Consider the following 56,543-nt stretch of genomic DNA (forward strand, 5'->3'; position numbering starts at 1 on the left):
GACAGAGAAGCCACCCGAGAGGGTGGCTTTTTTGTTGGCTCGTGCTGGGGGAGGTTGTAGCGTCGGTGTTAGGTCAGAGTCCCTTGGTGGAATGCAGCGCACTTCTCGGTGGCGTTCCTTGGTGCGTTTGTTTTGGCGTTCGTATCGGCTTTGGGATCGTGAAGATTGTGTAGACCTCAGTGCTGCCTTCGCTTACCACACACTGCAATCATTCTTCCCGATCCTGTTGATTGCCTTGGGCGTTGCCAGTCGCCTTTTGGGTCGCGTGGATAACCTTTCTGATCAGGTGTTGGGATTGGCGGATCAGGTGTTGCCGCCATCGGTGATTCCTGTGATCCGCAGCACGTTAAATCAGTTGATTCGTCAGGGAACTGGTGCCGGTTTGGTCGGTGCCGCTTTTCTCTTGGTGTCATCCACCAATGCCTATCTCAGCTTGCAGCGCGGCGCTGATCGCTTGTGGGGATTTCGGCCTTGCTTGCTTCCGATTGATCATTGGGCCAGGCCTGTCTGGCGCTTTATCCGCGCACGTTTGGAATCGATTGCGCTGGTTGCCCTGATTGGTTTTTTTGTGGTGCTCGATCAGCTCACCACCAATCTGCGATTGCTGAGCCCTGGCAGTTGGCGCCTGATGCTCCAGGCGTGGTTGCCGGATTGGCTGCATCTCTGGGCGCCGGTACCGATGGCTGTTGATTTTGGGATCTCGTTGCTGATTGCCTGCAGCCTCTCCTTTGCGCTGCTGGCCATCCTCCCATCGCGTCATGTTCCGGCTCGGTCGTTAATCCCCGGCTCTGTTCTGATCGGGTTTGTGTTGACCACCTTCAATGTTGTTTTGGGCCGCAGCTTGTTATCGCTGGGCACCCGCTTTCAGGCCTATGGCGTGATTGGCGGTGTGCTGTTGCTCAGCCTTTGGGTTTGGCTCGTGGGTTTGGTTGTGTATTACGGCATGGCGTTGAGCGTGGTGGTGAGCCGCCGTAGGGATGGCGAGGCATCCGCCCGCTGATCCCCTTCCCCTGTGGGCGTGATCTAGAGAGGATGGACTTAGCCAGCCAAGAGGCCGCCTGATGCAACGCCCGATCCCATGGCTTTGGATCACCGTGATTGGGTTGTTGCTGCTTGCGCCGGGGTTCACAGCACGGGTGTTCTTTGATGTCTTGGAGGGCTTTGCCCTCTTGTTGGTGTTTGGCCCACTGGTGTTGGCCGGTGCCGGATTCCTGGCCTGGCAGTGGTTCCGCCGGCGCTTGATCACTTGTCCCGCATGCGGGATGCCCAGCATTGGAGCGGCAACGTGTCCGGCTTGCGGTGCTGCCTTGATCGCTGCTGACGACCGTTCCAATCCCACAGCCGATCAACCTGCCAGCTCCGCAGTGATCGACGTTGAGGTTCGCGACGTCTCAGGCGAGCTCTGATGCACCGCTGGCGATCGCCTCGCGGGCTAGTTCCGCCAATCGCCTCTCCCTTAGGCAGAGAAAGAGGGGTGCGGCGAAGGCAAAGGCAATCGTGACTGAGCTCAGCAGCACCAGCCAGAGGTGTCGCATCTGGAGCCGCCTGCTTTCCACCACCATCCAGATCGTGACCGCAGATGCGCCCACTAGCAGATCCCTGGAGAGGGATTGAGATGCCGCGTTGGCATTGGCCAGGGAGACAAACAAGCTCAGATCAAAGCTGGAGCCGTAGTCGCGCATGAAGGCGAGGTTGGCCATCCACGGCAAAACCCCGCCGGCGATGGCCAAAGCCAGGTACAGCCAAGACAACCAAGGCGTCTGCGCTTTCGGCAGCGCCATGTTGGGATTTCGAGATTCCACAGCCGGTGTCATGTGGTCGGGGAGTCCCATTCGATCACGTCCTGCTCAACGCCTTGCAGCACGGCGCTGCAGCGGTTGGCGTACGCCTCTGCACGGCGATACAGCGTTGCCATCTCTTCCACTTCGAGCTCGCTGGATTGCAACTTGGCCATGGCCAGCTCAAGGGCTGTTCGGGCTTCGTTGAAGCTCAGCTGCTCCACCTCGGCCAGCCACTGGCTCTCGGGTTCAACGGCGCTGCGCCTTCGCTTCGGTTTGGGCTCAGCCATGGCCTCCTCGATCCGTGTTTTGCACAACGGTGTTGATCCTGCCGTCCGCCACCATCAGTTGCAGAGCATCGCCGCTTTGTACCTGCCGCACCGAGCGCACCAGTTGCCCATCGGCTTGGTGCACCAACGAGAAGCCGCGCTCCAGCAAGCGTTGGGGGGAGAGGGCCTGCAAGAGCTCGATGCGTTGGTGGAGCTGCTGGCGCGTGGTCGCCAGTAGCTTGCGGGGATGCAGCTGCAGCAGTCGGGCGCGATCGCTCTCGAGCCGCAAGCGTTCCCGTTGCAACCGGTGGCTGAGGCTCTGCCTGAGGATTGCTCGCTGCTGCTGCAGGCTCAGCATTAGATGCTGGCGGTCGGGCAGCAGCGCCACCACAGCGGCCGTGGGGGTGGCGGCGCGGTAGTCGGCTACCAGGTCGGCGATGGTGGTGTCGTCTTCATGGCCCAGGCCCGTGACCAGGGGCAGTGGGCAGGCCGCAAGATCGCGGGCAAGAGCTTCGTTGTCGAAGACAGCCAGGTCTTCGCGACTGCCGCCACCCCGTGCCAGCACGATGGCTTCAATGCCCAAATCCTTGGCTCGAGCCAACACCTCGGCCAGCCTTGCCCGAATCTGCTCCTCCACGGCACCTTGCACCGGAATCGGCACCACATGGATACGGGTGGCTGGCCAGCGCTCCTGCGCGGTGCGCAGCATGTCGGCGAGAGCAGAGCTTGGAACACTGGTGAGCAGTGCGATCGCTGCCGGCATGGCGGGCAAGGCCTGCTTCCGCGCTGGATCCAGGAGTCCTTCCGGTTCCAGTAGAGCCCGCACCCGCTCGAATTGGCGCAGCACCGCGCTGAGGCTGGGCCTGAGATCGAGGATCTGAACGCAGAGGCTGGCTCGGCTGGCCCAGAAATTCAGCTTGCCTACCACGAGCACGCCATCGCCCTCGCTGGGTTGGAACGTCAGCTTGCTGAGCTGCGACGCCCACACCACCCCCGAAACCGAGGCTTGCTCATCCACGAGCGTGAGCCAGAGATGCCCCTTCTTCAGCTGCGGCCGCGACACGGTGGCCTCCAGCAGGAACCGCGGGGCGAAGCCCCGCTCCAGCAGAGACGCAATCGCCTGATTGAGTGCGCTGACGCTGTAGCGCGGCAGGCCGAGATCAGTGTTCACCGCTCCAGGCGGCGATAGCAGCTCCACCAGTAGAGGCACACCAGGCTGCCGAGCAACGCCACGATCTGGCCAGCCGGGTGGTCGATGCGGATCCAGCCCACGGCGGTGATCACGATGCCGCTGCTGAGCATGCGGGCGCCGTCGCGACGGTTCTTGGCGAAAAGCTGAGCCAGGGGAGCTGCTGGTGCTGTGCCGTCAGTTTGAACCATCAAAAAGCGCCCCCTCAAGCGAGGGAGCGCTGGCAGAGCATCGCTCCGGTTTAACAACGTCAGCCGAGCCCGATCTGGCCGAGAATGCCCTGGCCGGTGAGGAGCTCGGTGGCAAGGCCGATGGTGAAGCCCAGCATGGCCAGGCGGCCATTCCAGGTTTCGGCGAAATTCACAAAACCGAAGCGTGCAGATGTGGAGGTGGAGTCAGGCATCGGAATGACGCGAACGGTCGGACTGTAACGAAACATGTGGTCCGCTTGACGGTGTTCGGCGATACGGTTGTCGCCACTTGTCCGGTCCCTGCTGTGTCACGCCAGTTGTTGCAGAGCCAGCTCTCGGCGCCCTTGCCCGAGGCTCCGGAGCTGGTGCTGGTGACGGATCTCGACGGCACGTTGTTGGGGGGCGCCACCGCTGAGCGGCGCAACTTCTATCGCTGGCTGGCGGAGCAGCGGGAGCGTGTGCTTCACGTGTTCTGCACGGGGCGCGATTTGGCTTCGATCGCCCGGGTGCTGGAGGACGACGAACCGATCGGTTTGGCTGCTCCTCACCTTGTGATCGGAGATGTGGGTTGCACGGTGGCTTGCGGTCAGTCGTTGTTGCCGGTGCCGCTGGCGGTAGAGCCGATCGATGCCCGCTGGCAGGGGTTGGAGCAGCGGCTTCTGCCGATGCTGGCGGGGCAGCCCGGTCTGGCAGCACAACCACTTCATTCAGAGCGCCGTTTGGCTTACTACGTCGACCCTGAGCAGTTCGACCACAGCCTGATTCCGCAGCTGGAGGCCCATGGCGTGGATTGCCTGCTCTCCGACAACCGTTATCTCGATCTGCTGCCCAGCGGAGTGAACAAAGGCTCCACCCTGCTGGCCCTGTTGGAGTGGCTGGAGGTGGACCCGCAGCGCGTCGTAACAGCGGGTGACACGCTCAACGATCTCGCGATGTTTGAAACCGGGCTGAAGGGTGTGATGGTGGCCAATGCTGAAGCGGCCCTCCTGGAACATCTACCCCGTTTGTCGTCGGTGTATCTCGCTTCAGCAGAGGGCTGCGCCGGCATTGCCGAAGGGCTGCGCCACTTCGGTTTTGATCACCTCTGGGACTGACGCCGCTGCAGAGCTCGGTTGGTGAGTGCCGTAGCTGGCGTGTTGGCGGGATCTTCGGGCCATGGGTGGCGGGGATAGCGCCCTCGCAGCTCCTTGCGCACCTCCTGGTAAGTGCCATTCCAGAAGCCGGCCAGATCCTGGGTGATGGCGGCGGGCCGGCCGGCGGGCGAAAGCAGCTGCACCGTGACGGGCAGCCGGCCGCCCAGCACGGTGGGGGTGCTCGCAGCTCCGAACAGTTCCTGCAGCTTCACCGCCAGCACCGGCTCCCCGCCGCTGTAATCCAGCTGTGCCAGGCGGCCTGAGGGGATCTCGATGGCCTCCGGCAGCAGAACCTCCAACTCCCGCCGCGCATCCCATGGCAGCCCGTTCCATAGCGCTTCGGTCAGGTTGAGCCCCTGCAGATCAGCGCGGCTGCGAAGGCCATCGAGTTGATCGGCCAGCCAACTGCTGGGATCGGAGGCCAGAGCCGTCAGGCTCCTGTCGGGCCATGGGCTCCCCAGCTCACGGTGGGCCAGGCAGAGGCGCTGCTGCAGCTGGCGGCTGCTGCCATCCCAGGGGAGAGCTTCAAGGCCCAGTTCGGCCAGTCCGGTCAGCAGAGCTGTGCGCAGCACCGAGGCGGGTGCGTCAGGCCACGGCCGCCGTTCCAGGACCAGGGCTCCCAGGCGTAGCTCCCGCTCAGCCCGGATGCGTTGATGCTGGCTGTCCCAACACACCTGAGCAAGCTCTTCACCAGCACTCAGGGCCAAGGCGGTGAGGCTGTTAGGGGCGAGGGGCAGGGCCAGTTGGATGCGGGCATCGCTGCCGCTCCCGTCGGCCGCCGCGATCGCCAGGGCTGGACTGCCCACCAGGGGGTCATTGGGATGGAGCACGGCACCGCGGCCGCTGCGGGTGAGATAGCGGCCTGACCCCGGCGTGCGCTCCAGTGCCACCCGCTCGGGGTAGGCGTAGGCCAGTAGTTCTGCGGCAACGGCTGCTTCACGGTCGGCCGGGGCTCCGGCGAGGGAGGGCTGCTCCGGAAGTTGGCGCCGCAGCTGCTGTTGCAGTTGGCGCAGCTGCTGGCCCCGTGGATCACGGCCTGCGCTGCGCAACCAGTCGAGCCGGCGCATCAGGTCGCTGCCGGCCTCCAGTTGCGATAGCGGATCGCGTTCGCTCAACAGGGCAGCCAGGCTGCAGCCCAGATCCACGGCCCCCAGCTCGCAGGAGCGCAGCAGCAGCTGGGCCAGGCGTGGATGCACCCCCAGATTGGCGAGCCTGCGGCCATGAGCATTGAGGTTGCCGCCCTCCTCCAGGGCCCCCAGTTGGCGCAGTAGCTCTTGCCCCTCGCGCAGGTGGGCTTCCGGCGGCGGCTCCAGCCAGGGCAGTGTTTCACCAAGGCCTGCTCCCCATTCGGCCAACTGCAGCACCAGCGGGGCTGGATCGGCCTCCATCACGGCGGGTGGATCGAAGGCGGGCCGGCGTTGTTGCTCGGCCGGGCTCCAGAGGCGTAGGGCGCGGCCCGGGCCCAGGCGGCCGGCGCGGCCGGCTCGCTGTTCAGCGCTGGCCAGGCTGGCCGGCACGGTGACCAGGCTCTCCATGCCGCTCACCGGATCGAAGCGGCTGCGGCGGCTGAGCCCGCTGTCGATCACCAGGCTGACGCCTTCGATCGTGAGCGAGCTCTCGGCGATGGCGGTGGCCAGTACCACCTTCCCGGCTGGCTTGCTGGCGGGGCGGATTGCCTGGCTCTGCTCGGCCAGGGGCAGATTGCCGTGCAGCAGGCACAGCTCGAGCTCTCGCCCCCAACCTGTGGCGGCGATGGCGTCCTGACAGGCGCGCAGCTCCCGTTGTCCCGGTAGGAACACCAGCACGGTTTCGCTGGCATCTCGCTGATCGAGCCAGTGGGCTTCAAGGGCGCGCACCACCTGCGCTGGCAGCGCTTCCCGCTCTCGTGGCGGCTGATGGCTCACGCTTACCGGATGGCTGCGCCCCTCGCTGGTGAGCAGTGCGGCCTCCGGCAGTTGCTCCACCAAGGGCTGCAGGTTGAGCGTGGCGGACATCACCAGCAGCCGCAGCTCGGGCATCAGCAGCTCCCGGGCCTCGCGCAGCAGGGCGAGAGCCAGATCAGCCTCGCAGCGGCGCTCGTGAAATTCATCGAAGATCACGCATTCCACGCCTTCCAGGCTTGGATCCGCTTGCAGCTGCCGCAGGAACAGGCCGTCGGTCAGCACCTCAAGGCGCGTGGCGGCGGAGATGCGGCTTTCCAGGCGCACGCGGTAGCCCACCCGTTCGCCCACGCGTTCGTCCAGCTCGGTGGCCAGCCGCTCTGCCGCGGCCTTGGCGGCCAGTCGCCTTGGCTCGAGCATCAGGATCCGGCCGCCGCAGGCTTCCAGCAAGGCGAGCGGAACGCGGGTGGTTTTGCCGGCACCCGGGGGTGCTTGCAGCAGCACGGTGCCACCGGCGGGGAGCCGCTGCACCAGCTCAGGCAGCAGCGGCTCGATCGGTAGGGGCACGGCCTGGTGTGTGGCGGGTGGGCTCAGCGCACGTGGCGGGCGCCGTCCACCGGGTGATACACCTCACCGGTGGTTTCTTCGTAGACGATGGCCGGCAAACCGGTTTCAAACATCGTCTGGAGCGCTTCCTTGAGGTAGGGGTTCCAGCCGCCGGTGTTCACCTTGCCGTGGCGCACGGTCCAATCCCAGGTGCCCTGTAGATCTCTGGGCACGCGCCCTTCGCGGTCGCGGCGGGCCACCAAATCCTGGGATTCCACGAGTCCCACAAGGATCGGTTGTTTGCCGTAGGCCGGGGTGAGGATCAGCTCCAGACGCACGGGATCCTCCTTCACCAGCTTCAGCTGAAAGCGGGGGGGCAGCTTGATGGCCTTGAGCACCGCAGCCACGATCCGGGTTCTTTGCTCCACTCAGCCTCCGCTGTGTCCACAAGCACTCAACGGTTGTACCAGCTGGAGGGCCCATGCGGGCTCAGCTGGGGTCGTTCGGTGAGGCGGGCTGCTCTTGATCACCCCCGAAGCGCACGGTGAGCAAGTCGTCGCGGGTGAGCTGGCCATCCGCATCGAGTAGCTCCGGATGGATGGTGAGGCGGCCAGTGCGATCGCCCCGGGGAATGCGGTTCTGATCACCCGGCCGCGGCACCGCCGCAAAGCCGCGACCCATGATCCGGAAGGCTTGCCAGAGCAATCCGAGGAAGCAGGCTGCGTAAACGAGCGGCAGCAGCTTGGCGAATAGCTCGGAGCTCATGGGGAGGGTTCCCGGCAGGGAGGGGATGGACGGCGTTCAATCCATTGCTCCCATCATCGCGCGGTTGCGCCAGCCGCGGTGGGGGGGGAATCCACCAGCGCCGGCCCCTTTGCCGCCGCGGAAAACCTGCGTACGGTCGAAACCCGCCGGATTGCTTGTCATGGCTGCTGTGCCTTCCCGGGTGTTGCCCCTGGCCCTTGCTGCGGCCCTGGCCAGCCCGGTGCTCACCTCTCTCCCGTCTGCCCTGGCGCAGTCGCCGGCGGCCAGCGCTGTGCTTTCGCGCCAGTCGTTCGTGGCGGAGGCGGTGCGGCGCACCGGCCCTGCGGTGGTCACCATCGACACCGAGCGCACGGTGGTGGTGCCAGGTCGCCAGAGCCTGCCGCCCTTTCCCTTCATGGACCCGATGCTGCGGCAGTTCTTTGGGTTGCCCCAGGGTGGCGGTGCCATCCCGCCATCGCAGCGCACGGAGCGGGGCCAGGGCAGTGGTTTCCTCTACGACTCGACCGGGTTGCTGCTCACCAATGCCCATGTCGTGGAAGGCAGCACGCGGGTGATGGTGGGCCTCAGCGATGGCCGCCGCGTGGAAGGAACAGTGGTGGGCGCTGATCGCGTGACCGATCTGGCCGTGGTGCGTCTGGCGGGTGGTGGCTCCTGGCCTGTGGCGCCCCTGGGCAATTCCGACAGTTTGCAGGTGGGTGAGTGGGTGATTGCCGTCGGTAATCCCTTTGGCCTGGATCAGACCGTGACCCTCGGCATTGTGAGCAGCCTCAACCGCAATGCCGCCGCCCTTGGGATCACCGACAAGCGGCTGGAGCTGATTCAGACCGATGCGGCAATCAACCCGGGCAATTCCGGGGGGCCGTTGCTGGATGCCGATGGTGCCGTGGTGGGGATCAACACCCTGGTGCGATCCGGCCCGGGAGCCGGGCTTGGCTTCGCGATCCCGATCAACCGCGCCCGCAGCGTGGCCGCGCAGCTGGTGAACAAGGGCAGCGTGAGCCACGCGATGATCGGCGTGGGTCTGGATGCTGTGCGCAACGCCAGCGGTAGCCCGATGCCGGGTGCTGTGGTGCGCAGCGTGATGCCTGGGGGACCGGCTGCACGGGCGGGGCTGCGGCCTGGCGATCGGATCACGGCGGTGGATGGCCAGGCCGTGAGTCACCCGGCTCAGCTCACCCAGCTGGTGGAGCGCAATGGTGTGGGCCGCTCCATGGAGGTCACGCTGCAGCGGCAGGGTCAGACCCTGCGACTGCAGGTGACGCCGGTGGAGCTTTCAACCCTGATGGGATCGCGTTGATCGGCGATCAGCCGTCGGTTTCGCGCAGCACCTCCACGCACTGGGTCACACACTCCCCGTCGTCGATGGAGCAGGCGGTGATGCATTCGAAATAGCTTTCCACCGGATCCAGGCCGGGGGGGCTGGAGGCTGCGAGCCCCATGGCCATCAGGTCAGCACCCGTGGCGGTGCTGGCTGCGATCGAGCTCGTGGCATGGGAGGGATGCGGAACGATGCCCATGGCCTGACCTCTCAAGGGGGGAAGTCATCAGCGTATGAACACTGTGTGTCTTGGACAAGAACAATGAGTCGTCTTGCCTAGGGAACTGTGAAGTTGTTTTGAGCGCGCTTCAGGCCACCTTCTGTTTGCGCGCTTCGGCTTTGGCCTTTTGCTTGTCGCGATTGGCCTTGCGTTTGGCGTCCTGCTCGGCGGCCTGGCGTGTGGCCTCAGCGGCAGCGGCCTCTTCGGCTTTCTTCTCGCGGTAGTAGGCGTAATCGCCGCGGTAGACCACCAGTTCGCCATCGCGGATTTCCACGATCTTGTTGGCCACCCGCGAGATGAAGTAGCGGTCGTGGCTCACCACGAGCACCGCGCCCTCGTAGTCGATCAGCGCATCCTCGAGCATCTGCTTGGCCGGGATGTCGAGGTGGTTGGTGGGCTCATCCAGCACCACGAGGTTGCAGGGCATCAGCAACATCAGCGCCAGGGCCAGGCGTGCCTTTTCGCCGCCGGAGAGCTTGCCCACCTCCTTGAACACGGCGTCGTTGCTGAAGCAGAAGCTGCCCAGCAGCGAGCGCACCTGGGTCTGGGTCCAATCGGGCACGGCCTCAAACAGGGTGTCGATCACCGTCTTGGAGAGATCAAGGGCTTCGGCCTGGTTCTGCTCGAAGTAGCCGGCGATCACGTTGTGCTCCCCAAGGCCGGCGAAGCCCTCATCGGGCTTTTCGATGCCCATCACCAGGCGCAGCAGTGTGGATTTGCCGGCGCCGTTGGGGCCCACGAAGGCGATGCGATCGCCCCGCTCCACCTCGAGGTTGGTGCCCAGGAACAGGATCTGCTCGCCGTAGCTGTGGCTGAGGTCTTTGATCTCGGCGATCAGGCGGCCGCTGCGCGGGGCCGGTGGGAACTGAAAGCGCGGCCCGCTGACGCTTTCAATCGGCGCCTCGATGCGCTCCACCTTGTCGAGCAGCTTCTCGCGGCTCTTGGCTTGGGTGGAGCGGGTGGCGCTGGCGCGGAAGCGATCGATGTAGGCCTGCTGGGTGGCGAGCTCCTTTTGCTGGCGCTCAAAGGCGGCCTGGCCGGCTTCGCGCTCCAGGGCCTTCTGCTCGAGGTGCTGGCTGTAGTTGCCCAGGTAGCTGCGGGAGACCCCTCGCTCGGTTTCCACGATCTGATTGCAGACCCGATCGAGGAAGGCCCGGTCATGGCTGATCACCACCAGCGGGCAGGTCTGGCCCACGAGGTAGTCCTCCAGCCACTGGATCGTCTCCACGTCCAGGTGGTTCGTGGGTTCGTCGAGGAGCAGCAGATCCGGCTCCTGCAGCAGCACCTTGCCCAGGGCGATGCGCATCTGCCAGCCGCCGGAGTAGTCGCCCACCAGCTGCTCGGCCCCTTCCGGGGTGAAGCCGATGGTGGGCAGCAGCTTGTCGATGCGGGCATCGAGTTCGTAGCCGTGCAGGCTCTCGAAGCGGCTCTGCAGGCTGCCCAGCTCGTGGATCAGATCATTGAGGTGGTCGGGGTCTTCGGCGGCCTTCTCCGAGCCCATCTCCTCTTCCACCTCGCGCTGGCGGTTGAGCACCGTGGCGGCCTCGCCGAAGGCCTGGAACAGTTCCTGCCGCACGGTGCGGCTCACATCCACATCGAATTCCTGCTGCAGATACACGATCCGGGGATCGCCCTGCTTCACCACCTGGCCGCTGCTGGGCTCCTCCATCCCGGCGATGATCCGCATCTGGGTGGATTTGCCGGCGCCGTTCACGCCCACCAAGCCGATGCGATCGCCCGCCTTCACCTCCCAGGTGACATCCCGCAGCACCTCACCGGTGGGATAGATCTTCGAGACGCGTTCGAGACGGAGCAAGGCGTGTGCAGTGGAGGGCGCCTGGGGCCCGGTCCTGCTTGCATCATCTCCCCTGGGAGGTCCGGCCCTGCAGACTGTTTTCTGTCCCCGCACAGCCCGGCGCCATGGTGAAGCGACTCGAACAGGTGGCGGCCCTGGTGGTGGCAGCCGGCCTGGCGATCGTGAGCTACTGGCTGTTCTTCAGCTGGATGGGGGCCGACCGCCGGCCGCGCCGCAGCGCCCTAGAGGCCGCCCCGGGCCTTGAGCAGCCACTGCTTGGTTTCAGGGTCGTCGATGCTGCCCAGGTGGGTTTTCACCTCGTCTCTGCTCACGGGCAGCCCCCAGCTGTCGCCCAGCTCACAGATGCGGCTGAGGGCGCCTGAGGGGTCCTGCAGGGCCTGGCGGAAGAGCTCCTGGGTGAGCTGCTGATCGCTGCGGATGCGCTCGTAGAGGGCGGGGGCGTTGCCGGCGCTCATGGGCTTGCTGGCCGATCGCCACACCCTATGAACGGCCGTGGCTTCTGCCCGCGCTTCGTGGTGGATCGTGATCTGCCGGTTTAAAGGCTCGGGTGGGCGCACACCCCTAGAACGGCCGGCTGCGCGGCGCCTGTCACCGAGGGAAGTGAGCCGCTGACCCCGTGGTGATGCCACCAGGCCAGGAGGGCGAAGGCCAGAGCCTCGCGGTCGCTCTCGCCGATGCCCAGCTCCGCCAGCGCCCGCAGCTGCAGGCCGCGGCAGCGGAGGCGCAGCTCCGCCATCAAGGTGGCGTTGCGGGCGCCGCCACCGGCCACCAGCAGTTCCAGAACGGCTGGCCCGCGGGCCAGGTCTTGGGCCACCACAGCAGCCGTGAAGGCGGTGAGTGTGGCGAGGGCATCGGCGGGCTCCAGCCGTTGATCCCGCCGATCTGCAGCGGCCTCTAGCTCCCGCAGGCGCCGCTGCAGATCTGGCTGCCCGAATAATTCCCGGCCGGTGGATTTAGGCGGCGCCTGCTGCAGATAGGGCTCTTGCAACCACCGCTGCACCAGCGCCTCATCCACCTGGCCTTGGGCTGCCCAGGCGCCATCGGCATCGAAGCGCCGCTCCCCTGCGGAGAATTGGGCCGCCGCCAGATCCAGGAGGGTGTTGGCGGGGCCGCAATCCCAGCCCTGCACGGCCGCGGTGCGATCCGGGCCCGCTTGCGGTGGCAGCAGGGTGAGGTTGGCGATGCCCCCCAAGTTGAGCAGGGCCCGCCAGCCGCCGATCGCCGGCAATAGGGCGGCATCGGCAGCTGGCACCAGCGGTGCCCCCTGGCCCCCGAGGGCTAGATCAGCGGCGCGGAAGTCGAACACCACGGGCCGCTGCAACAGCTGGGCCAGCAGGGGGCCCTGCAACAGCTGCCAGCTGCTGCCGCGGCGCTCGCCCTGGGGCGGGCGGTGCCAGAGGGTCTGGCCGTGGCACCCCACCAGCTGGGCGCTGCCGTTTGGATCGCAGGCGCGGGCCGCGGCGGCTTGCACCTCCGTGAGCGCTTCCCCCAGCTCGATCACATCCGCGGCCTGGATCGGCTGGCCTTGGCCGGCTGCGATCAGCCGCTGGCGCAGATCGTCCGGGTACGGCACGCCGGCCCGGCTGAGCAGCCGCCAGCGGGGCCGGCGCGGCGGGCCACTGAAGGCTGCCAGCACGGCATCCACGCCATCGGCGCTGGTGCCGCTCATCAGACCCAACACCCGCATGGCAACAAAAAAGCCCCCGGGCATTGTCCCGGGGGCTGATGCATCGTGCCGCCTAGGCGATCACTTGTTGGGCTGGGGGGTCATGCGCAGGTAGGGCTTGATCTCGGTCACGCCCTTGGGGAACTTGGTGCGGGCTTCATCGGTGGGGATGGAAGGAACCACCACGCAGTCTTCGCCGTCTTTCCAGTTCACCGGGGTGGCCACCTGGTGGTGGTCGGTGAGCTGCAGGGAGTCGATCACCCGCAGGATCTCCTGGAAATTCCGGCCGGTGCTGGCGGGGTAAGTGATCTGCAGACGCAGCTTTTTGTTGGGGTCGATGATGAACACCGACCGCACCGTGAGGTTGTTGAGCGAGTTGGGGTGGATCATCCCGTAGAGATCACTCACCTTCTTGTCCTCATCGGCGAGGATCGGGTAGTCGACCGTGGTGTTCTGCGTCTCATTGATGTCGCAGATCCAGCCGCCATGGCTCTCAGCGGAGTCGACGCTCAGGGCAATGGTTTTCACATTGCGCTTCTCCCACTCGGAGCGCAGGCGCGACACCTCACCCAGCTCGGTGGTGCACACCGGGGTGTAGTCGGCGGGGTGGGAGAACAGCACCACCCAGCTATCGCCGGCGAAGTCGTAGAGGTTGATCGGGCCCAGCTGGGAGTTCTGGGTGAAATCGGGGACGGTGTCGCCCAGTTGGAGCGCCATGGAGCCGGGTTGATTTGAGGCCAGATGCTGCCATAACCAGGGCCGGAACTGACGTCAACCCATCGCTCAGCCCAGTGGCGGCTGTTCGCTGAACAGCCACTCGCGCAAACCCTCCAGGCCAAGGCCTGCGGTGGCGGAGACGAACAGTGCCTGGGGATCGAGATTGCGCGCCTGGTCCAGGGACTGGGCCGTGCAGCGATCGATCTGGTTGCCGATCAGCCGGCGCGGGGTGTCGCTGCCCAGCTCATCCAGGATGGAATGCACTGTCTTGAGCTGTTCCTCCCAGCCCGGATCGGAAAGATCCACCACCAGCAGCAGCTGATCGGCTTCCAGGGTTTCCTCCAGCGTGGAGCGAAAGGCCTCCACCAAGGGTGGCGGCAGGGCGCGGATGAAGCCCACCGTGTCGGTGAGCAAGAGCGTTTGGGGCGGCCCGCCGGCGGGGTTGGGCCGGCTGATGCGGCGGGTGGTGGGATCGAGGGTGGCGAAGAGCTTGTTCTCCGCCAGCACGGCCTCGCCGGCAGCCGGTTTGCTCAGGGCATTGAGCAGGGAGCTCTTGCCGGCGTTGGTGTAGCCCACCAGGGCAAAGCGCTGCAGGCCGTGGCGGCCACTGCGGATGCGGGCCCGATGCTCCCGCAGCTTCTGCACATCGCGTTGCAGCTTGTCGATGCGGCGGGCAATGGCGCGGCGATCCTTTTCAAGCTGGGTTTCACCGGGGCCGCGGGTACCGATGCCACCGCCCTGGCGCGAGAGGCTCAGGCCGCGGCCCACCAGTCGAGGTAGCCGGTAGCGCAGCTGCGCCAGTTCCACCTGAAGCCGCCCCGCTCCGCTCGCGGCCCGCTGGGCAAAGATGTCGAGAATCAGCTCGCTGCGATCGCTCACCGGCAGATCCAGCAGGTGCTCGAGGTTGCGAGCCTGGGCGGGGGTGAGTTCGCGATCGGTCACCACCAGCGAAGCCCCAAGCCGCCGTGCCTCCAGTGCTGCTTCGCGGAGCTTGCCCTCGCCCCAGAGGGTTTGCGGTGAGCCGGAAGCCTTGCGTTGCACCACCAGTCCCACCGGCAGTGAGCCGGCGCTCCGCACCAGCCCTTCGAGCTCCGCGATCTCACGCCGCGCCGTTTCAGGGTCGGAGGGGCTGAGCACCAGCAGCAGCACCTGCTCAAGACCGCTTGGTTTGGTCGCCGCTTGCGGCGGCGCTTGCCGCTCCGGTGGGATCCACTGGCAGAGCTCACTGAGATCGGCCTCGTGCTGCTGTTGCCAGGGATGGCTGGGATCGCCGCCGGGCAGGTAAGCCGCAGCCATCCAGTCGCCGCCGGCGCCCGGTTGTTGGCAGTAGCGCAGCCAGAGCTGGGGATCAAGATCGAGCCCCACCACCGCTTCACTGCCCTGGGGTTCAAGCTGCTTGGCCCGGCCGACGCAGGTGATCAGGCGCAGGTCACTGCCCTGGCGGCGCGGCCCCCCGGGCAGGCGCTCCAGTAGCCGGCCTGATTGCTCCAGCGGGCCTACCCACAGCAGGCGGCAGAGGCCGCGGCCATCGATCACGAGGCTCAAGGGCAGCTCCAGCTCGGTGCTCTCGGCCGCCAGCCGCTGCAAGGTGAGCAGATCGGCGCCGTAGGCCTCCGGGTGTCGCCGGTGGCTGAGCCTCTCCAGCCGACGGCTCTGGGCAGGACGCAGACCGGCGGTGCGGCCCAGTAAGGCGGTTTGCTTCAACGGTTGGACCCACCCGGGGTGCCGGCGGGCTGTTGCCGCTCGATCAGCACGCAGTGGAGCCCGGCTGCCCGGGCGCCGGCTTCATCCTCGGGGCTATCGCCGATGTGCCAGGCGGCCGCCGCCGGCAGCTTGAGCAGCTCCAGTGCCCGCTGGAAGGGGCGTGGATCGGGTTTAGCCGCCCCCACCGCCGAAGACACCACCACCGCATCCAGCCATGGCGCCAGCTCCAGCTGCTCCAGCAGTGGGTGCAGCCGCTGATCGAAGTTGCTCACCACCGCCAGCTTCAGGCCTGCGTCGCTCCAGCGCTGCAGGTGATCGGGCACGTCGGGATACACCTGCCAGGGTTCGGCGGTGGCGTAGTGGGCAAACAGCGCCGGCCCCAGACCCTCGGGCAAGGTGCCTTCATGGCCGCAGGCCTTCAGGCAGCCGGCGATCAGCTCGATCCACCAGGCCTGTTCGGCCTCCAGCAACGCCGCACCCTCCAGGCCGGGGAAGGCCAGTGCCGGTGCAGCGCGAAACAGCTGCGGGAACACGGCATTGATCGCCTCAGCGTCCACCTTCAGCCCGTATTCGGCGGCGAAGGCTGCATAGGTGCTGCCCACGGAGCGCCGCAGGCCAATCAGGGTGCCCATCGCATCGAGCAGCAAGCCCTCGGGTCGGCGCGCGTCGGTCATCGATGGAGTGGTGGTGCGTCGCAGTGTCTGGGCGTCAGAACCAATCGGCCAGCCAGCCACCGGCCACGCGCAGCTGATGCTGCAGCCCCGGCATTCGGGCCAGGTAGGCCAGGCGCCGCAGTTGGAAGGCCGCGGGGCCGGCCAGGGTGATCCCCATGCCCGTGAGGGTGGCCTGGCCGATGCCCAGACCCAGCATTTCCCCCAGATCCTTCCAGATGAAGGGTTGCAGCTCCTCACCGTGCCGTTGGCGCAACACATTGGCCGCGACACAGCTGGCCTGCTGGTAGGCGACCTGGGCGGTGGCGGGATGGGCCTCCCCGCTGGGATCGGGGCAGAGGGCGGCGTCCCCCATGGCGAACAGGTGGTCAGCCCCGATGACTCGGAGGTCGCTGTGGCAAGGCAGCCGTCCGCGGCGATCGAGCTCAAGGGCTGGCGTGAGGCTGGGAACACTGCCCACCACCCCGCCGGTCCAGATCACCCCATCGCAGCTCAGCGTTTCGCTGGCGCTGTCTCGCTGGAGGCTGAGCGTCGTGGCGCTCACCGCCGTCACCCGGGTGCCTGTGCGTAGGCGGATATCGCGCTGCAATAGGGCTTGCCGGGCTTGATCCCTGTTGAAGGAGCGGGCTGCCGGCAGCAGTTCGTCGCCCTGTTCGATCAGTTCCACCACCGCTGCACCTTGCAGCAGATCGGCCAGCTTGCAGGCCAGCTCCACGCCACTGGCGCCGGCCCCCACGATCACGAGGCGCTGCAGGGGGCGCTGCTGTTGCTTGAGCCGCTGCACCAGCTGCTGCAAGCGATCCACATCCGCCAGGCTGCGGAAGCCGAGGCAGTGCTCCTCCACGCCTGGAATGCCGTAGCTGGTGGGCTTGCCGCCTGTGGCCAGCACCAGTTGGGCGTAGGGCAGCTGGCGACCGGATTCGGTGGTGAGCCGTTGTGCGCTGGTGTCGATCTGGCTGACGCGCTCCTGCAGCCAAACCACCCCTTTGCCAGCGATCAGTTCGCTGTAGCGCGGAGCGATTTCCCAGCGCCGCAGCTCCTGGCTGAGCAGCTCGTAGAGCAGGGGCAGAAACAGGAATCGTTCCTGCGGTTCGATCAGCAGCACCGGAGTGTCGGGGGCTGCAGCCGCCAGTTGCAGGGCGGCGCTCAATCCGCCGAAACCGCCTCCGACCACCACAACAGGTTGCTGTTCGGCCTCGGCTGGCGGCACGGTTCCGATCGGGCGGATGGTGTTGCGCGAACCCTAACCAGCAGCTGCGGGCACGGAAGCGATTTCCCCTGGCATTGGAGGATGGACCGATGACGAGCACCCCGGCCACTACCTCAGCCACGCTGGATGAGCAGCAGTGCTGCCTGGCGCTGGAGCCTCTGGATGCGCTGGGGCGGATGCGCTGGGGCCTGGAACAGTTCGGAGATGGCTTCGCCCTCACCACAAGCTTCGGCATCCAAGCGGCGGTTTCGCTGCATCTGATCAGCCAGCTGGATCGCTCGGTGCCCGTGATTTGGGTGGATACCGGCTATCTGCCGCCTGAGACCTACCGCTACGCCGAAACCCTGATCGAGCTGCTGGGGCTGCAGGTGCATGTGGCCCAGGCTGAGATCAGTCCTGCGCGGATGGAGGCGTTGCATGGCCGCCTCTGGGAGACCGGCCGTGTGGAAGACATGCAGACCTACCACCGCATTCGCAAGGTGGAGCCGCTGGATCGGGCCATGGAGGCGCTGGCTGTGCGCTGCTGGGCCAGCGGCGTGCGTGGCCGGCAGACCGATCACCGCAGCACCATGCAACCCCTGGCGCAGGTGCGCGGCCGCTGGGCGCTGCGCCCTCTGCTCGCCTGGACCAACAAGGACGTTTTTTATTACATGCAGGAGCACGGGCTACCACAGCACCCGCTGTTTGAGCAGGGCTATTCCACGGTGGGCGACTGGCATTCCAGTGGCCCAGACGATGGTGGGGTCTCCGGCCGGGCCACCCGATTCGGTGGCCTCAAGCAGGAATGCGGCATTCACCTGCCCGGGATGGCCGGCGAGGGCATCTGAGTGGCGCGGCTGTTGCTGATCGGCAACAGCCGCTGGCACTGGGCTGAGCCCTGCGCCAGCGGCGGCGGGCTGCGTTGTTGGCACACCCCGCCGGTTGACAACCTCGAAGCGGAGGATCTTCAGGCCTGGGCTGCGGTGGGTTCGCTGCCTCGCCATCCACCGTCTGTGGCGGCGCGACGGCTGACATTGGCGGATGTGCCCCTGAAGGGGGCACCGCCCTGGCTGGGCATCGACCGCGCTTTGGTGGGCTGGTGGGCCTGGCAGCAGCAGCAGCAGGCCGTGTTGGTGGCTGATGCCGGCACGGCCCTGAGCCTGACGCGGGTGAGTGCTCAGGGCTGCTTTGCCGGCGGCTTGATCAGCGCGGGTGTGGCCTTGCAGCTGAGGGCTCTGGCCGGCTCCACGGCGCAACTGCCCCAACTGCACGACGCCTGCTTCGAGGCAGGCCAGCCCTCGCCCGCCTGGCCTCAGAGCACCGATGCAGCCATGGCGGAGGGCTGCCGGCGTGCCGTGGCGGCAGGGATTACACAGGCCGCGGCAGAGGCTGCGGGCAGTTGCCTCTGGCTCACCGGAGGCGACGCTGCGCTGGTGTTGCCACTGCTGATGGCGCAGCAAATCCAGCCCGTGCATGCACCGGATCTGGCCCTGGAGGCCATGGCGGCGTTGCCGCTGGTGGGTTGGCGCCGCTGAGATCAGGCCAGGCCCAGATCCCTCAGGATGTCGTCGGCCATGGTTTCCGCCTTCACCTTGGTGTAGGCCTTCTCGATCTTGCCGTCCGCATCAACCACGAAGGTGTGGCGCATCATGCCCATGTATTCGCGGCCCATGAACTTCTTGAGGCCGTAGCTGCCGAAGCTCTCGGCCACCGGGCAGGGTTCGGCGTCGGTGAGCAGGGTGAAGGGCAGCTCGTATTTGCTGATGAACTTGCTGTGGCTGGTCGCGCCGTCTTTGCTGATGCCCAGGACGGCGATGTTGTGCTGCTCAAAAGCCGACCACTGATCCCGGAAGTTGCAGGCCTCTTTGGTGCAGCCGGGGGTGTCGTCCTTGGGATAGAAGTAGATCACCACGCGCTGGCCCTTGAAACCGGCCAAGCTCACCAGCTCACCGTTCTGATCGGGGAGGGTGAAGTTTGGTGCGGCATCACCGATCTGCAGAGCCATGGCGGGGCTTCAACACAATGGCGGGAGCCTAAGGGGAGCTCTGAGCGCATCGGCGCCCACCACACACCACGCCGCTCCACGCTTGTGGCTGTTGCCGCTCACGGCGGACGATCCCTGGACGCTCAGTGAGGCCGAACGGGACTGGAGCGCTGCGCTGCCGCCGCCGGTGCAGCACCGTTATCGCACCAGCCGGCATCTGTTGCGCTGTCGCCTGGCCGCATGTCTGGATCTGCCGGCTGAGGCGGTGCCGCTGCATAGTCCGCCCGGTGAGGCGCCTTGTCTGGCAGCGGGCTATGGGGCCGTGAGCCTGAGCCACAGCCGCGATCAGGTGTTACTGGCCTGGTCGCCCTGGCCGATCGGGGTCGATCTGGAGTGGCAGCAGCGCACCATTGCTGCGGAGTTGTTGGCGCGGCGCTTCTTCCCGCCGCAGGAGTGGCAGCAGCTGCAGCGCCGATCCCCGGCGGAGCGTGCGGCGCTGGTGCTGGAGAGCTGGGTGCGCAAGGAGGCGGCGATCAAATGGCAACGCAGCAGCCTGGCCGCCGACCTGCGCCATTGGCACTGGTGTGCGGAACGTCAGCGTCTTGAGCATCTGCTGGAGGGCTGGCAGCCGCCCTGTGTGTGTGAGGGGCGTAACGGCTGGTTGTGCGCGGTGGTGGGGCAGGCAGCCGAACAGGCGATCTGGGATTAACGTCCGCGCGTTCGACCCCTGAACAGTCCTCTCAACAGGCCGCACCCATGCCGTTGGCCCTGCGCTTCAGTGTGGTGGCTCTTCTGAGCCTGTTCGGCGTGGCGGGGCTCGCCCAATGGCGCTTGTTGCCCCCTCCGGCCATGCGCACGGGTGCCTCCACCGACCGGGTGCTGGCGGATCTGGCCAGTCAGGAAGCGCTGCAGGATGGTCGCGCCAGGGCGACCGAAGCGCTGGGCCAGTTCGTGGGCGGCCAGATCACCCGCTACTTCTGGGGCAGCTTCACCGGTTATCTCGATGTGCTCGGGTTGGAGACCCCGGAAGACATGGAGGCCCGCATCAGTGAAGCGCCCGAGCGGGTGCAGCTGCTGCTGATTCCCAGGGGCGGCGATGAGCGGTATGTGGCGCAAGTGCAGGCGGAAGACAACGTGCCGCGCGGCGTGGCCTGCAGCGGCCGCGGCGAACCGGGCAGCTTCCGCTTGGAGCGCGATGCGCTGCATTGCCCGCCGGGTTGGAGTCCATTGGAGCTGCCGACGCGGCGCCCGGCCGACCGGCGCGGTTAACAGTTCAACGGTTTTTCGATAACCGATTCTTAAATCAACCTGCAGAAGGTCCATGGCGGACGCCCCCGCTCGCCATACCGGGAGAGTCATCTTCTGCTCAACCATGCGCAAGGTTCTCCTCCCCTTGGCTGGCGCTGGTGTCCTGCTTGCAGGCCTCTCGGCCCAGGCCATCCCCCAAGGGCCCACCACCATCAATTCCGATCAGGCCGGTGTGCGCTACGGCGCTCCAACCTTCATTCAAGAAGGTCTGCCCACCCAGACCGCCCGCGCTGTGAGCCAGGGCTTTGTTCGCTCCAACACCCTGCTGCCCCTGGGTGGCACCGAGGTGATCGACAACCCCGTGCCCCGCGACCTGAAGGATCTCTCCGGTTGGTCACGCGATGAGCTGCAGGCTGGCCTGCAGAAGGAATACGACGTGGACGTTGCTGCCGTGGCACGTTTCCTCTATTCCGAGAAGGGTGAACAGTTCCTGTCTGAAAGCATTCAGCAGAACAATTACACCCCCTACTACAGCCAGAATCACAGCCTGCAAGCTGTGCGCAGCGCCATCATTCTCGACTCGGCTGACGGCAAACTGTCCAGCTACGGGATGATGTCGAATCTGCCCACCGATCAGCGTCTGCAGGGCGCCATGAAGGTGTGTGATGTGAGCGATGCCTCCAACAGTCAGCGGGCCACCTCGCTGCTGAGCTGGTACATGAACACCCCGGCTTGCATTGCGGCTTACACCGCTGAGGCTCCTGCTCCAGCCCCCGCTGCTCCTGCCGTGCGCGGTCTCTGGTGATCCCGCACACAGCTGACCCTGGCTGAACGCTTCTCAGGCTTCCACTCATCGAGTGGAAGCCTTTCTTGCGATTGAGCCCATGCGTAGGGCCGTGAGCCGCTGATGCTGCAGCTTCTGCGGCAGGCGGTATCCCCGCCGCTCTTGGAGCGCATCGTTGAGCAACCGCACCTGCTCGGGTTGGAGGACGCCGCTCAGATGGCTGCGGTAAGCAGCATTGACTCCCAGCCAGCGCTCGATGAGCGCGGCCGTGAGGTTGAGCTCCAGGGGCTCCTCCCACTGCTCCCAGTTCACCTGCCAACCCCGTTGCTCGAGGCCTATCTGCAACAGCTCCCGATCCGGCGGTGCACTCAGCCAGGCCTGCTCGAGGGCTGGCAGGGGAGCCAGCAGGTTGCGAAGGGCATCGGGCAGGTCTGTGATGGCCAACAGGGCAGCGGCAGGGCCGATCGCCGGTTGGCTGAACAGCAGCCGCAGCTGGCCATTCGGGGCCGCGAGGCGCTCCAGTTGATCCAGTGCGGCAGGCAATTGGTCGGCGCTGAGATCTCTGAAGGGGTGCCTTGCTGCAATCCATTCGAAAACGCTGCCGGGCTCTAGGGCGCCAGCGAGGCCGGCTGTGTCGCAGCAGAGCACACTTGGTTGCCGCAGCGCATCGAGCACGCGCAGCTGGTTGCGGAGCCTTTCGGCATCGGTGCTGTCTGCGGTTTGAATCACCACGCCGCCTTCCGGCGTGTGCTCCAGAGGGTCAAGCGCCCAGAGCAATGAGCGGGCCTCCAGGATCAGCACCCGGTCATGTCGCCGCCAGGTTGCGTCCTGCCAAAGCCGGCTGCGCAGAGCATCCAGCCGCTCCCCTTCGCTTCCTAATTGGCGCTGCAGCCAGCGTTCTAGAGCTGGATCCTCGGGGCTGCTGCTGAGCACCTCCCCCAGTTCAGCCTCGTGTTCCGCCGCTGCGGCCAGCTGGGCCGCCCGCCGTTGCTGCAGCAATTGGCGCCGTTGGCCCTCCCAGCCCAGTTGGCCCGGCTGCCAGAACACTTGGCCCTGTAGTGCGCTGGGTAGATATTGCTGGGCCACCCAGTGCTCGGCGTAGGCGTGGGGGTAGCGGTAGCCCACCCCATCGCCGAAGGCCTTGCCATCACGGTTGGCATCGCGCAGGTGGGCCGGCACGTTCTGGCGGCTGCTCGCCTTCACGCTCTTGAGGGCATCGAAGAACCCCAACAGGCTGTTGCTCTTGTCGGTGCTGGCCAGATAGAGCGCCGCCTGCGCCAGGGGATAGAGCCCCTCCGGCAGGCCCACGCGCTCAAAGGCCGCAGCGCAGGCCTCCACCACCACCATCGCCTGGGGGTCGGCCAGGCCGATGTCTTCTCCGGCGGAGATCAACATGCGCCGGAAGATGAAGCGGGGGTTCTCGCCCGCTTCCACCATCCGGGCCAGCCAGAACAATGCTGCATCGGGATCGCTGCCCCGCAGCGATTTGATGAAGGCGCTGATCGTGTCGAAGTGGGCGTCGCCCTGCTTGTCGTAGAGCACGGCGCGCTGCTGGATCGATTCTTCGGCGATTGTTAGATCAATGGCGATCACACCGTCGTCATCGGGTTCGCTGGTCTCCACGGCCAGCTCGAGGGCGTTGAGCAGGCTGCGGGCATCGCCGCCGGCCACATCCACCAGATGCTCGGCGGCTTCAGCGCTGATCCGCACCGAGCGGTTGCCGTAGCCATGGTTCGGATCCTGCAGGGCGCGTTGCAGCAGCTGATGCAGGTGGCGGGGTTGCAGGGGCTGCAGGCGGAACAGGCGTGAGCGGCTCACCAGCGCCTTGTTCACTTCAAAGAACGGGTTTTCGGTGGTGGCGCCGATCAGCGTCACCGTGCCGTTTTCCACCCAGGGCAATAGAGCGTCCTGCTGGGCGCTGTTGAAGCGGTGCACCTCATCGATGAACAGCAGGCTGCGCAGGCCGTGTTGCTCGAGCCTTCGCCGCGCCTCCTCCACCTCGGCGCGCAGGTCTTTCACGCCCGCCAGCACCGCGTTGAGGCTGCTGAAGTGGGCGCGGGTGCTGGCGGCGATGATCCGGGCCAAGGTGGTTTTCCCCACGCCAGGTGGCCCATAGAGGATCAGGTTGCCAACGCGATCGGCCGCGATAGCTCGCCGTAGCAGCCGTCCGGGCCCAAGGATCTCCTCTTGACCCTGAAAGTCGTCGATGCTGCGGGGACGCATCCGATCGGCGAGCGGGGCCAGGCTCTGGCGCAGCTGCTCGCCGCGATGGCTGAACAGGTCGCTCACACCGCTCGTCATCCAGCACTCATCATCGGATGAAAGATCGAGGCGGATCCGTTAATTTGCGCTCTGCTGTCGATGACCCGTGCGGCGCTACCTGGCCCCACTGCCTCTGATCGCCCTGCTGGTGGGCTGTGGAGCTAAACCACCGACACGTCCGCCCCTCGCGGTGCAGGTGGAGAGCATCGGCGAAGCCGACTTCAATCCTTCGATCGAAGTGATCAGCGTTCTCAGCTCCACCACGGATGTGGCGCTGAGGCCTGAAACCGATGGCCGGGTGGTGAAAATTTTGGTGAGCCAGGGGCAGCAGGTGAAGGCCGGGCAGCCGATCCTGGTGCTCGACAACGTGCAGCAGACGGCTCAACTCAATGCGTCTGAAGCGGAAGCTCGCAAGGATCGGCTCAACGCCGAGCGCTACATCTTCCTGAACGCGCAGGGGGCTGTTTCAACCAAGCAACGCGATCAATACGTCACCCAGGCCATCCAGTCTCGCGATAAGGCGAAGGCTGATGCAGCCACGCTTGGCTACAAATATGTCACGGCGCCGATTAGCGGTGAGATTGGTGATCTCGATACGGTGAAAATTGGAGATTACGTCCGTCAGGGTCAGGCCATCACGGGAATTGTTGATAACTCCTCTCTCTGGACATTGATGGATGTGCCGGCCACCCAGGCGCTGAGTGTGTCGATGGGGCAGTCCGTGAAGCTCACGACCCAGACCAATCCGCCCCAGACACTCACTGGAAAAGTGGTGTTTATTTCTCCCTACTTCGGCGTGAGCGGCAGTGCCTCATCGCCGAACACCGTGTTGGTGAAGGCCAGTTTCGCCAATGCCGACGGCAAGCTCAAGACGGGGCAGTACGTCAAGAACAGCATCATCACCGGCAATGCTCGCGGCTTGTCAGTTCCCGTGACAGCTGTTCTGATGCAGGCTCAGCAGCCCTTTGTGTATAGGGTTGTCAGCCTGGCTCAGGCGCTGCCCAAGATCAAAGCTTCCACCACCATTACCGACGCCCAAAAACAGAAGTTGGAGGCTTTGCCACCCTCCACCTCGATTGTGGTGCAAACACCGGTCAAGCTGGGTCAGCTTCAGAACAATCGCTACCAGCTGATTTCGGGTCTTCAGAAAGGAGAGACAGTGGTGGTGAGCAACACAGCGCTGCTGCGCACCGGCTTGCCGGTGAAAGTCTCAACGACCGCGGCCAGCAACTGAGGACCCGCCATGTCGCTCTCCGATAATTTCATCAAGCGGCCGGTCCTGACGACCGTCTGCAGCATCCTGATTGTGCTGGTGGGCTTGATCGCCATCCCCAGCCTGCCGATTGAAAACCTGCCCAACATTGCGCCGCCTCAGATTCAGGTGGTGGCCAACTACAGCGGCGCGAACTCCCTGGTGACGGAGCAGGCTGTTACCAATGTTTTGGAGCAGCAGATCAATGGTGTGCCTGGTGCGGCCTATATCTCTTCACTGAGCACGAATACCGGCACCAGCACGGTGAATGTGTTCTTTGATGAGACAACCGATATCAATATCGACCAGGTGAACGTGCAGAACCGCGTTTCCTTGGCCATGCCTCAGCTGCCGCAGCAGGTGAGCGCCACGGGTGTGTCTGTGCTGCAGACCACCCCTTCGATTCTGTTGGCCTATCAGGTGAGCTCCACAGAGGGGCAGTTTGATCGCGCCTATATCAATGGACTGATCTACGAGCAGCTTTACTACCAGCTCGAGCGCATTCCTGGTGTGGCCCAGGCCACGCTCTTCGGCGGCAGTAATCCCGCCTTCTGGTTATTTGTTGATCCGAACAAGCTCACTGCTAACCAGCTCACCGCTGATCAAGTGGTATCGGCAGTGCGCAGTCAGAACTCCGTGGCGATCGGTGGTCTGGTCGGTGGTCCGCCCGCTGGTGGTGACCAGATGTTCACTTACCCCATCTTGGTGGAGAACAACGGCAACTTGGTGTCGGTGGATCAGCTGAACAAGCTGATCGTGGGCAAGTCGCCGGCTGGAAACCTGCTCCGCTTAGCGGACGTGGGTGAAGCCACCTATGGCTTCAACACCTTCGCCACCGCCGGTGTGGACATGAATAACTACCCCGCGATCACCGTGGGTGTTTATCAGACGCCTGAAAGCAATGCTCTTCAGGTGAGTGAAGCGGTGGTGCAACTGATGGATCAGTTTCGCGCTGAGGTGCCACCTGGGATCACCGTCCAGGAGATCTACAACGTCGGTGAGTTCATCGAGTCCGCCGTTGATGGCGTGACCGATGCCCTGGGCCTGGCGATTGTGCTGGTGTTGGTGATCCTGTTCCTGTTCCTGCAGGACTGGCGCGCCACCGTGGTGCCAAGCCTGGCAATTCCGATCTCGCTGGTGGGCACCTTCGCTTTTATCAAAGCCTTCGGATTCTCGATCAACCAGCTCACCCTGCTGGGTCTGGTGCTGGCCACCGGCCTGGTGGTGGACGACGCGATCGTGGTGATCGAAGCCGTTGCCAAGAACCTCGAAAGTGGCATGAAGCCGCGTCAGGCAGCCCTGGCCTGTATGGGCGAGCTGATTGGTGCCTTGATCGCGACGTCACTGGTGCTGATGGCTGTGTTTGTGCCGGTGGCGTTTTATCCGGGTGGCATCGGCATCATCTATCGCCAGTTTGCACTCACGATTGCCTTCTCGATTGCGATTTCCACCTTCAATGCGCTCACCTTCTCGCCGATGATGGCGGGTCTGATCTTGAAGGCGGAGAAGCCACCCAAGCCCAAGGGTTGGAGCTGGACAGTCGCTGGCATCATCGTCGGCTTGGCCTTCGGTCGCTTTAGTGCAGCCTCCTTCGGCTTCGGGGCCTACATCTTTGGTGTCTTGCTCTTCGGCTTCGCCGGCAGTCGTCTGGCCGACATCTTTGATGGTTTCAATGATTGGTTCCATCGCCTAGAGCAGGCCTACGCCAACTTGCTCAAGCTGCTAATCCAGCGGCGTCGCTTGATCCTGATGGGATTGGCAAGCGGCATCGTCGTCACCGCCATCGCGTTCAACGCCCTGCCTTCGGCCTTTATCCCTGAGGAAGATCAGGGCTATGGCCTGGGCATCTTCCAGCTGCAGAACGGCGCGTCACTCTCGCAGACCCAGAAGGTGGGTGCTCAGATCGCTCAGGTGTTGCGGGAGGAGGACGACATCGTGGCCGGCAGTGTGATCAGCGGTGCTGGATTTAACGGCAACAGTCCTGATCAAGGTCTGTTCTTCTATGGCTTTAAGCCGCTTGAAGAGCGTTCAGGCGGCGATAACAAGGCGCCGGCCATCGTGGCCCGCCTCAATCAAAAGCTGTCCAAGTTTGATTCAGCCTTGGCTGTGGCCTCACAGCCGCCTGCCATCCCTGGCTTCTCGGCCCAGGGCGGTTTCTATTTCCAATTCAACGACCTGAGCAACGGTGCTTACACCTTTACCCAGCTCAATGACCTGGCCCAGCAGTTGGTGAGCACCGGTCAATCGAGTGGAGAGTTCTCCACCCTTTATACCCAGTTTGTTCCGAGCGCTCCGGCATTCGGTCTTAAAATCGATCGCTCGATCCTCGGCACCCTCAACGTTGACTTCCAGCAGGCGATGCAGACGATCGCTGTGCTCGCTGGCGGTAATTACTCCGGCCTCACCTATGAGAGCGGTCAGGTGCGCAATATCTATGTGCAGTCGCAACCAGATGAGCGCAGCAACCTTGAAGATGTTCTCAGCTACTACGTTCGCAATCGCGACGGCAAGATGGTGCAGGTGTCGGAGTTTGCCTCAGCGGATCTCTCCAGTGCGCCGCCGGTGATCAGCCACTATAACCTCTATCGCACGATTCTGGTGCAGGGTGCTGAGGCGATCGGTAAGAGTTCTGGTCAGGCTCTTACGGCGATCCAGAAGATCTTCAACAGCCTGGACTTCAACAACATCGGCTACGCCTTCACCGGCATTGCCGCCCTGCAGCTTTCAGCTGGCAGCGCCAGTGTGCTGGTGTTCGGCCTGGGTGTGCTGATCGTTTATCTCGTGCTCTCTGCTCAATACGAGAGCTACGTGACGCCGGTGATCATCCTGATGACCGTGCCCCTGGCCATGCTCGGCGCCCTGGTGTTCCTGTCGCTGCGTTCGATCGACCTGAACATCTATGCCCAGGTTGGCCTGGTGACCCTGATTGGTCTGGCCGCGAAGAACGGCATCTTGATCGTGGAGGTGGCTGAACAGCACCTTGAGGCCGGCATGAGTGTGCCTGAAGCCGCCATCGCTGCTGCTGAGTCCAGAATGCGTCCGATTCTGATGACGGCGATTGCTTCGCTGGCGGGCTTCTTGCCGTTGGTGGTGGCCACGACAGCTGGTGCGAATAGTCAGCAGTCGCTCGGCACGGTGATCTTCGGAGGCCTGCTGGTGGCCACGGTGCTCTCGCTTGGCGTGGTGCCGCCTTTCTATGTGGCGATCAAGAACCTGGAGGAGCGTTGGTTCGGCGAGGGCGGAGGTCGTGGTGGTGATGCTTCTGCAGCCGCCACCCTCCCCCGCGTCGACTGAGCATGGTTGCACTCGATCAACCTCGTGCTTCGAAGCCTTCTGGGTTTGGCCTGTTTACGAGGATTGTTTATATCCACCAGGCTTTAAGCCTCGCCTTCTTCATCGCCGCGTTGCGAGTCTTCCCCCGGCTTGGGTTTGAGCAGCTTGTGCTGCCTCATGGTCTTGGTATTGCCCTCTCTGTGGCCGTGCTGCTGGCTGTGTTTGGGGTGTCGAGTCGCCACTCACTCAAAGCCCTGGGTTGGCTCCGCGTGATCTTGTGGATCAGCGTCATCAAGATCTTGGTTGTCCAGCTTTGGCTGATCAGCAAGGGAGAGCTCGAGTTGGCGGCTTATGTCCGCGGCATGTTGATCAATGAGCTGATTGCAATCCCCTTGGCGATCTATTGGTCCAGGCCTGTTCACAGGGTTTATCTGGCCTCCTTCAGGCGCTCTTCTGGGCCGTCATGACGGAGCGTGGTCCAGACCCTCCGGGTTTGCGCCGCTGCCTGCGGCCTCTGGAGGTGACGGCCCAGGCGGTGGGCACCGTCGGCTTAACGCTCACGGCGGTGTTCAACATCCCAGAGGCGATGCGCACGGCTGGAGCCGCCACCTGGATTAGCTATGGGCTGGCGCTGCTGGTGGTGTTGCTTGTCGCTGAAACCCTGGTGCTGTTCCGTCGCTTACCTGGCAGCCCCGGTGGTATCGCCGCCTATGTGGGCGCCGGATTGGGCGCTCGCCTGGGGGCTACGGCCAGCTGGACACTGCTGCTGGGCTATGGCGCCACCCTGGTGGCCTGTTTGCTGTTCTTTGGCTTCTTTCTGGAGCTGTTGCTGCGGCATCTCGGTTTGCAGGTGCCACCGCTGCTGGCCTATCTGCTCGGCGGGCTGGGTTGCCTGGAGCTCGCCCGCCGCGATGTGCAGCTCTCGACCCGCACGATGTTGCTCACCGAGACCATCTCGGCGCTGATCATCCTTGCCCTCACTCTGGTGATCCTGCGGCACGGCTGGGGGGCGCCCGATTTGAGGGCGATCAACCCGCTTAACGACACAACTGCCCAGGTGCGATCTGGCCTGATGGTGGCAGTGCTGAGCTTCATTGGCTTCGAGAGCGCTGCCAACCTCGGCCGCGAGGCGATGGATGCTGAGCGGTCTGTGCCACGCAGCATCCGAACCGCGGTGCTGCTCGCCGGCGTGCTGTTCATGGTTTGGGGTGCCTTCCTGCCAGAGGGGCTGGCCTGGTTGCCGCCGGCGGCACGCCAGAGCCTTGATCCCCTCAGCGCCCTAGCCGAGGCGATGGGCATTCCTGGCGCTGGCCTTTGGATCAAGTTTGGTGCGGTGCTGTGTCTCTTCGGAACCTGCCTTGGTGCGCTCACGGCCCTGGCGCGACTGGGTTACGGTTTGGCGGAACAAGGCCTGTTGCCGCCACCGCTTGCCCGGGTGCATCCGCACTACGGAACTCCAGCGCCTGCACTGATGGCTGTGGGTTTGCCGCTGCTGCTCGTTGGTGCGTTGGTGGTGCAGCGCCAGCTCAATATCAGCCAGATCTTCGGGGTGTTCGGAGGGTTCGCCGTCCTCGCTTTTCTGTTGGTGTACGGGCTGGTCGCACTTTCGAGCCTGCGGGTGCACCTACCCGGCAACTCCAGGCGCCGCCGTCTGATCGTTGGCGGTGCCTGCCTGGCGGCCGTTGGCTCGATGGCCGTGGCCTACGTCTCCGGGGTGCTTGGCCAGCAGAACGGCATGTTGCTCACCTTTTCCGCACTGCTGTTGCTCGGGGCAATCCGCGTGAGGTGTGTGCTGCCGGCCCGCCGGTGATCACGGTGGACGCATCCATGCAGGGTGAGCTCACCCCCTTCGCGCTCGGCATGGAGAGAGGATCAAGCCGCTGCTGCCGCAGACCCTGATGCCGAGTGCATGGCTGATGGCCTTACCTCTGCCCCACACCCATCTGGAGGGCACGCTGCTGCCCCGCGGTTTCTTTCTGGGCCTTGGCCTGATCTACCTGGCGGCTCTGGCCGTGGATCGCCTGGCGGCGCACTGGCGCTTGCCAGTGGCGGCCGCCGTGTTGCTGCTTGGCCTGGTGATTCCCAGCCAGTGGTTGACCCAGGCCCAGCCCCTCGGTCCGCTGCAGCTGGAGACCCTGCATCGGGTCAGCCTGGCGCTGCTGATCTTCTACGCCGGTCTCAAGACCGACCTGCGCCGCATCCGCGGCATGACGGTGGCCGGGTTGCGGCTGGGCTGTGGCGGCGTGTTGATCACCGTGGTGATTACGGCTCTGGCACTCCTGCTGCTGGCGCCTCTGCTTGCAGTTGGCTTGCCGCCCGCCGCGGCGGTGCTGGCGGTGTGTTGCCTGGGGGCCACTGACAGCGGCGCCATCGAAGATCTGCTCGTGGCGCTGGGCCATTCCATCCGTGGACGGCTGAGCCATCTGCTGCAGTTCGAGGTGGCGGTGAGCACGGTGGTCACCTTGCTGGGCTTTGGGCTGTTGGCCGGTGTGTTGCAGGCCCACCCCCATGGCGACCATCAGGCTCTGCATGGGCTGTTGGCGGTTCGCCTGATGGACCAGCTGGGGGCTGTTGGGCTGCATGTGATCGCCGGTCTGCTGGCAGGGCTGGCCGTGGGTGCCGCGGCGCCGCGCTTGATCGATGCCCTGGTGCGCTCGGAGCCGATGCTGCTGCTGGTGGCAGTTGTACTGGCGTTCGTGGCCTTCGGCTTCGGTCAGCTCCTGGGCGGTGGTGGGCTGCTGGCGGTGTTTGTGGCTGGGGTGTTGCTGTCCAATGGCCGCTACAGGATCAGTCGCTTTGAACAGCAGGCCTTGGGCCGGGTGATGCATCCCCTGAACACGGCCGCGGAAATCACGGTGCTGCTGTTGCTCGGTCTGTTGGTGAAACCTGCCGCGTTGATCACGGTTCTGCCGCTGGGGCTTGCGCTGGCGATCGTTGTGCCGCTGGCGCGGCTGCTGTCGGTGTCTGTGCTGCTGCCTACCGGTCGTTTCCCGTGGCCCGACCGCCTGGTGCTTGCCGGTTGCGGGCTTCGGGCGGCGGTCCCCTTGGCGCTCGCGGTGGCGATGACTGAAGAGCTGCCGCATCTGCGCGGTGTTGCCTCGACGCTGGCGGAACCCTTGGGGGAGCAACTGTTGGCGTTGCTGTTCGTTGTGGTGTTGGCGGATCTGTTGCTGCAGCCGTTGCTGATGCGCAGCCTGCTGCGGTTCACACCCGAGACATCTCAACCTTGAACGGCGATCGCGCCACCAGTTCGGTGATGCCCAGTTGCTCCTGCCAGTTGCTCAGCGGCCGATCCCAGCCCTCTTCCCAGCGCTGGGCCAGCAGCGGCGCGCAAACCCGGCCCAGCTCCAGGCCGTAGGCCGCCGCCTGCCCCACATCCACCTCTCCGGAAGCAGGACCTTCGAGGCAGCGATGCAGTAGATCGGCCCCGAGCAGCATGGCGCTGCCGGGCCAGCGCAGCTGCATCACATTGACAGCGTTCATCGCCGCTTCCCCAGCCGCGGTGGGCGGGCAGCCGCACACCACATGCCAGAGGTCGTGGGTGTGGCGCACACGCTGATGGAGCCAGATGTCGTCGCCATCGCTGCCGGTTTGCAGCACCGGATCGGGCAGTGCTTGGCCGCCTGCAGCGCTGAACCAGCTGGCATAGGCGTGACCGAGGCTGTCTGCCGGAAGCGCCAGAAGTTCAGGAGGGCTCGGCCAGGGCCCCCAATAGCGTTCGTGGATCAGCGGAGCGATCGATGGGTCGCCTCGCAGGGCGTTGCGCGCGGCATCCGCTACGGGCGTGACATAGCTGCGGGTGAGTAGATCAAAGCCATGGCCTAGGTCTTCAGGATTGGCGACCAGGGCTGAAAGGTCGGTGGCCAGGTGCAGCAGCTGGCGGCGCAGGGAAGAACGCATGGCAGCGGAGGCGTTTTGGGGCGGAGATGGAGCTCTGGCGTGTGCTGATTGGGGTGACTGCTCCGATGCAACTCTGTTCGTGCTTGCGATCACGCAGGGTCAGCGTGATCGGGCCTGACCGGGCCGTTGTTCGCTTCCAAACTAAAGACGGTGTTGATGCGCGTGAGCGAGGTAGCGCCCGCCGCTCCAGGGCTTTAGGAGCCGTCCACCTGAGCCGGAATCATCTCCTTCACGCGCGCCGTGGGCTGCCTCGCCAGACCCGGCTTCGCCTAAGCCTGATTCGCTGGGTTGGCCGGGGGAAACTGGTGGCCATGGTTCCCCTCATCCCCCGCAGCGCCCTCGCTGCTGCGATCGGCAACACGGTGGAGTGGTTTGACTTCGCCATCTACGGCTACTTCGCCAAGGAGATCGGTGAGGCCTTCTTCCCGGCGGATGTTCCGTCGCTGCAGCTGCTCAGTGCCTTCGCCGTGTTTGCTGTGGGCTATCTGATGCGGCCTATCGGCGGGCTGTTGCTCGGCCCGCTCGGGGATCTGGTGGGGCGGCGGGCGTTGCTCCTGGTGAGCATGGTGGTGATGGCTGCCTGCAGCCTTGGTATTGCCCTCCTGCCGCCCACGAACCAATGGGGGCATGTCTCCGCCGTGTTCCTCGTGCTCCTACGCCTGTTGCAGGGACTTTCGGTGGGTGGTGAGTTCACCGGATCGGTGGTGGCTCTGGTGGAAACGGCTCCGCTCCAGCGCCGTGGCCTCACCGCCAGCTTTGCCAGCGCCGGTGCCGTGCTGGGTTTTGTGGGGGGATCGCTGGCGGCTGCGTTGATTCACCTCTGCCTGACCCCGCCGGCTGTGCAGCACTGGGGCTGGCGCATCCCTTTCGTGCTGGGTGCCGCCATGGGGATCTGGGCCCTGAGCCTGCGCCGCCATCTGGAGGAGACCCGGCCCGATGCGCCCGCCATCAGCCTCGATGCCCACCTGGCTGAGCTGCGCTCCCAGCTGCCGGCGATGGTGCGGCTAATGGCGGCCGTGGCGCTCTCCTCTGTGAGCTTTTACGCCGCCACGGTGTTCGCCGTGCAGGAGGTGTCGGCGCGGCTGCCTGCATTGGCTGCCAACTTCAACGCGATTACCACCCTCAACCAGGCGGTCGGGGTGGGGCTGATCCTGCTGGGCGGCCATCTGGCCGATCGCGCTGCACCCGGAGCGCTGGCGCGGCGCCTAAGCCTGGTGCTGGCCGTGGCTGTGGTGCCAGGGATGCTGCTGATCGCCGCTGGCACCCCACTGGCCTTTGGTGTGGGCCAGTTGATCGTGTTGGTGCCGTTGATGCTGTATTTCGGCGTTTATCCCTCGCTACTGCCCGGTCTGTTCCCAGCAGCGTTGCGCTGCAGTGCCTTTTCGTTCTCCTACAGCCTGGTGGTGGCGCTGCTCGGTGGCACGCTGCCGCTGATGGCCACCTGGCTTGAGTCGAGACTGGGGCTCACACAGGGCCCGGCCCTTTATTGCTTGCTTTGGGCGGTGCCCACTCTGCTCGCCTACAACCGGCTCGAGAAGCATCTGCTGCCGGACACACACCTCTGACGAGGATGGTTACCAGCCGCAGACGGCATCGTCAACCCTCGCCTTGCAGTGGCCTGGAGCGAACCACCTGGCTGATCAGCAGTCCCAGCAGCAGGGCGTCGGCGCCATGGCCCCGCAGCAGGGCCAGGCCCAGTACCAGGGCCAGCAGTGGCGAGGGCAGCAGCGTCCCCAGGCTCCCGCCCACCACGCTGCCGCACCAGAGGCCCGCATCGCCCAAGGCCGGCAGCAGTTGATGCAGGCCGATCCCGATCGCCGCACTGCCTGTCAGCACCGGAAAGATCAGGCCTCCGCGCCAGCCGGATTCCAGACACAGGCCCGCCAGCAGCAGTTTGAGAGCGCCGGCCAGGACTAACAGGGCTGCCTCAGGTCCCAACCGTTCCAGCAGAAGGGGTTTCAGCTGCTGCTCTCCGGAGAAGGCCGCCAGGGGCAGGGCCCAGCTCGTCAGGCCGATGAGCCCACCGGTCAGCACGGGTGTGAGGGCATCCCAGCGGCTCTCGCTGCGTGCTCGCAGCCAGCTTCGCCAGCTGAGCAGGGCCTGTGCGCAGCCACGGCCCACGACACCGCCCGCCAGCGCCGCCAGTAGCGCAGGAAGTGGCGCCTGATCGAGAAGCGGTGTGCCCAAGGGGACACCCTCAAGTCCGCCGCTCAGCCCCCGCAGCCCCTGGAAGGCGATGAAGCCCGTGATCCCCGCCAGGGTTCCAGGCAGCCATCGCCAGAGCAGCGGGGTGTTCCGGGCGGCCAGGGCGATCGGGCCGGCCAGCGGGGTGCCGAAGAAGCCCAGGCTGCCCGCCAGTGCCGCGGCGGCCACGGGCTGATCGCGGCCGCGCCAGATCCAGCGGCTGAGGTTCACCACCGCATGGCTCACCAGCGCTTCAGGTCCGATGCTGGCGCCGCCCACCAGGGCCAGAACCCCGGCCAGGGCTTGCCGGAATGCGCCGCGCCGGGGCGGCTGATGCCGCAGACCCGACAGGGTGTCGCCGAGTTCCGGCAGACGGCCGGCGGAGCGCTGCGCTCCCATCAGGCTCAGCAGCAGGCCGATTCCGCTGGGGATCGCCAGGCACCAGGCGAGGGATCGCTGCGGAGCCAGCCCCTCCCCGATCGCTTCGCCCCAGATCCAGCGCTGCAGCAGCTCAATGCCGAGTAGCAGCAGTGCCGCCAGAGCGCCTCCCACCATGCCCGCAAGGGCGGCGCGCAGGCAGGCTGGCAGCAGGTTGAGCGCTGCCGCTCGAGTGGCTGCCGCGGTATCAGCCAGGGCCGGAGCCGATCTGGTTGAACTTCGCTGCCAGCACCACATCGGCCTGGGTGAGTCCATTCACCTTGTGGGTGTAGATCACCGCCTCGGCGTGGCCCCAGCCGAGCGTGAACTCGGCGTGATGGCCCTGGCCCTCACAGATGGCGCCGGCGGCGATCACCCAATCGAGCGCGCTCTGAAAATCAGGGAAGAGCAGCGAGCGCTGCAGGTGGTGCTGCTCCACCACGCTCCAGCCCGGCAGTTGAGGCAGGAGCGCTTCGAGCTCCGCCTTTGTGGGCGTCGGAGCGCCCTCGCGGCAGGGGATGCAGGTCTGCGTTGCTAGATCCATGGATCATGCGCATCTTTCCCCATGCTCGCCAGGCAGAGGCTGCTGGTCATCCATTGCCGGTGGCCTCTTCAGCTGCACGGAATCAGGCAGAGATGGTGGGCTCGGCGCTGGGCACCCTGTCGAGACGGATGCGCTGATCGAAGCTGGCCAAGCAGCCGCCCTGGCTGGAAGTCCTCAGGGCGCCACGCGCACTTCCGAGCCGGAGAGCGCGGTGGGCTGGCTTCCTGGCGCTGCCGTGATCGTGTACACGAAGCGGCTGCCATCCGGGCTGATGAAACTGGTGGCCTTCTGGCCGTCGGGGTAGGTAGCGGTGCCGATGCAGTCGGCACTGACGTTGTAGGTGGCCTTCTCGACCCCGCCGGAGCCATCGGAGCCCTGATAGCTCAGCACGATGCCGCCCTGGCCGTCGTACACCTCGCGGCCGCTTTCGGCGTAGGGCTTGCCGTTGAGCACGCCACTCTCGTTGTAGAGATACGTGCCCTTGAGGGTGGCTTTGCTGCAGGGCAGCGGTTGGGCGGAGGCGGCGCTGCCGGCCACCAGAGCCAGCGCGAAGACTTTGATTGTGGCGAGCCGGTATTGACGGCGCAGCGGTGAGGCCATGGGATGTGGGGCAGCAGATCAGGGTTGGCAGACGGCTGGGGCGTGGTCAGTTTCCGCGCATCAGCACGATTTGATCAGGGTGGGCGCTAGGGCGCCGATTCCCTTGTAGGGGTGAATGTGGAGCTCGATCATTGAAACGACAAGTGTCGAGCAGATACACCACAGAGCAATCGCCATTGCTCGCCCCCTGCTGCCCATTGCCCACGGAGTTGGCGCTCTGTGGGCTTTTAGGCTTCGCCCGACGGATCCCAATCCTCCGATTGCCAATCAGATGGCGGCGGAGGCAGAGCGCTTTCAGGTGATCACGGTCGGCTTGTCCATGCCCGTGCGGACCTTGATCTCCGCCAACTCATCAATGGCGCTGATCAGATCGCCGAGGGCATCTTGCGGATCCTGGTTGAGGTTGCCGCTGGGGGCCACATAGCTCTCCAGATACACCCGCAATGTGGCGCCCTGGGTGCCGGTGCCGGAGAGGCGCAACACCACGCGGCTGCCGTCATCCAGCAGCAGGCGCAGGCCCTGGCCGCTGGTGAGGGAGCCATCCACCGGATCGGTGTAGGCGAAGTCGTCGGCTGTGGCGATCGTGCGGCCGGCAAAGTTTTGGCCCACCAGCGCCGGCAGCATCTCCTTGATGCGGTTGTAGAGGCCATGGGCGGCCTCGCTGGCGATGGCTTCGTAGTCGTGGCGTGAGTAGTAGTGGCGCCCGAAACGGCTCCAGTGCTCTGCCATGATCTGGGCCACCGGCTCACGCCGCTTGGCCAGGATGTTGAGCCAGAACAGCACGGCCCAGAGGCCATCCTTCTCGCGGATGTGGTCCGAGCCGGTGCCAAAGCTCTCCTCACCGCAAAGCGTGATTCGCCCGGCATCCAGCAGGTTGCCGAAGAATTTCCAGCCGGTGGGTGTTTCAAAGCAGGGGATGCCCAGCTCCTTGGCCACCACATCAGCGGCGGCGCTGGTGGGCATCGAGCGCGCCACACCCGCCAGGCCGGAGGCGTAGCCAGGCACCAGCGTGGCGTTGGCGGTGAGCACGGCCAGGCTGTCGCTCGGGTTCACGAAACAGCGCGTGCCCAGGATCATGTTGCGGTCGCCATCTCCATCGCAGGCGGCACCGAAGCGGTAGGCGTCGCTGCCCATCAGCAACTCAGCCAGCTCATGGGCGTAGGTGAGGTTGGGGTCGGGGTGGCCGCCGCTGAAATCTTCGAGGGGGATGGCATTGCGCACGCTGCCGGCTGGGGCCCCGAGCAAACCCTCCAGCAGCCGCTTGGCGTAGGGGCCGGTCACGGCATGCATCGCATCGAAGGCGATCGGGAAATCGCTCTGCAGCAGATCCCGGATCTGATCGAAATCGAACAACTTCTGCATGAGGGCGACGTAGTCGTCGACCCCATCGATCACCTCGATCTGCAGGCTGCCAAGGCTTTGCTGGCCAGGAGCGTCGAGATCAAGGGCCACCTCATCCCAGATGCGGTAGCCATCAAGGGTCTGGCTGCAGGCGTAGATCGCGTCGGTGAGCGATTCCGGTGCCGGCCCGCCGTTGGCGCCATTCACCTTCACGCCGAAATCGCCCTCGGGCCCACCGGGGTTGTGGCTGGCCGAGAGGATGATGCCGGCGGTGGCCTGGCGTTGGCGGATCAGGTTGGAGGCTGCCGGGGTGGAGAGGATGCCGCCAGTGGTGGTGACGATTCGGGCAACGCCATGGGCTGCAGCCATGCGCGCGATCACTCCGATGGCGCGGCGGTTGCCGTAACGACCGTCGCCACCGACCACAAGCGTGCCGCCTGCGATGCCGGGCACCGTCCGCAGGATCGCCTCGATGAAGCTCTCGAGGTAGTGGGGTGTTTCGAATTGACGGCTGCTCTTGCGCAGGCCGGAGGTGCCTGGCTTCTGGTCGAGAAAAGGCTGATCGAGCGGGATCTGCTGCACGCCGCTGGTCATCGGGGGCTGCCGAGGCGGCACCAAGTTAGTCCGCTCCCCTTGTTTCTCTCGCAGCGGAGATCACCCCTCAGCGTTGACCGCCACCAAAGTTGATCCCGCCGCCGCCGGCTGGTTTTGCGGCCGGTGTGTCCGTGGCCCCAGGCTTCTCGGAGCTGCGGCACACGAGCAGCAACCGTTCGGCAGGATCACTGATCGCTTGCCGACGGCTGAAGCTGTTGGTGGCAGCTGGCTCAGCCTTGGCCAGCATCTGCCAGATCAGGTCCTTGCAATTGGCGGGTAGCCGTGGGTGATCCATCAGTGGATCACCGAGCTTGCGAGCTTGATTGCAGGTCTCGCTCGTGTTCTCCCTGGCGCAGGCCAGAGCAGCCAGTTGCACCTGGCGCAGGCTGTCCTGGCTGGGGAAGGGCACATACGGGGCGCCCCGGCTGCCTTCGGGTCCCACCACCGCAACCAACAACGCCGCCGCGGAGGTCAGTGCGGAAGCGGCGGGCAGACGCCAGCCCCGATGAGCAGCCATCACAACCGGAACGGTGTTCCCATCATGCAATGGGTTCGATCGCTGTGCTGTAGCCCAGGGCTTCGAGCTGATCGGCATAGGGCTGCAGCAGATCCCTGTAGTGCTGCCAACGACCCACTGAGCGGCTGTTGATGGGGCTGCGGGCCTGCACGGCACTGGCGGTGTGGATCTGTCGCCGGCCGCGTTCCGGATGCAGATAAGCCTCGTCCCAATCGAAGCCGCAATGCTCGATCAGGGAGGGAATCACTTGCTCAGGATGCCGCGTCAATTGGTCGTAGTTGAGGTGGTAAATCCGTCCCGGAATGCTCTGCTCATGGGCAGCCATCACCTGGCGGTAAAGGTGATAGAAGGCAACGGAGTGATCAAGCCTGTAGGTCCATTCATTGCCCTGGGCGAAATGGTTGGTGAAGGTCGACCAAAGATTGTCCATGGGGTTGCGATGGACATGCACGATCCGGCAATCCGGAAAGGCCGCCGCAAGCACCGGGCAGTAGGCAAAGTTGTACAGAAACTTGTCGCTCAGTGCCGCTGCGTCTGGCCGGTAGTCGGCCCTGGTTTGGATGGCTGCTTGATACCTGGAGCGAATCGCGTCGATCGTGCTGCAGCCGGCCATGGCCTGGTTGAGATAGGGAACCTCGCCGAGATCGATGAGCTCCTGGTTCTGGCTCAGGATCGTTTCCACGAGCGTTGAGCCAGAGCGCGGCAACCCCACGATGAAGATCAACCTGGGTGTACTGGCCTGTGCTTGTGGTGGTGGTGTTGGTGCCCCCGACGGCGCAAGCAGTGTGGTGTTGGTGCGGATCAGATCACTGGGATCTGGCAGGGTCCAGGTTCCCTCCAGCTGCGCCGATCTGGATTGATTGGCCTTGCAGAACCAGTCCGCAGCTGCTGGATCCTGGAGGTCCTGCTGGTACTTGCCGATGCAGAAATACAGGTGATAGGCCTTCGCCTGATTCTTCAGCTCGTTCAGGCAGGCTTGCGCAGCCTGTTGTGGTTCTGGATCTTCGCGTCCATTCACGCAGTAGGAGAGGTGCCGATGAGCCTCGGCATAGAGCGGGTTGTGCTGCAACGCTTCGCGGAAGCGTGCTTGGGCTTGATCCATGTGGCCCTGCTCCATCAGGGCAAGCCCCAGGTTGGAGAGGATTTCGCTCTGAGCGGGCTTGATGGCCAGAGCCTGCTCAAACCAGTGCACAGCGCCTTCAATCTGGCCTGCCTCCTGCAGGCTCAGTCCCAGGTTGTTCATCGCTTCGGGGTAGTCGGCGCGCTGCTCGAGGGCCCGCTCCAGTGCCGCAATCGAATCGGTGATGTGCCCAAGTTCCCGTAGGACTACACCTTGGGCAGACAGCACTTCCGGGTACAGCGGTTGCAGCGCTAAGGCTTTGCTGTAGGCCTCAAGGGCCCCCTGTGCATCGCTGCAGGTATGCAGGGCATGGCCGAGGTTGGCGTAGGCCTTTGCAAAACCTGGTTTGAGGGCCGCAGCGCGCCGGCAGCTTTCCGCAGCCTGCTCACTGCGGCCGAGGGCATGCTGCGCCGTGCCCAGATTGAGCCAGGCCTCGGCGTTGTTGGGCGCCAGCTGCAAGGCCTGCTCCAGCAAGGCGGCGGCGGGTTCGATTCGGTTGGCTTGCAGTTCCAGGGCTGCCAGGTTGCTGTAGGCCGCGGCACTGGCATCGCCCTGGCCGACCGCCTGCCGGTAAAGCTGGGCGGCCGCTGCAAAGTTCCGGACCCGGATCTGTTGCAGTGCGAGCTGCTCCAGCACAGGAGTCGGTTGCGTGGCGCCCGCGGAGGCGGGTTGCATGCGGGGGATGCTCACAGCCCTTCAGCTCAACTCTGAAAGCACCACTAAAACGGGCATCAACATCAGGGTGACCGCAGCAGCGGCAATCAGTGCCGTGGCAGTGAACATCGCGCCCTCGACCGATTGAAATCACCCTAGAAGCGGAAAACCAGCTTTGTTGCTGGGGCCGCCTGATCCGGCAGAAACGATGGCGTTTGCGGCTCACAGCCGCTGCATCCCACTGCCGCAGCGCCTGCGGTTCTCGAGCAGTTTGCGCTCCAGTGCGGCGTTGATCCCTAGGTCGGCTCCCTTCCAAAGCCGATCGATCTCGCGCGTGAAGTGAGCTGCCAGCAGCGGTGAGTGGATCACCATCAGGACCTCATCGTTTTGATGTGCGGCACTCGGGCTCCAGTTGAAGGACCCTGTGATCACGGTGTTGCCATCGATGACGGCGAGCTTGTGGTGGAGGTTGTGGAAACACCAGTTCCAGCTTGAGTTTTGTGGGGTGCAGTGGGTACTGGAGCCGCTTTGAAAGCCAGTGAGGCTGATGAGGCTGTGATGGGACGGGAATAGGGCTACGAACGGCTACGAGGTCCTGTTGAGAGCTTGGCTTGTCCTTGTGGTCAGCGTTAAGCCAGATCGCAGTACTGGAGATGGATCTTGAGGAAAGCACCGTCGTTGCGGAATAACAACGGGTCTCTGCAGGTTCGTGTGCGTTTGGATGGGTGCGATCGATTTATCAACCGTTTGGGGAGGTGGGATGACCCAGTGGCAGTAGCAAGAGCACAGGCAATTGCTGCGGAAATCTGGAGTGACTACCAGCAGGGTGAGCTGGATTGGAGTCTGTCTCGTTACAAGCCTCTTGTGGAAGGCAAGGACCCTGAGCTGCTCAAGGCACTGGAGGAGTTGATGCTGCGGAAACGGCAGGGACGGGTCACGCACGCTTATCGGGTCGTCAAGCGGTATGGGAAACCGCTGCGGAGTAAGGGTGAGGTTGCTGCGTTCCTGAGCTGGATGGAGGCAGAAGGACTGGCAGCCTCAACACGATCCACACTGTTGAGCACGATCAGGAGTGTCCAGCCCGGCAATCAGGCACTGGCAGCAGCTGTGGTGAAGGTCCCGCACCGGAGTGTGCAAGAGGAGGTGTTGAGTAAGGGAGAGATCCAGAGGGTGCTAGAGGACCTGAGGATCCACGAGGACTGGTACTACCCAGTCTTTGCGGTGTGGTTGGGCACTGGATTGAGGAATTCGGAACTGATTGGTCTGACGTGGGACTGCGTGCGGTTGGAGGAGGGAGAACTGCTGATCAGCAAGACCTTGAAGCGTGATGGAACAGCAACGCACCGGAGGGAATGGGGAGGAACCAAGACGGGGAGGAGTCGTGTGGTGCCGTTGCGTGAGGACCTGGTGGAGTTGCTGCGGGAGCACAAGGAGCAGATGGGTGCACTGGGACTGGAGACCAGGAGAGGACTGGTGTTCGTGACTCCAATCAGTCACGGACACCTGTATGACAGTGGGTTGGAGATCGTGTGGAAACGATCCCAGAGGAGAGTGGGCATCCAGCCGAGACGGTTGTATGCCCAACGGCACTCATTTTTGAGTCACGCCCTGGCAATGGGGAATAGTCCTGCGGATTTGGCAGCAGTGGCAGGGCATCGGACGGAGCAACTGCTGAATACCTATGCAAAGCCGACTGGGAGGGTGCTGTTGCCTAACTGGTCAGTGGATCAGAAGTCATTTTCATCAGTGGAATAGAAGATCTTGGTGTTCACCTGCCCCTCACGGCTGACTTTATAGAAGCAACGGCTGATGCTGTCAGCCCATAAGGTCTCTGTGGAGAAGGTCAGAACATCACCAGCACCGAATTGACGAAAGAGTACCCAAGCAACCCAGCGGGTCACGTGATCATCTGCATTGAGGAGAGGAATACCTTCTAGAATGATGGTCTGCCCATCTCGTTTCAGTTGGAAATACTCGCCCAGATCAAAGTGATCGTCAAGGAACGGGTCAATGGCGTCGTCGATATCAAAAGCATCAGCAAATGCTTGATAAGCAGAGTCGAGATCGAATGCAGTTGATCTTACTTCTGACTGGATCGTGCTTTCGATGTGTGCAATGAGCTGCTCTGTGGTGATCGATGGATTGATGAGGTCAAAGCAAGCATAAGCTTGAGTGGAGCACTGTGGCATAATGAATTAAGGGGTATGGTTTGTCCACGCAATCTCCCTAGTGTCGATGTAGGGGTTTAATGACGGTTTGCGGTCGTCAAGACCTGCTGGAGTCTGATCAACTGGTCACGTCAGTGACCTATCGGGTGTATCGACTGCTCTGATCCAAGGATTCGTCGGGTTCCCATTCGTCCCGTTCAACCCAGTGACCTGATGCTGTTTGCCTGTAACCAGGGTATTGGTTGGACCGGGTTGTGGAGGACCGAAAGGTATTGCGATACCAGAAGGAGGATGAGACCCTAGAGGTCATTGATGTGATGTTGCCGTGAGAGTATTGCTCTTGCGAAATTGATTATCAAGGCGGTTCGCTTGCTCTGTCGCCTTTGGTGAGAAGTGGTGCTTAAGGACGTTATGAAGTTGTCAGATCTAGAAGCACTTGCTTCCTTCACTGTCCTTGCAGTATAACAGATCGAAATCGATATTGCAAGTTGATAGGGACAGAAGCACAGCCGATCTAGAGCAGGTGCTACTCACCGTGAGATTGCCCCAGTGTGATGCCGCAATCGTTGGACAGAGTAATTCTAGAGGACTGATGCTTCCGTCAGGGTATAAACCTGATTGATCAGATCCCAGATTGCATCAGAGCAATCGTGCCGTTCGGCATTGGTGGCTGCCTGCCCATAGGACCAGTTGAGGATCTCCTGTGGATCCGGCTGATGCCAAGCATATTGATCCGCAAGGACTGAAGATGGGTTCATCATCTGATCTTGTCGTATTGGATCCTGATGAGGTCCTTAAGCAGTTCATTTGGTCGTTTATGCGCTTTACGTGCTAATTGCTCGAGCATCAGGTAATCAAGCTTATCGATGGTAATGGTCTTCATTGATTATTGTCTCCTCTTGGTGCATTAAAGGTGATCTGGTGCTCCTTCTGGATCAGGTGTTTAACCAGTTCTGATTTGTTCATCTTGTGCCTACGGCAAAGTTGATCCCTTAAGGATCGTATGTGGTTCTCATCTTGTTTGTAGGAAATCTGTTCCCGGATTGGTTTGGTACTGTTCATTGTGCTGGTGGTGTTGTATGGATTGTGGTTCTAGTGATCCTTAAGGGTCCGTAGTTGGCTGGCTTGGATCAGGTGCTTGAGATATTTTAGGCAACTTGATTTCTAAAGGGATTTTATTGAATCCCACTGCGTGGGATTGCCTACGGCAGCCTTGAGGTTTGAATCTTGATCTTGTTACCAGAAGGGATGCTTAATGGTCTTGAGGGTATTGATGAGCCTAGTGTTTGTTGAAACTACTACGTAGTTATTTATGTATTCTGGAACTTCAAGGTATATTTCCTGAAGGAAGTGCGTAGTTATTCTATCGAGAATACTTGATCTTGTCAAATTGACAATCCAGGAAGATGATCTTATGATTGCATCTGTGAAATAAACATTGTGGAGTTCAATATGGAATCATTGATTGATCGTGAATATAGATTGAATCTGTTTCAGTTTTATATTCAAGATGCACTGGAAGCAGCAAGAGGTCGGAAGTGGCTCTTCCCGTGTCCCTTTTGTTCCCCTCTGGCACGCACAGATGCCAAGAAGAGGCACCGTAAGGCAGCATTGCTCTGGAATTCAGTGCAGCACTCCTGGGTGTTCTCCTGTGCCCGTCAGGGGCACTGTGAGTGCCAGAGGAGCAAGAGTTTCCCTCGTTTGATTCAAGCACTGAACCAGGACTTGTTCCGGAGGTATCAACTGGATCGATACCACTCTGGTACTACCGGCAAGGGGCATAATTGTCCGCATCCTGATTGGACAGCACTAAATAAGACAGATGTGGAGCAATAAATGAGGGATAGAAGTAGAAAGAGCCGACCACTGACGTTTGATCGGTTTCTCAAGAAGGCACAAGAGTTTCTATCGATGCGTCATCGCAGTCGGTTGCTGGAGACGATGTTTTATGTCTATCGTACGGATACCAATGCCATCTTGGCTCGTCATCTTGATGGGTTTGATGCTGCCAAGGAGAAAGCCAATCAATTGCGACGACAGTTGGGGTTGAAATGGGATCAGGTGAAGTTCAAGGCAGAACGTCAGGCAAGTGCGGCACCTGCTTCCAGAAGCACTGGGTCTGGTTCTAGAAGGATTGACTATGCACCACGGTATAATCCATCCAAAGGCAGACGATTTCGTGGGTACACGGATGCCGACGGGAATTATCACGATATTGATTGAAATATGAGATGTGTATTATCTGGTCGGCAATGCCTTGATTCACTCAATCAGCCGATACTTGCCAGGATAGGCTTTCCACTGTAGTGGATCTTGTTGTGAAGAAGAATGTCACGACCATACAAGAGTTTAATTCCTGCAAGAGTGTCATCGCTCAAGGATCGGTCAATGGATTTGGATTTCTCTACTTTCGAGTGAAGGCGAACAAGTTCTTTTGTTATCGGTATTTCTAGCCTTTGGCAGTGTTGATGCAATTCACTCCAGTGACTGTCGGATTGCTCGGTCAATCCGACAAACTTTGGCAGCCTGCCTGAACTGTCTTCTATGAGGAATGTTTGAGGTTGGGTATGTACGTCCATCCTGTTGAGGTTGATAGAGAGGGTATGACTTGCAAATTCTTCAAATGACATCTGTGCTGTATAGCCAAGTCTTTGAAAGCTTTTTGAACGGCACTTGTTGTCCACTATCTTGTCCGCATAGCAAGAAAAGAGCCGATCGACTGGTTCTCTGATGAAGGAAAAGGAGAACAGCTCTTTGTAGTTGCCTGTGTATTCGTCGGGGGAGAGAAAGCGTGTGCCCCTTGATGGCTCCTTCCAGTACTTGTCGTTCGTTGGATTGAATTTAGACTGCACGGAAGATCTGTCCTTTGGAGTCAGCCTTGCCAAGGTTTCCTTGATGGATGTATTCGCCGCTTTCGGCACTCGAGCATAGACCAGCTTGTGCTTCTCAAAGAAGAGAAATCCTTTTCCTCTCATTAGATTGGGTTGTCGTGTTGAGTGCTATGGGTGAAGCTTTTATCCCGTCGGTAATTGTGGGAGTGAGTTCACAGGGCTTCTACAGGGCTTCTTGCATCCAGCATTGCTAATGATTCGGTCTAGCATAGGTTGCCGGAAAGTTTATATGTTTACTCTCTTTGATTCCAGTGACCTAGTTGCATCTGTCCTCCGAGATGTGTGATGTCTATACGATAACGGCAGCAATATTGCGGAAGGTGCCGACGTCATTGCCAAAGAGGTCTTCTAGCACTCCTGATGATTGATCCTTCTTGGGGTCTCGGTAACTGACCTGTACGTCTGAATCGGATTCAACCGCAGTAGCAAAAGTCAGGATCGCACGTGTTGAATTACTTTCCACAATTGCATCAGAAGTCTTTACCTTCTTTCCGTCGATGCGAACTTTAAATCTTGATGCCTTGATCGTACCTGGATTAATTAACTCATCGAACTGCATTGCAGCGATCTGCCCGTTTACTGTAATATCTATTAGGACAGGATGACTCTGATCATTCGGATGGCTTTGTTCCGCTTCGTTTTCTGTTATGGTTAGCCTAATTGCTTCAGTAGGTGCCTGCAGGAAATAGTCAGGACTTCGTGCTGGCAACAAAGATACCTTTATTGTTTCATCTTTCTCTGCCTTCTTGTTGGCAATTACCCAGAGATCAATATCCACTGAGGACACTCCAGGCGGAAATTCAACAAAGCTGCTGCCATCAAATGTGATGTCGTGAAACCAGTCTTGATATCCATCGTTGTAATACCAGTTTGCTTTCCCAAAATCCCACTGAAGATTTACCTTTGCTGATTCACCTAGATATCCATCGGACCGAGTTAGCCTCATTTGCTTTAGGGTTTTACCTGCGACTGGTTCTTGGACTATGTTGCCACCAGCAAACTCTGCTGAAAGTGTTGGGCTTTTCCATTCATTGAGAATCGGCAATGTGTGCTGATTTATAAGCAGTGTGCCGTCATCCCCATTCTGTGAAATATTGCCCGATTCAGCGCCATGAATTAGTGTGATTGCCTGTTGGTCAAGAGCAGTAAACTGTGGATTCCCATCTGTATCAATTTCTTGTTCATATGACATGACCGTATCGTTGGTGGTCAAATTAGCGTCACCGTCTCCATCTTCATGGTCATGAGGATGCTCTAGACCAAGCGCATGACCTAGTTCGTGGAAGGCGACGTTCTTCCACCCAGCCTCTGCAGAGCCACCAAAATACGAAGAATGTGTGTATGCGCTTTGGGCAAGTGTGATATTTCCAGTGTTCTGTCTTTTGAAGTTGTATGGTTCTCCGGTTGAATCGTATTCATATGAATAGCGAGGTGACGTGTACTGCCCTGATTGGGATCCCGACACATAGTCTCTATTAACTTGTTCTATTGTGAGCTGGCTTCTGGTGTCGTCAGCTGTAACTAGGCATATCTCTGGTTCGATAATGCCATCAGCGGTCAGCAAAACATCTTTCCACCAATTCCTCAAGGTATCATCGAGCGAGTTTCCCAGGGAAAGATAAATGACCCCATTGTCGGAATGGAGCCACTGAGCTGCAAGTCTTTCTTGGCTAGCAAGAGCACCTTCGTCGATGATGGCTGAAGTCACTTGAATGGCTGCAGATTCTTGTTGTGGTTTTGGTCTAATGTTTGAAACAAGCAGTAGCGTCTGATTGTTTCGTCAATACCTGGATGCCTCTAGGGAGATGATGTGCATTTCTGGGGCATATGTCTATATTACTGTGGCAGCAATATTTCGGAAGGTGCCGACATCATTGCCAAAGAGGTCTTCTAGGACTCCTGATGATTGATCCTTCTTGGGGTCTCGGTAACTGACCTGCACGTCTGATCCAGCAGTGAGGATTGCAGGCAGAGTTAAGACTGCAAATGTGGAGTCCTGATCGACAATGGCATCAGATGTCTTGACCTTTGTGCCATCTACACGCACCTGGAACTTCGATGCCTTGATGGTTGCTGGATTGATGATCTCATCAAATTCCATCAGGACCTCGGCTCCGTCAACCGAGATCTCCAGCAGTTCTGGTGGGATCTCATCGGTGGTGAGGTTGGTTGCAGACAGATCGGAGAAGGACTCAAGATCAGTCCCAATCAAGTCCTCGATGACCCCAGAGGTCTGATTGCCCTTGAGGTCTTTGTAACTCACCAGAACATCTTGACCTGGATCCAGGGTGTTCTTGAGGGTGAGGGTAACGATCCCATCACCAGGATCGGTTTCTACTGAAGTGATGGGATTGGATCGACCATCCACTTTGACTTTAAACCGAGCATTGCCAGGAGATGTCGTTCCAATCTCTTCTGAGAGTTGAATGGAAATCTGGTTGTCTTGCGCCTCGATCGTATCGACCTCAAGGACAGTTGTCTTTTGGGTGATGTTCTTGGCTGGTAGTTGCAGGAAGGATGCAAGGTCGTTGCCATCTTGATCTTGGATCACACCTGAAGTCTGATCACCATCAGGGTCGTTGTAGGAGATCAGTAACTGATCACCCGGTTCCACTGGTTTCTGCAGACCGAGAAACACCTCTTGTGTTGATGTGACGGTATCGACCGATGTGACTCGTACATTTTGGTTGTTAACTGTGACTCGGAACAGCCTGGATGGTGCAATCACATCATCCAGTTCACGATCAAACCGTAAGGTGACATCTTGTCCATCCACCTCAGCACTGCTGACCTCAAGAGGATTGATGGTGGCAACGGTTTCATTGATGACTTCAAAGCCTTGGAAGCTCTCAAGGTCATTGCCGTATCCATCTTGAAGAACGCCTGTGGTTTGATCACCATTGAGGTCCTTGTAATCCAGGGTGACTGCGGTACGGGCAGCCACAGGACGACTCAACGTGAGGACAACAGAACCTGCAGTGTCATCGACTTGCAGACCAGTGATGCTGATTGTCTTGCCTGCTTCCTTGAGTTTGAAGGAAGTCAGTGCTGGTTGCGTGCTCTGTAGTGCCTCTGAGAAGGTGAGCAGTGCTTGCGATCCAGTGATCGAGGCTGACTCAAGAACAGGAGGTTCTTGATCTGTGCTTTGGTTGGAGACATTAGCGGTGAAGGATGCAACATCAGTGCCATCCAGTGCCTGAATCACACTGCTGACTTGATCACCATTGAGGTCCCTGTACGCAATGGTGACTGTTTCTTTTGGAGCAATGGATCGCAGCAACTGCAGATTGACGACCCCTGCACTTCCCGTTACTATTGTGGCAAAGACTCCGACGTTCTTGCCGTTTGCCTGAACTGTAAAGGATGTTGCGGCAGGTTTCGTGTTGGATAGTTCGGAATCAAATGCAAGAGTAATCAGGTCTCCGGTAACAGTTCCTTCTAACAGCCTTGGTGCTGATGGAGCAGGTGTTGGTGCTGCAGGAATCACAACGGCTGACGTGGTGATGGTTTCATCAAAGTCTTCTGCATCGGTGTATGACACCACAACCCTGATCTGTTTGCCTTGATCCGTGGTCTGAAGTTTGTAGGAGGAACCAGAACCGATGGAAGACCAGGAGGAACCGTTTGTGGAGGCTTGCCAGGAATAGGTGGGAGTGCCGTTGCCGTCTAGGTCATCAGATGTTTGTTGAACCTGAAGGGTTGATCCAATGGATGTCGAACCACTGATCTGGAACGATGCTTTGCCGTTATTGGTGTTTGATCCGGAGATTGCCGTCGTAGCAGTGGTTCGGATTGTTTCAGTTGTTCCGTATCCATCTACATAGTTCACAACAGCACGAATTTGCTTGCCGACTTCTGCGGAGGTCAGCGTGTAGGTGGTGGTGTTATCAGTTGCGTCTGCCGTATTGATGGTCATCCAATTGGCACCATCAACTGATGACTCCCAGGAGTATTGGAAGGCGGGTGTATATCCAATGAAGTTGTCAGCATCCTGGATTCTTGATGAGTCGATAGTGAGAGTGGAACCTGTCTTTAGTTGTCCTGCGATTGTTGGTGAACCGGTAGGGGTGTTGTTGGGAGCGAGTGGTATCTCTGCTATGCCATACCTGACGTGACCATTCCCACCGTTATTCGTGGCATCGTTCCACTCCGAGGTTGTTGCCTCTCCGTATGCGTTTCGTGCATAGAGGTGAACATAGTCTTCTTCTCCGTACGCGCCGTCACCGCTAGGCTCTCCTGGCGCAAAGTTGCGGTAGTCAGGCGTCTCGCCTGAGGACCAAGTAAAAACTCCCTCTCTGCTTGCATCATTCAAGCCGATGAACATCATATTGTCAGGCTTGAGCGAAAGAAGGCGTGTGTACACAAATGTATCTTCTTTTCCATCATTAATGGTCACCAGGTGCCCGCCGAGTCTGACGGCGTTCGCCTCTGCTTCTTCCCAGGTGGGTCCTTCGACGATTACATAGGCAGAATCTCCACGTCTGATGAAGGGGATTTCTGCGATACCCTCGCTGTTGCCACCATTGCCGTCAATGTAGTAGTCGTCCCACGTTCCATCATTTGTCCCCCACCAAAAATTTGCATAGTCTTGCGCTTCACTCCCTTTGCCGGCTTCATATTGAATACCTGATGTATTTGCGGGTGCCACATAGGCCCAATTCGTGAATACGACATCTTCACCATTGGACCAGCGCCAGGTCCCCTCTGTTTCGGCGTCGTTTAGTCCAATCCATTTTTCTTCTGATGGAGTATTGGATGGTCCGAACTTCTCCCAAACGAAGGTGTTCTCTGAGCTATCGCTTATTGTCACCAAATGTCCACCCAGTTTCACCGCATTAGCCTCTGCCTGCGTCCAAGAAGGACCTGGCACGATGGTGTAGAGGGAGTTGCCGCGGATTACAGGTGTCATAAGATCCTCGAAATCCCCTTGAGAAGGAATAAGGCTGTCAGGGCTGGGGCTTGTCCTTACACCCGATTTACTTTGATTCTATAGGATCTCAAGGATCTCTCCTTGATTCTCTTGTGCCGCAGAGGTCCTGTGCTGCAACGGACCTCAAGGAACCCGGTCCTTTATGCACTACCGGCATAACCTGTCCCCTTTTGTGACCTGGAGACCTGGATTGGCTTCTCCCGGCTCCAAAGTCTCCAGAAGCCAGTCTCAGAGCCAGCCCGCAAGCCTGCGACCTCCCAAAACCCCTGCCCAGTCCACCACTCGCAACCGCTGCATCCCACTGCCGCAGCGCCTGCGGTTCTCGAGCAGTTTGCGCTCCAGTGCGGCGTTGATCCCTAGGTCGGCTCCCTTCCAAAGCCGATCGATCTCGCGCGTGAAGTGAGCTGCCAGCAGCGGTGAGTGGATCACCATCAGGACCTCATCGTTTTGGTGAGCTGCAGACGGGCTCCAGTTGAAGGAACCTGTGATCACGGTGTTGCCATCGATGACGGCGAACTTGTGGTGGAGCTTGTCCCCCCTGGCCAGGCGCGGGATTCCTACCCCTTCGGCGGCCTGCTTGAGGGGTTGGTTGCCGGCTTCCACCTTGCAGTGGCGATCCGCCAGGGCCACGCCGAGAAGATCCAGCACTTCGGAGAAGGAGCGGCTGGCGAAGCCGGGATCGGCCAGGAGTCGCAGCCGCACTCCTTTGGCCTGCAGGTCTGCGATCACCGTGGTGAGGGCCTGGGCTGAAAAGACGAACAACGCGAGATCCACCCGTTGCTTTGCGGTGGCCAGGGTGTTGCTGATCAGATGGAGGCCGTGGTTGGGATCGCTGCTCCGGTGTGGGGCAAACAGCACCTCCACGCTGGTCTGTCCCACCATCACCTGAGCCGCGGGGCCGGATTGTTTGGCCAGCCCGAAGCGGCTATCGGGCTGGCCGCCCGGACCATCGCCCCACATGCGGCTGAAGTCGTCGGCGAAGAGCTCGGCCAGCTGAGGGCTGTCCAGCTGGAGCAGATGGTTCACGTTGCCGCGGGTGCGTCGATCGGCTGCATCGCCATGCATGCCTGATGCCGTGAAGTTCGCCGATCCGGTGATGACCAGCCGCCGGTCGACCACCACATATTTCGAGTGCATCAGGCCGCTGCCTTTGCTGCCATCGGCTGTGTCATCGAGCCATGGCACGCCGGCGGCCGTGAGGATGGCTACGGCGTCGCCGCTTTGCTGCTCTGCCAGGCTCACCTTGCCGTCGCGGTTGCGATCGGCCAGCTCCATCAGCAGCTGGCGGCGTTGGCGTGCGTGGCCATCAAGATCTGCTTCGTGCTGCTCACTCCACGGGGTGCTGTAGGTGTTCTCCAACACCACCTTCACCGTCACGCCCCGGCGGTGTTGGCGCACCAGGGCTTCGGCAATGGCCGGTAAAGACAGCTCCTGCACGGCCACCAGGACCTCCTGTTCGGCGGCCTCGATCCCACGGATCACCAACGCCTCGAGGTTGTCGCCATTGCGGGCTTCAGCGTGGATCGGGCTCCGGTAGTGGCGGTCTGCGCGGTGGTTGAAGGCCACCTGGATTCCATCCGGTAGCGGCAACTCCACAGGGCCAGTGCCCACCAGTCGGCCGGCTTGGCTGCCGCAGCCCTGCACCAGGGAGAGCGCGAGCAGCAACGCCCCCCAGCAACGCTTCGATTCGATCACGGCGGAGCCTCTGCCTCTGAGAGGAGCATTCCCCGTTCGGGTTGGTCTCAGCCGTGTTCGGGTAGTTCAGAGGTGCGCAGCATCGCCACAAACCAGAGGCTGCTGATCACGACGGCCGCCAATACTCCGGAGCCGATGCTCACTTTGGCCATCAAAAAGCACACCAACAGTGGCAGTGCCACAGCGCCCGTGATCGGCGTGAGGGCAACCAGAGCTTTCATCACAACCGCTTCTTCAGAACCATTCAGCAACAGCCTGATCGCTTGGGTTGCTGTTGTCTTCGGGGGTGGTGCGTTCGAAATCGAGCGTGATGTTCCGCTTCTGTTCGCTATCGGCGGCCACGGCCTCGATGGCATACACCTGCTGACCATCGCGGAAGGGCACCTGAATCCGGAAGGTGCCGTCGCTGGAGAGCGGCACCTCTTCGCCGCCGATGCTCAATTTGGCCGAGGGATCGGTGGCGCCATACACGATCAGCTCGGCATCAGCCACGAGCCAGAAGGAGCGCTGGCGCGGTGCCACCACGCCGGAGCCGGATTCACTGCGGCCGCTGGCCCAGAGGCCGGCACCGGAGGCATTGAGGCCGGCGCCGCTGACCTGATCCAGTTCATGGAAGGCTTCCGAGCCCCGACCGAGGCGGCGGGTTCCCGTGGTTGCCGTTTGATAGAGGCGCTCATGCAGCCCGTTGTCGCTGCTGGGCAGCGTCTGCGGGGTGATGGTGCTGGGGGGCGTATCAAGGGAGAAGGGCACGAACTGATCGAGGATCTGTTCGCTCGGGTGCAGGGCTGGAACGCGAGCCACCGAGGAGAAGGCCAGCGAGATCCAGCCGCCGCCGCTGACGCGGTAGCCCAGCTCCACGCGGTAGTCGCGGTCGCTGAGGGGGACAGGCAGGTACCACTCGGTGGCATGGCTGTCCACCGGCACTTCCTGGAGGGTGTGGGGATGGCTGCCGCCGTTGCTCATGCCGGTGACATCGGCCACCCGCAGGCAGAGCTGACTGGCACCGGCCTTGAAGGCCTGCTGACGATCCTGTTCGCTGATCTCCCAGAACACGTAGGCCCACTGTGGGTCACGTGGCAGAAACACCACCCGGGTGTCATCGCCTTGCCGGCTGGGAGCGTGTTCCTGCTCGAGGCTGGAGAGATCGGCCTGGCGTTCGCCGATCGCACTCACCAGCTCGTCTTTGGTTTTGCGGCTGTAGAGGGTCACACCCAGCTCGCTGGCCACCTGGCGCAGTTGGCGCAGGGTCATCCGGGCAAGCGATGACAGGGTCTGACTCACAGCGCCTCCGGATTGTGTTCGGGATCAGTCTGGCTAACTCTCACAGGTCCGCCTTGGTCTGTGATCCCGCAGTCAGCATCCCAAGACCAGCTCGGCAGCTTGGGCCTTCCCACAAAAAAGCGGGGGTTTCCCCCCGCACCGTGATGGGGCCCAAGGGCCTCAATGATCAGCGGCCGATGCTGCGGTAGGGCACCTTGGCCAGGTAATCGATGTCGGCGCTGCCGGCGGCGCTGGCGCCACGCAGGGCAGGCAGGGTCCGCACCCAGGGCATGTAGTCCTGAGGGAAGCCACCGCGGCGCTGCAGGGAGCGCTCGGGCAGTTTGCGGGCGGTGCCGGTGTACACGATCTGGGGGAAGCCCAGGATGCCGCGGTAGTAGGCGTCGTAGCGGGGGCTGGTGATGTTGAAGGGTGTTTCACCCAGATCACGGCTGCCCACCACACGGTTGCGGTGGTAAGGAACGGTGTCGTAACCGAACGCGTTGAGGTACTCCTCGCTGTCGAGGATGTCGTCAACCATGCCTTTGACGCCGCGGGTCATCAGCACAGCCGACCAGGCAATCTCCTCGGACTTGCCGTGGGTCTTGCGACCCAGCAGCTTCTCCACGAGGTGGCGGGCCACCTTGTAGTTGCTGTTGAGGGTGTAGAAGCTGCGGTTGAAGGTGTCCGACAGACACAGGGAGCGAATGAAATCGCGCACCGTGATCTGACCGTTACGCAGTTGCGACTCCAGGGTGCGGTCGCGGTCGACCTTGAAGGCGTGGAAGAAGATCTGGCGGTAAGCCGCTTCGATCACGAAGTTCTGATCTTCGCGATCCATTGCCTTGTCCATGGACGCGGCTTTGGGATCCTCGTCCGAGCCCACGCGCAGGGGATCCACACGCGCGTTCTGCGTTGTGGGCGCGTACTTCAGGAGGGGAAGGGCCACTCGAACTTCGGCATCCGTCGTGGCTGATCGTAGAAGTGCTGTTACGGCTCCACTGATCCGCCTCAGGCAGGACTCACAGTCCGTAACGTTCGCAACAGCTCGGGCCTACCAGCCCAGCAGCGAGAGGGCTGGTTCGCTGGCTGCTGCACGGCCGGCCGCCGCCGATGCCGCGGGCCGCTCCTGTTGCGCGTCGTCGCAGCGGGTCTCGATGCAGAAGGACGCGTTGTTGGAGAGGCCCTCCACCGTGCTGCTGCGTACGCGCACATTCGGCCCCTGAAAGGCGAAGCGCTCCCACACGCTCATCGTTTCGTACTCGGTGCTGAGCAGCAGGCCATCGTGCTCATCCATGCAGAAGCGCGAGCTGGCCGGTGCCTTTTCGGCGTAGCCGAGATCGCGCAGCAAGATTCCCTCGCGGCCGCGGTCGTCGGTGGGGATCAGCCCGATCACGCTTTCACCGGTGTGATCTTCGCCGGCCTTGTCCCAGGCCATCGAGGCGCTCCAGCGCACCCAGCAGCCGCCCACGAGCCCGGCCGGATCCTGGCCGTGCAGCTCAGCCAGCTCCAAAAGCCGTGAATCGCTGGCGGCCAGTTCGTCCACAACGATCAACGAGCCGCCCGCTTCGGCGCGGCGGTGCAACAGGTGATGCACGCTGCGCTGGGAGCGCCAGCGGCCGCAGCTCAGCTGAAAAAAGCTGAGGGCGTTCTCAAGGGAGAGGCTCACGGCGGCGCGGCGGGTGCAGCGATGATCGCAAGCCGCCACCGCCGGTTGAGGTTGTGCTGATCGGTGCTCTGGCTGCCCTGGCTGCCGCGCTGTGCTGGACCCTGGCCAGCAGCCTCTGGCGTCGCCTGCCCACCTCCCTCAGCGGCGCAGAACTGAATCTGCTGAAAAACTGGCTGGCGCTCGCGATGCTCCTGCCCCTGGTGCTGGGCCGTCCCTGGCCTGAGGCCCAGGGCCCCCTGCTGTTGTTGGCGTTGAGTGGCGTGCTGGGGATTGCGCTGGGCGACAGCCTCTACTTCGCGGCCTTGCGCCGGCTGGGCACCCGCCGCACGCTCACCATCGATGCCGGTGGCCCGGCGGTCGCCTCCGTGGGTGGGATGGTCTGGCTGGCGGAGGTGCCGGAACCGCTCCACTGGTTCGGCCTTGGTCTGATCACCTTCGCGCTGCTGCTCGTGGCGGTGCAGCGCTCAGGCGATGCCTTCGCGGGGCGCCGGCAGTTGCAGGGTGTGGTTCTGGCCCTGGGAGCACTGTTCTGCGGCAGCGCTGGAGCGCTGGTGTCGCGGGCGGCTCTGCGGGATGCCGCCTTTGATCCGCTGCAGTCGGCTCTGGTGCGGGTGCTGGCGGCGGGCTTGGTGTTGTTGCCGTTGCTGCGGGGCTGGCGCACCAGGGGTTGGGGGCCGCGCCCATCCACCCGGCGCTGGCCCCTGGGATTACTGGCCACGCTGCTCGGAACCACCGCAGGCATCGCCTTGCAGCAGCTGGCCCTGCAGCAGTTGCCGGGCGGCATCGCGGTGGCGCTGCTGGCTACCGCCCCGCTGATGGCGATCCCGCTGGCTCATTTGGAAGGGGATCGGCCGGGATGGCGGGGATGGTTGGCCGCCTTGCTGGCCCTGTGCGGCGTTAGTGCTCTGGTGGCTTGAGCGTGTTGCCCAGCCGTTGATCAGCCTGTTGCTGTCCCCAGAGCACCAGGTCGCTGATCTCCAGCGCCAGCGGTGGCTTGTGAAGCTCCAGGCCGATGGCTTCGAGCTGAACGGCGGCCTTGGCGAGTTGCTCCACCAACACGGGGATGAAGCTGGGGTCCACCGCCAGGTTGGGTTGTTGGTGCGCCCAGGCCATCAAGCCTTCCTGGGCTGGCATGGCGGCGTCGCCTTGGGCGGCTTGTTGGAGGCAGCGCAGGCTGTGGGCCAGCAGGCGCAGGTGGTGACGCTCCAGTGCCGGAAGCAGCGTGCTCTCCAGCTCTTGAAGGTCGTGCTCGCTCAGCACGGCTGCAGCAGGAACCCGCAGGCGTGGCCGCCATCGAGCAGCCAGTGCACCCGCTCCACGGCGCAGTCGGGGAACGTGTGCCGGATCAGCTGCAGCTCCTGATCGCACACGCAGGGGAACTGTTCAGCGATCTTCATCACAGAGCAGTGGAATTCGCTGATCACCCAGCCTTCGCCCTTCGGGTTGGGCTTGTAGTCGGCCACATAGCCCTCGCGCCGGCGCAGATCCACCAGTCGTTCGATGCGCTCCTTCAGGCTGCCGTCGCCGATCAGGCGGCGGTAGTCGGTGGCTTTTTCAGAGGCCTGGCGTTGCAGCAGCTGATCCACCATCTCGGTGGGCAGGCTGGTGGCCATGGAGCTGAGCAGCCCCAGAGCGAAATGTTCGCTGCCGTTGGGGAACTGGCGGCGGCCAGCTGCTGTGAGCCGCCAGAGATTGGAGGGACGTCCAGGACCTTCGGGAGCCGGGCTGGCCTCCACGAGGCCTTCTTCTTCCAGGGAACGCAGGTGGCGACGCATCACTTGGACGGACACACCCAGTGCCTCAGCCAGTTGCGCCGCGGTGATTTCACCCTGACGCAACATCAGGGTGAGCGCTGCCTCTCGGGTGGGTGCCTGCGTGGAGGCGCTCATGACCAACTCTTTACCACCACACCATGCCACGCCTGTTCAGGCGCTGACGAGTGGACCGTGCTGGTGCGCCCACACGTCACAATGCAGCGTCACCCCCGGGTGCCGCTCGTGTGCTTTAGGGTCGACTTGCGAAACACACTGGTTTCGTAACTGCTGGCCAAGCCCGCACGGGCACAACGCTCCGCCTCGCCTTTGCCCTCATGTCTGAAGCTCCTGCCCCCCAAGCCAGCGACAGCCTTGAGGTGATCCGCAAATTTGCGGAAACCTACGCCCAGCGCACGGGGACCTATTTCTGCAGTGACCCCAGCGTCACGGCTG

The 56,543-nt window shown here is 62.4% G+C and carries 55 protein-coding genes and 1 pseudogene (1 of these 56 running past the window's edge); 19 read left to right on the forward strand and 37 right to left on the reverse strand.

Annotation, left to right across the window (positions count from 1 at the left end):
• The coding region (locus H9532_RS01360) for a YihY/virulence factor BrkB family protein (RefSeq protein ID WP_366664501.1) at nt 1–1,000 on the forward strand (1,000 nt) is incomplete at its 5' end.
• 61 nt (nt 1,001–1,061) lie between these two features.
• Nucleotides 1,062–1,406, forward strand: a complete 345-nt coding sequence (locus H9532_RS01365; protein ID WP_296365056.1) for a hypothetical protein — start codon at nt 1,062–1,064, stop codon at nt 1,404–1,406.
• Here the strand turns inward: H9532_RS01365 and H9532_RS01370 are convergent.
• From H9532_RS01370 to H9532_RS01390, 5 genes are read right to left on the reverse strand one after another with little or no spacing between them, the layout of a single operon-like run.
• Complete coding sequence (locus H9532_RS01370) at nt 1,392–1,781, reverse strand: DUF2834 domain-containing protein (RefSeq protein WP_296365230.1); 390 nt, start codon at nt 1,779–1,781, stop codon at nt 1,392–1,394. The two genes, H9532_RS01365 and H9532_RS01370, sit on opposite strands and share 15 nt — an antisense overlap.
• 29 nt (nt 1,782–1,810) lie before the next feature.
• Complete coding sequence (gene xseB, locus H9532_RS01375) at nt 1,811–2,068, reverse strand: exodeoxyribonuclease VII small subunit (protein WP_296365059.1); 258 nt, start codon at nt 2,066–2,068, stop codon at nt 1,811–1,813.
• Nucleotides 2,061–3,218, reverse strand: coding sequence for an exodeoxyribonuclease VII large subunit (gene xseA, locus H9532_RS01380; RefSeq protein ID WP_296365061.1), 1,158 nt, complete (start codon nt 3,216–3,218; stop codon nt 2,061–2,063). Before xseA ends, xseB begins: the two co-directional genes overlap by 8 nt.
• Nucleotides 3,215–3,427, reverse strand: coding sequence for a hypothetical protein (locus H9532_RS01385; RefSeq protein WP_296365063.1), 213 nt, complete (start codon nt 3,425–3,427; stop codon nt 3,215–3,217). The genes xseA and H9532_RS01385 overlap by 4 nt, the downstream gene beginning before the upstream one ends.
• Before the next feature lie 59 nt (nt 3,428–3,486).
• Nucleotides 3,487–3,639 (reverse strand): chlorophyll a/b-binding protein, encoded by a 153-nt coding sequence (locus tag H9532_RS01390; protein ID WP_010304750.1) that lies wholly within the window; start codon nt 3,637–3,639, stop codon nt 3,487–3,489.
• A 93-nt stretch (nt 3,640–3,732) separates the two neighbouring features.
• On the opposite strand from H9532_RS01390, the gene H9532_RS01395 reads away from it, so the two are divergent.
• The gene (locus tag H9532_RS01395) at nt 3,733–4,521 is read left to right on the forward strand and encodes an HAD family hydrolase (protein ID WP_296365066.1); all 789 of its coding nucleotides are present in this window, start codon (nt 3,733–3,735) and stop codon (nt 4,519–4,521) included.
• On the opposite strand, the gene hrpB is transcribed toward H9532_RS01395, so the two are convergent.
• The 3 genes from hrpB to H9532_RS01410 all read right to left on the reverse strand — a co-directional run bounded on the left by hrpB (nt 4,506) and on the right by H9532_RS01410 (nt 7,751).
• Nucleotides 4,506–7,007: an ATP-dependent helicase HrpB gene (hrpB, locus tag H9532_RS01400; protein ID WP_296365068.1), complete on the reverse strand. Its 2,502-nt coding sequence runs from the start codon at nt 7,005–7,007 to the stop codon at nt 4,506–4,508. The two genes, H9532_RS01395 and hrpB, sit on opposite strands and share 16 nt — an antisense overlap.
• A 23-nt stretch (nt 7,008–7,030) precedes the next feature.
• Nucleotides 7,031–7,414, reverse strand: a complete 384-nt coding sequence (locus H9532_RS01405) for a hypothetical protein (protein ID WP_010304737.1) — start codon at nt 7,412–7,414, stop codon at nt 7,031–7,033.
• 61 nt (nt 7,415–7,475) lie between these two features.
• Nucleotides 7,476–7,751 carry a DUF2973 domain-containing protein gene (locus H9532_RS01410; RefSeq protein ID WP_296365071.1) on the reverse strand — a complete coding sequence of 92 codons (276 nt, stop codon included), beginning with the start codon at nt 7,749–7,751 and terminating at the stop codon, nt 7,476–7,478.
• Between the two features lie 160 nt (nt 7,752–7,911).
• Here H9532_RS01410 and H9532_RS01415 point away from each other — a divergent pair, with 160 nt between their 5' ends.
• The gene (locus H9532_RS01415) at nt 7,912–9,048 is read left to right on the forward strand and encodes a trypsin-like peptidase domain-containing protein (RefSeq protein ID WP_296365073.1); all 1,137 of its coding nucleotides are present in this window, start codon (nt 7,912–7,914) and stop codon (nt 9,046–9,048) included.
• A 7-nt stretch (nt 9,049–9,055) separates the two neighbouring features.
• On the opposite strand, the gene H9532_RS01420 is transcribed toward H9532_RS01415, so the two are convergent.
• From H9532_RS01420 to H9532_RS01455, 8 genes are all read right to left on the reverse strand, one after another.
• The gene (locus H9532_RS01420; protein ID WP_296365074.1) at nt 9,056–9,268 is read right to left on the reverse strand and encodes a hypothetical protein; all 213 of its coding nucleotides are present in this window, start codon (nt 9,266–9,268) and stop codon (nt 9,056–9,058) included.
• 109 nt (nt 9,269–9,377) lie between these two features.
• The gene (locus H9532_RS01425; protein ID WP_296365077.1) at nt 9,378–11,105 is read right to left on the reverse strand and encodes an ABC-F family ATP-binding cassette domain-containing protein; all 1,728 of its coding nucleotides are present in this window, start codon (nt 11,103–11,105) and stop codon (nt 9,378–9,380) included.
• Between the two features lie 221 nt (nt 11,106–11,326).
• Nucleotides 11,327–11,560, reverse strand: a complete 234-nt coding sequence (locus H9532_RS01430) for a hypothetical protein (RefSeq protein ID WP_029552778.1) — start codon at nt 11,558–11,560, stop codon at nt 11,327–11,329.
• Nucleotides 11,561–11,640: 80 nt separating this feature from the next.
• Complete coding sequence (locus H9532_RS01435; protein WP_296365079.1) at nt 11,641–12,792, reverse strand: anhydro-N-acetylmuramic acid kinase; 1,152 nt, start codon at nt 12,790–12,792, stop codon at nt 11,641–11,643.
• A 60-nt stretch (nt 12,793–12,852) separates the two neighbouring features.
• Nucleotides 12,853–13,488 carry a peroxiredoxin gene (locus H9532_RS01440; protein ID WP_296365081.1) on the reverse strand — a complete coding sequence of 212 codons (636 nt, stop codon included), beginning with the start codon at nt 13,486–13,488 and terminating at the stop codon, nt 12,853–12,855.
• A gap of 66 nt (nt 13,489–13,554) precedes the next feature.
• The gene (gene hflX / locus H9532_RS01445; RefSeq protein WP_296365083.1) at nt 13,555–15,192 is read right to left on the reverse strand and encodes a GTPase HflX; all 1,638 of its coding nucleotides are present in this window, start codon (nt 15,190–15,192) and stop codon (nt 13,555–13,557) included.
• Nucleotides 15,189–15,866 (reverse strand): HAD-IA family hydrolase, encoded by a 678-nt coding sequence (locus H9532_RS01450; protein WP_296365085.1) that lies wholly within the window; start codon nt 15,864–15,866, stop codon nt 15,189–15,191. Before H9532_RS01450 ends, hflX begins: the two co-directional genes overlap by 4 nt.
• A gap of 34 nt (nt 15,867–15,900) precedes the next feature.
• Nucleotides 15,901–17,073: an FAD-dependent oxidoreductase gene (locus tag H9532_RS01455; RefSeq protein ID WP_296365087.1), complete on the reverse strand. Its 1,173-nt coding sequence runs from the start codon at nt 17,071–17,073 to the stop codon at nt 15,901–15,903.
• Nucleotides 17,074–17,162: 89 nt separating this feature from the next.
• Here H9532_RS01455 and H9532_RS01460 point away from each other — a divergent pair, with 89 nt between their 5' ends.
• Together H9532_RS01460 and H9532_RS01465 are read left to right on the forward strand one after the other, a co-directional pair.
• Nucleotides 17,163–17,900: a phosphoadenylyl-sulfate reductase gene (locus H9532_RS01460; RefSeq protein WP_296365089.1), complete on the forward strand. Its 738-nt coding sequence runs from the start codon at nt 17,163–17,165 to the stop codon at nt 17,898–17,900.
• Nucleotides 17,901–18,587 carry a type III pantothenate kinase gene (locus H9532_RS01465; protein ID WP_296365091.1) on the forward strand — a complete coding sequence of 229 codons (687 nt, stop codon included), beginning with the start codon at nt 17,901–17,903 and terminating at the stop codon, nt 18,585–18,587. It abuts the gene before it with no gap.
• 2 nt (nt 18,588–18,589) lie between these two features.
• On the opposite strand, the gene bcp is transcribed toward H9532_RS01465, so the two are convergent.
• On the reverse strand, nt 18,590–19,057 hold the full coding sequence (bcp, locus tag H9532_RS01470; protein WP_296365093.1) for a thioredoxin-dependent thiol peroxidase: 468 nt from the start codon (nt 19,055–19,057) through the stop codon (nt 18,590–18,592).
• A gap of 91 nt (nt 19,058–19,148) precedes the next feature.
• Between bcp and H9532_RS01475 the strand changes: the two genes are divergently transcribed.
• From H9532_RS01475 to H9532_RS01485, 3 genes are all read left to right on the forward strand, one after another.
• Nucleotides 19,149–19,745 carry a 4'-phosphopantetheinyl transferase superfamily protein gene (locus H9532_RS01475; protein ID WP_296365095.1) on the forward strand — a complete coding sequence of 199 codons (597 nt, stop codon included), beginning with the start codon at nt 19,149–19,151 and terminating at the stop codon, nt 19,743–19,745.
• A 47-nt stretch (nt 19,746–19,792) separates the two neighbouring features.
• On the forward strand, nt 19,793–20,305 hold the full coding sequence (locus tag H9532_RS01480) for a hypothetical protein (protein WP_296365097.1): 513 nt from the start codon (nt 19,793–19,795) through the stop codon (nt 20,303–20,305).
• Between the two features lie 103 nt (nt 20,306–20,408).
• Nucleotides 20,409–21,089: an alpha/beta hydrolase gene (locus H9532_RS01485; protein ID WP_296365099.1), complete on the forward strand. Its 681-nt coding sequence runs from the start codon at nt 20,409–20,411 to the stop codon at nt 21,087–21,089.
• A 45-nt stretch (nt 21,090–21,134) separates the two neighbouring features.
• Here H9532_RS01485 and H9532_RS01490 read toward each other — a convergent pair whose 3' ends face one another.
• Nucleotides 21,135–23,369: an AAA family ATPase gene (locus tag H9532_RS01490; protein WP_296365101.1), complete on the reverse strand. Its 2,235-nt coding sequence runs from the start codon at nt 23,367–23,369 to the stop codon at nt 21,135–21,137.
• Nucleotides 23,370–23,520: 151 nt separating this feature from the next.
• On the opposite strand from H9532_RS01490, the gene H9532_RS01495 reads away from it, so the two are divergent.
• From H9532_RS01495 to H9532_RS01515, 5 genes are all read left to right on the forward strand, one after another.
• Nucleotides 23,521–24,564, forward strand: coding sequence for an efflux RND transporter periplasmic adaptor subunit (locus tag H9532_RS01495; protein WP_296365104.1), 1,044 nt, complete (start codon nt 23,521–23,523; stop codon nt 24,562–24,564).
• Nucleotides 24,565–24,573: 9 nt separating this feature from the next.
• Complete coding sequence (locus H9532_RS01500; protein ID WP_296365106.1) at nt 24,574–27,876, forward strand: efflux RND transporter permease subunit; 3,303 nt, start codon at nt 24,574–24,576, stop codon at nt 27,874–27,876.
• 2 nt (nt 27,877–27,878) lie between these two features.
• Nucleotides 27,879–28,322 (forward strand): hypothetical protein, encoded by a 444-nt coding sequence (locus H9532_RS01505; RefSeq protein ID WP_296365108.1) that lies wholly within the window; start codon nt 27,879–27,881, stop codon nt 28,320–28,322.
• Entirely contained in the window at nt 28,319–29,665 is a 1,347-nt protein-coding gene (locus H9532_RS01510; RefSeq protein ID WP_296365111.1) for an APC family permease, read from the forward strand. Before H9532_RS01505 ends, H9532_RS01510 begins: the two co-directional genes overlap by 4 nt.
• Nucleotides 29,666–29,753: 88 nt before the next feature.
• Nucleotides 29,754–31,085: a cation:proton antiporter gene (locus tag H9532_RS01515; protein WP_296365113.1), complete on the forward strand. Its 1,332-nt coding sequence runs from the start codon at nt 29,754–29,756 to the stop codon at nt 31,083–31,085.
• On the opposite strand, the gene H9532_RS01520 is transcribed toward H9532_RS01515, so the two are convergent.
• Nucleotides 31,060–31,755: a Coq4 family protein gene (locus H9532_RS01520; protein ID WP_296365115.1), complete on the reverse strand. Its 696-nt coding sequence runs from the start codon at nt 31,753–31,755 to the stop codon at nt 31,060–31,062. The two genes, H9532_RS01515 and H9532_RS01520, sit on opposite strands and share 26 nt — an antisense overlap.
• A gap of 311 nt (nt 31,756–32,066) precedes the next feature.
• Here H9532_RS01520 and H9532_RS01525 point away from each other — a divergent pair, with 311 nt between their 5' ends.
• A complete protein-coding gene (locus tag H9532_RS01525; RefSeq protein WP_296365117.1) occupies nt 32,067–33,320 on the forward strand; it encodes an MFS transporter in 1,254 nt (417 codons plus the stop codon).
• Nucleotides 33,321–33,351: 31 nt separating this feature from the next.
• On the opposite strand, the gene H9532_RS01530 is transcribed toward H9532_RS01525, so the two are convergent.
• The 7 genes and pseudogenes from H9532_RS01530 to H9532_RS01560 all read right to left on the reverse strand — a co-directional run.
• Nucleotides 33,352–34,494, reverse strand: coding sequence for a chloride channel protein (locus H9532_RS01530; RefSeq protein ID WP_296365119.1), 1,143 nt, complete (start codon nt 34,492–34,494; stop codon nt 33,352–33,354).
• Between the two features lie 70 nt (nt 34,495–34,564).
• A complete protein-coding gene (locus tag H9532_RS01535; protein WP_296365120.1) occupies nt 34,565–34,900 on the reverse strand; it encodes a 4a-hydroxytetrahydrobiopterin dehydratase in 336 nt (111 codons plus the stop codon).
• Nucleotides 34,901–35,074: 174 nt separating this feature from the next.
• Nucleotides 35,075–35,500, reverse strand: a complete 426-nt coding sequence (locus H9532_RS01540; RefSeq protein ID WP_296365121.1) for a hypothetical protein — start codon at nt 35,498–35,500, stop codon at nt 35,075–35,077.
• A gap of 294 nt (nt 35,501–35,794) precedes the next feature.
• Entirely contained in the window at nt 35,795–37,435 is a 1,641-nt protein-coding gene (locus tag H9532_RS01545) for an alpha-D-glucose phosphate-specific phosphoglucomutase (RefSeq protein WP_296365122.1), read from the reverse strand.
• A 67-nt stretch (nt 37,436–37,502) separates the two neighbouring features.
• Nucleotides 37,503–37,952: a hypothetical protein gene (locus H9532_RS01550; RefSeq protein WP_296365124.1), complete on the reverse strand. Its 450-nt coding sequence runs from the start codon at nt 37,950–37,952 to the stop codon at nt 37,503–37,505.
• A gap of 22 nt (nt 37,953–37,974) precedes the next feature.
• Nucleotides 37,975–39,747, reverse strand: coding sequence for a sulfotransferase (locus H9532_RS01555; protein WP_296365126.1), 1,773 nt, complete (start codon nt 39,745–39,747; stop codon nt 37,975–37,977).
• A gap of 201 nt (nt 39,748–39,948) precedes the next feature.
• A pseudogene (locus H9532_RS01560) lies at nt 39,949–40,194 on the reverse strand (phospholipase D-like domain-containing protein); the annotation flags it as partial.
• Between the two features lie 279 nt (nt 40,195–40,473).
• On the opposite strand from H9532_RS01560, the gene H9532_RS01565 reads away from it, so the two are divergent.
• Entirely contained in the window at nt 40,474–41,481 is a 1,008-nt protein-coding gene (locus H9532_RS01565; RefSeq protein ID WP_366664502.1) for a site-specific integrase, read from the forward strand.
• Here the strand turns inward: H9532_RS01565 and H9532_RS01570 are convergent.
• Nucleotides 41,454–41,915 (reverse strand): hypothetical protein, encoded by a 462-nt coding sequence (locus H9532_RS01570; RefSeq protein WP_296365130.1) that lies wholly within the window; start codon nt 41,913–41,915, stop codon nt 41,454–41,456. The two genes, H9532_RS01565 and H9532_RS01570, sit on opposite strands and share 28 nt — an antisense overlap.
• 1,920 nt (nt 41,916–43,835) lie before the next feature.
• Between H9532_RS01570 and H9532_RS01575 the strand changes: the two genes are divergently transcribed.
• Complete coding sequence (locus tag H9532_RS01575) at nt 43,836–44,117, forward strand: hypothetical protein (RefSeq protein ID WP_296365132.1); 282 nt, start codon at nt 43,836–43,838, stop codon at nt 44,115–44,117.
• Between the two features lie 47 nt (nt 44,118–44,164).
• On the opposite strand, the gene H9532_RS01580 is transcribed toward H9532_RS01575, so the two are convergent.
• The 8 genes from H9532_RS01580 to H9532_RS01615 form a co-directional block, all read right to left on the reverse strand.
• The gene (locus H9532_RS01580) at nt 44,165–44,869 is read right to left on the reverse strand and encodes a sulfotransferase family 2 domain-containing protein (protein ID WP_296365134.1); all 705 of its coding nucleotides are present in this window, start codon (nt 44,867–44,869) and stop codon (nt 44,165–44,167) included.
• Nucleotides 44,870–45,074: 205 nt separating this feature from the next.
• Nucleotides 45,075–46,493, reverse strand: a complete 1,419-nt coding sequence (locus tag H9532_RS01585) for a SwmB domain-containing protein (protein WP_296365136.1) — start codon at nt 46,491–46,493, stop codon at nt 45,075–45,077.
• A gap of 123 nt (nt 46,494–46,616) precedes the next feature.
• Complete coding sequence (locus H9532_RS01590; protein WP_296365138.1) at nt 46,617–49,694, reverse strand: SwmB domain-containing protein; 3,078 nt, start codon at nt 49,692–49,694, stop codon at nt 46,617–46,619.
• A gap of 249 nt (nt 49,695–49,943) precedes the next feature.
• A complete protein-coding gene (locus tag H9532_RS01595; RefSeq protein WP_296365238.1) occupies nt 49,944–51,407 on the reverse strand; it encodes a phosphatidylserine/phosphatidylglycerophosphate/cardiolipin synthase family protein in 1,464 nt (487 codons plus the stop codon).
• A 50-nt stretch (nt 51,408–51,457) separates the two neighbouring features.
• Nucleotides 51,458–51,631: a hypothetical protein gene (locus H9532_RS01600; RefSeq protein ID WP_296365140.1), complete on the reverse strand. Its 174-nt coding sequence runs from the start codon at nt 51,629–51,631 to the stop codon at nt 51,458–51,460.
• 13 nt (nt 51,632–51,644) lie between these two features.
• The gene (locus H9532_RS01605; RefSeq protein WP_296365142.1) at nt 51,645–52,691 is read right to left on the reverse strand and encodes a DUF4912 domain-containing protein; all 1,047 of its coding nucleotides are present in this window, start codon (nt 52,689–52,691) and stop codon (nt 51,645–51,647) included.
• A gap of 166 nt (nt 52,692–52,857) precedes the next feature.
• Entirely contained in the window at nt 52,858–53,616 is a 759-nt protein-coding gene (locus H9532_RS01610; RefSeq protein ID WP_296365144.1) for a phycobilisome rod-core linker polypeptide, read from the reverse strand.
• 105 nt (nt 53,617–53,721) lie between these two features.
• On the reverse strand, nt 53,722–54,336 hold the full coding sequence (locus H9532_RS01615; protein ID WP_296365146.1) for a phycobiliprotein lyase: 615 nt from the start codon (nt 54,334–54,336) through the stop codon (nt 53,722–53,724).
• A gap of 53 nt (nt 54,337–54,389) precedes the next feature.
• Between H9532_RS01615 and H9532_RS01620 the strand changes: the two genes are divergently transcribed.
• Nucleotides 54,390–55,253: an EamA family transporter gene (locus tag H9532_RS01620; RefSeq protein ID WP_296365148.1), complete on the forward strand. Its 864-nt coding sequence runs from the start codon at nt 54,390–54,392 to the stop codon at nt 55,251–55,253.
• On the opposite strand, the gene H9532_RS01625 is transcribed toward H9532_RS01620, so the two are convergent.
• Nucleotides 55,234–55,596 (reverse strand): hypothetical protein, encoded by a 363-nt coding sequence (locus tag H9532_RS01625; protein WP_296365149.1) that lies wholly within the window; start codon nt 55,594–55,596, stop codon nt 55,234–55,236. The two genes, H9532_RS01620 and H9532_RS01625, sit on opposite strands and share 20 nt — an antisense overlap.
• Nucleotides 55,590–56,225: an iron-sulfur cluster biosynthesis transcriptional regulator SufR gene (gene sufR / locus H9532_RS01630; protein ID WP_296365151.1), complete on the reverse strand. Its 636-nt coding sequence runs from the start codon at nt 56,223–56,225 to the stop codon at nt 55,590–55,592. The genes H9532_RS01625 and sufR overlap by 7 nt, the downstream gene beginning before the upstream one ends.
• A 200-nt stretch (nt 56,226–56,425) precedes the next feature.
• Between sufR and H9532_RS01635 the strand changes: the two genes are divergently transcribed.
• Nucleotides 56,426–56,543, forward strand: partial view of a ferredoxin-thioredoxin reductase catalytic domain-containing protein gene (locus H9532_RS01635; protein WP_010304579.1) — the 5' portion only. 236 nt of this gene lie beyond the right edge of the window; 118 of the gene's 354 nt are visible here — the first part of the coding sequence; the start codon lies at nt 56,426–56,428; its stop codon lies beyond the right edge, outside the window.

The organism is Vulcanococcus sp. Clear-D1, from assembly GCF_014654725.1.
In the GTDB taxonomy this organism is placed as follows: domain Bacteria; phylum Cyanobacteriota; class Cyanobacteriia; order PCC-6307; family Cyanobiaceae; genus Vulcanococcus.

Coding starts and splice junctions, on each gene's coding strand:
- H9532_RS01365 (WP_296365056.1), top strand. CDS start 1,062: ATGCAACGCCCGATCCCATGGCTTTGGATCACCGTGATTGGGTTGTTG.
- H9532_RS01370 (WP_296365230.1), bottom strand. CDS start 1,781: ATGGCGCTGCCGAAAGCGCAGACGCCTTGGTTGTCTTGGCTGTACCTG.
- xseB (WP_296365059.1), bottom strand. CDS start 2,068: ATGGCTGAGCCCAAACCGAAGCGAAGGCGCAGCGCCGTTGAACCCGAG.
- H9532_RS01385 (WP_296365063.1), bottom strand. CDS start 3,427: ATGGTTCAAACTGACGGCACAGCACCAGCAGCTCCCCTGGCTCAGCTT.
- H9532_RS01390 (WP_010304750.1), bottom strand. CDS start 3,639: ATGCCTGACTCCACCTCCACATCTGCACGCTTCGGTTTTGTGAATTTC.
- H9532_RS01410 (WP_296365071.1), bottom strand. CDS start 7,751: ATGAGCTCCGAGCTATTCGCCAAGCTGCTGCCGCTCGTTTACGCAGCC.
- H9532_RS01415 (WP_296365073.1), top strand. CDS start 7,912: ATGGCTGCTGTGCCTTCCCGGGTGTTGCCCCTGGCCCTTGCTGCGGCC.
- H9532_RS01420 (WP_296365074.1), bottom strand. CDS start 9,268: ATGGGCATCGTTCCGCATCCCTCCCATGCCACGAGCTCGATCGCAGCC.
- H9532_RS01430 (WP_029552778.1), bottom strand. CDS start 11,560: ATGAGCGCCGGCAACGCCCCCGCCCTCTACGAGCGCATCCGCAGCGAT.
- H9532_RS01435 (WP_296365079.1), bottom strand. CDS start 12,792: ATGCGGGTGTTGGGTCTGATGAGCGGCACCAGCGCCGATGGCGTGGAT.
- H9532_RS01440 (WP_296365081.1), bottom strand. CDS start 13,488: ATGGCGCTCCAACTGGGCGACACCGTCCCCGATTTCACCCAGAACTCC.
- H9532_RS01450 (WP_296365085.1), bottom strand. CDS start 15,866: ATGACCGACGCGCGCCGACCCGAGGGCTTGCTGCTCGATGCGATGGGC.
- H9532_RS01460 (WP_296365089.1), top strand. CDS start 17,163: ATGACGAGCACCCCGGCCACTACCTCAGCCACGCTGGATGAGCAGCAG.
- bcp (WP_296365093.1), bottom strand. CDS start 19,057: ATGGCTCTGCAGATCGGTGATGCCGCACCAAACTTCACCCTCCCCGAT.
- H9532_RS01480 (WP_296365097.1), top strand. CDS start 19,793: ATGCCGTTGGCCCTGCGCTTCAGTGTGGTGGCTCTTCTGAGCCTGTTC.
- H9532_RS01485 (WP_296365099.1), top strand. CDS start 20,409: ATGCGCAAGGTTCTCCTCCCCTTGGCTGGCGCTGGTGTCCTGCTTGCA.
- H9532_RS01490 (WP_296365101.1), bottom strand. CDS start 23,369: ATGACGAGCGGTGTGAGCGACCTGTTCAGCCATCGCGGCGAGCAGCTG.
- H9532_RS01500 (WP_296365106.1), top strand. CDS start 24,574: ATGTCGCTCTCCGATAATTTCATCAAGCGGCCGGTCCTGACGACCGTC.
- H9532_RS01505 (WP_296365108.1), top strand. CDS start 27,879: ATGGTTGCACTCGATCAACCTCGTGCTTCGAAGCCTTCTGGGTTTGGC.
- H9532_RS01510 (WP_296365111.1), top strand. CDS start 28,319: ATGACGGAGCGTGGTCCAGACCCTCCGGGTTTGCGCCGCTGCCTGCGG.
- H9532_RS01515 (WP_296365113.1), top strand. CDS start 29,754: ATGCCGAGTGCATGGCTGATGGCCTTACCTCTGCCCCACACCCATCTG.
- H9532_RS01520 (WP_296365115.1), bottom strand. CDS start 31,755: ATGCGTTCTTCCCTGCGCCGCCAGCTGCTGCACCTGGCCACCGACCTT.
- H9532_RS01525 (WP_296365117.1), top strand. CDS start 32,067: ATGGTTCCCCTCATCCCCCGCAGCGCCCTCGCTGCTGCGATCGGCAAC.
- H9532_RS01530 (WP_296365119.1), bottom strand. CDS start 34,494: ATGGTGGGAGGCGCTCTGGCGGCACTGCTGCTACTCGGCATTGAGCTG.
- H9532_RS01535 (WP_296365120.1), bottom strand. CDS start 34,900: ATGGATCTAGCAACGCAGACCTGCATCCCCTGCCGCGAGGGCGCTCCG.
- H9532_RS01540 (WP_296365121.1), bottom strand. CDS start 35,500: ATGGCCTCACCGCTGCGCCGTCAATACCGGCTCGCCACAATCAAAGTC.
- H9532_RS01545 (WP_296365122.1), bottom strand. CDS start 37,435: ATGACCAGCGGCGTGCAGCAGATCCCGCTCGATCAGCCTTTTCTCGAC.
- H9532_RS01550 (WP_296365124.1), bottom strand. CDS start 37,952: ATGGCTGCTCATCGGGGCTGGCGTCTGCCCGCCGCTTCCGCACTGACC.
- H9532_RS01555 (WP_296365126.1), bottom strand. CDS start 39,747: ATGCAACCCGCCTCCGCGGGCGCCACGCAACCGACTCCTGTGCTGGAG.
- H9532_RS01570 (WP_296365130.1), bottom strand. CDS start 41,915: ATGCCACAGTGCTCCACTCAAGCTTATGCTTGCTTTGACCTCATCAAT.
- H9532_RS01575 (WP_296365132.1), top strand. CDS start 43,836: ATGTTTTATGTCTATCGTACGGATACCAATGCCATCTTGGCTCGTCAT.
- H9532_RS01580 (WP_296365134.1), bottom strand. CDS start 44,869: ATGAGAGGAAAAGGATTTCTCTTCTTTGAGAAGCACAAGCTGGTCTAT.
- H9532_RS01590 (WP_296365138.1), bottom strand. CDS start 49,694: ATGACACCTGTAATCCGCGGCAACTCCCTCTACACCATCGTGCCAGGT.
- H9532_RS01600 (WP_296365140.1), bottom strand. CDS start 51,631: ATGAAAGCTCTGGTTGCCCTCACGCCGATCACGGGCGCTGTGGCACTG.
- sufR (WP_296365151.1), bottom strand. CDS start 56,225: ATGAGCGCCTCCACGCAGGCACCCACCCGAGAGGCAGCGCTCACCCTG.